This is a genomic window from Sphingobium psychrophilum (assembly GCF_012927105.1).
Classification (GTDB): Bacteria; Pseudomonadota; Alphaproteobacteria; order Sphingomonadales; family Sphingomonadaceae; genus Sphingobium; species Sphingobium psychrophilum.
The window spans coordinates 226,418-282,093 of sequence record NZ_JABBFV010000005.1; the positions used below are offsets into that span (position 1 = coordinate 226,418).

Annotated in this window: 56 protein-coding genes and 2 pseudogenes (2 of these 58 running past the window's edge); 35 read left to right on the forward strand and 23 right to left on the reverse strand. The window is 63.6% G+C overall.

Features of this window, described 5'->3' with window-relative positions; translation table 11 throughout:
• The 3 genes in view from HHL08_RS09380 to HHL08_RS09390 are tightly spaced (at most 26 nt apart) and all read right to left on the reverse strand, a layout consistent with a single transcriptional unit that may run on beyond the window.
• Positions 1-13, reverse strand: partial view of a TolC family outer membrane protein gene (locus tag HHL08_RS09380; protein WP_169572562.1) — the 5' portion only. 1,259 nt of this gene lie to the left of the window's left edge; only the first 13 of its 1,272 coding nucleotides appear in the window; the start codon lies at positions 11-13; the stop codon falls past the left edge of the window.
• Complete coding sequence (locus tag HHL08_RS09385) at positions 10-213, reverse strand: YgaP family membrane protein (RefSeq protein ID WP_169572564.1); 204 nt, start codon at positions 211-213, stop codon at positions 10-12. The genes HHL08_RS09380 and HHL08_RS09385 overlap by 4 nt, the downstream gene beginning before the upstream one ends.
• Before the next feature lie 26 nt (positions 214-239).
• On the reverse strand, positions 240-1,520 hold the full coding sequence (locus HHL08_RS09390; RefSeq protein WP_169572566.1) for an NAD(P)/FAD-dependent oxidoreductase: 1,281 nt from the start codon (positions 1,518-1,520) through the stop codon (positions 240-242).
• An 87-nt stretch (positions 1,521-1,607) separates the two neighbouring features.
• On the opposite strand from HHL08_RS09390, the gene HHL08_RS09395 reads away from it, so the two are divergent.
• The 11 genes and pseudogenes from HHL08_RS09395 to HHL08_RS09450 all read left to right on the forward strand — a co-directional run.
• Positions 1,608-1,949: a rhodanese-like domain-containing protein gene (locus HHL08_RS09395; RefSeq protein WP_048576679.1), complete on the forward strand. Its 342-nt coding sequence runs from the start codon at positions 1,608-1,610 to the stop codon at positions 1,947-1,949.
• 26 nt (positions 1,950-1,975) lie between these two features.
• On the forward strand, positions 1,976-2,998 hold the full coding sequence (locus HHL08_RS09400; RefSeq protein ID WP_169572568.1) for an efflux RND transporter periplasmic adaptor subunit: 1,023 nt from the start codon (positions 1,976-1,978) through the stop codon (positions 2,996-2,998).
• Entirely contained in the window at positions 2,995-6,213 is a 3,219-nt protein-coding gene (locus HHL08_RS09405) for an efflux RND transporter permease subunit (RefSeq protein ID WP_169572570.1), read from the forward strand. Before HHL08_RS09400 ends, HHL08_RS09405 begins: the two co-directional genes overlap by 4 nt.
• Positions 6,210-6,533, forward strand: coding sequence for an ArsR/SmtB family transcription factor (locus HHL08_RS09410; RefSeq protein ID WP_048576653.1), 324 nt, complete (start codon positions 6,210-6,212; stop codon positions 6,531-6,533). Before HHL08_RS09405 ends, HHL08_RS09410 begins: the two co-directional genes overlap by 4 nt.
• 352 nt (positions 6,534-6,885) lie before the next feature.
• Positions 6,886-8,379 carry a catalase gene (locus HHL08_RS09415; RefSeq protein ID WP_169572571.1) on the forward strand — a complete coding sequence of 498 codons (1,494 nt, stop codon included), beginning with the start codon at positions 6,886-6,888 and terminating at the stop codon, positions 8,377-8,379.
• Positions 8,380-8,481: 102 nt separating this feature from the next.
• The gene (locus tag HHL08_RS09420; RefSeq protein WP_169572573.1) at positions 8,482-8,688 is read left to right on the forward strand and encodes a hypothetical protein; all 207 of its coding nucleotides are present in this window, start codon (positions 8,482-8,484) and stop codon (positions 8,686-8,688) included.
• Complete coding sequence (locus HHL08_RS09425) at positions 8,685-9,764, forward strand: ArsO family NAD(P)H-dependent flavin-containing monooxygenase (protein WP_328804622.1); 1,080 nt, start codon at positions 8,685-8,687, stop codon at positions 9,762-9,764. The genes HHL08_RS09420 and HHL08_RS09425 overlap by 4 nt, the downstream gene beginning before the upstream one ends.
• Positions 9,765-9,897: 133 nt before the next feature.
• Entirely contained in the window at positions 9,898-10,101 is a 204-nt protein-coding gene (locus HHL08_RS09430) for a hypothetical protein (RefSeq protein ID WP_206377796.1), read from the forward strand.
• Between the two features lie 2 nt (positions 10,102-10,103).
• The gene (locus HHL08_RS09435; protein WP_169572575.1) at positions 10,104-11,159 is read left to right on the forward strand and encodes a permease; all 1,056 of its coding nucleotides are present in this window, start codon (positions 10,104-10,106) and stop codon (positions 11,157-11,159) included.
• Between the two features lie 10 nt (positions 11,160-11,169).
• Complete coding sequence (locus tag HHL08_RS09440; RefSeq protein ID WP_169572576.1) at positions 11,170-11,406, forward strand: thioredoxin family protein; 237 nt, start codon at positions 11,170-11,172, stop codon at positions 11,404-11,406.
• Positions 11,407-11,769: 363 nt separating this feature from the next.
• Positions 11,770-12,141, forward strand: a pseudogene (locus HHL08_RS09450) (cation transporter); the annotation flags it as partial.
• A gap of 199 nt (positions 12,142-12,340) precedes the next feature.
• Here HHL08_RS09450 and HHL08_RS09455 read toward each other — a convergent pair.
• Genes HHL08_RS09455 through HHL08_RS09470 form a run of 4 tightly spaced genes read right to left on the reverse strand, consistent with a single transcriptional unit; the run spans position 12,341 to position 15,742 of the window.
• A complete protein-coding gene (locus HHL08_RS09455; RefSeq protein ID WP_169572581.1) occupies positions 12,341-12,814 on the reverse strand; it encodes a Dps family protein in 474 nt (157 codons plus the stop codon).
• Positions 12,815-12,864: 50 nt separating this feature from the next.
• On the reverse strand, positions 12,865-12,975 hold the full coding sequence (cydX, locus tag HHL08_RS09460) for a cytochrome bd-I oxidase subunit CydX (protein WP_169572583.1): 111 nt from the start codon (positions 12,973-12,975) through the stop codon (positions 12,865-12,867).
• Positions 12,976-12,992: 17 nt separating this feature from the next.
• Entirely contained in the window at positions 12,993-14,141 is a 1,149-nt protein-coding gene (cydB, locus tag HHL08_RS09465; protein WP_169572585.1) for a cytochrome d ubiquinol oxidase subunit II, read from the reverse strand.
• 11 nt (positions 14,142-14,152) lie between these two features.
• On the reverse strand, positions 14,153-15,742 hold the full coding sequence (locus tag HHL08_RS09470; protein ID WP_169572671.1) for a cytochrome ubiquinol oxidase subunit I: 1,590 nt from the start codon (positions 15,740-15,742) through the stop codon (positions 14,153-14,155).
• A 118-nt stretch (positions 15,743-15,860) separates the two neighbouring features.
• Between HHL08_RS09470 and cydD the strand changes: the two genes are divergently transcribed.
• On the forward strand, positions 15,861-17,432 hold the full coding sequence (cydD, locus tag HHL08_RS09475; RefSeq protein WP_169572587.1) for a thiol reductant ABC exporter subunit CydD: 1,572 nt from the start codon (positions 15,861-15,863) through the stop codon (positions 17,430-17,432).
• On the forward strand, positions 17,429-19,021 hold the full coding sequence (locus HHL08_RS09480) for an ATP-binding cassette domain-containing protein (protein WP_169572589.1): 1,593 nt from the start codon (positions 17,429-17,431) through the stop codon (positions 19,019-19,021). Before cydD ends, HHL08_RS09480 begins: the two co-directional genes overlap by 4 nt.
• On the opposite strand, the gene HHL08_RS09485 is transcribed toward HHL08_RS09480, so the two are convergent.
• Both HHL08_RS09485 and HHL08_RS09490 read right to left on the reverse strand, forming a co-directional pair.
• Positions 19,018-19,389: an ArsR/SmtB family transcription factor gene (locus HHL08_RS09485; protein WP_319024291.1), complete on the reverse strand. Its 372-nt coding sequence runs from the start codon at positions 19,387-19,389 to the stop codon at positions 19,018-19,020. The genes HHL08_RS09480 and HHL08_RS09485 overlap by 4 nt on opposite strands.
• The gene (locus tag HHL08_RS09490; protein ID WP_169572591.1) at positions 19,386-20,048 is read right to left on the reverse strand and encodes a peroxiredoxin; all 663 of its coding nucleotides are present in this window, start codon (positions 20,046-20,048) and stop codon (positions 19,386-19,388) included. Before HHL08_RS09490 ends, HHL08_RS09485 begins: the two co-directional genes overlap by 4 nt.
• Positions 20,049-20,138: 90 nt before the next feature.
• On the opposite strand from HHL08_RS09490, the gene trxC reads away from it, so the two are divergent.
• Positions 20,139-20,594: a thioredoxin TrxC gene (gene trxC / locus HHL08_RS09495; RefSeq protein ID WP_169572593.1), complete on the forward strand. Its 456-nt coding sequence runs from the start codon at positions 20,139-20,141 to the stop codon at positions 20,592-20,594.
• Between the two features lie 232 nt (positions 20,595-20,826).
• Here trxC and HHL08_RS09500 read toward each other — a convergent pair whose 3' ends face one another.
• Positions 20,827-22,578: a chloride channel protein gene (locus tag HHL08_RS09500; RefSeq protein WP_169572595.1), complete on the reverse strand. Its 1,752-nt coding sequence runs from the start codon at positions 22,576-22,578 to the stop codon at positions 20,827-20,829.
• A gap of 127 nt (positions 22,579-22,705) precedes the next feature.
• Here HHL08_RS09500 and lgt point away from each other — a divergent pair.
• Positions 22,706-23,455: pseudogene (gene lgt / locus HHL08_RS09505) on the forward strand (prolipoprotein diacylglyceryl transferase); the annotation flags it as partial.
• A 230-nt stretch (positions 23,456-23,685) separates the two neighbouring features.
• On the opposite strand, the gene HHL08_RS09510 reads toward lgt, so the two are convergent.
• From HHL08_RS09510 to HHL08_RS09525, 4 genes are read right to left on the reverse strand one after another with little or no spacing between them, the layout of a single operon-like run.
• The gene (locus HHL08_RS09510) at positions 23,686-24,609 is read right to left on the reverse strand and encodes an alpha/beta hydrolase family protein (RefSeq protein WP_169572597.1); all 924 of its coding nucleotides are present in this window, start codon (positions 24,607-24,609) and stop codon (positions 23,686-23,688) included.
• 10 nt (positions 24,610-24,619) lie between these two features.
• A complete protein-coding gene (locus tag HHL08_RS09515; RefSeq protein ID WP_235955004.1) occupies positions 24,620-25,396 on the reverse strand; it encodes a sterol desaturase family protein in 777 nt (258 codons plus the stop codon).
• 34 nt (positions 25,397-25,430) lie between these two features.
• Positions 25,431-25,868 (reverse strand): EF-hand domain-containing protein, encoded by a 438-nt coding sequence (locus HHL08_RS09520; RefSeq protein WP_169572601.1) that lies wholly within the window; start codon positions 25,866-25,868, stop codon positions 25,431-25,433.
• 57 nt (positions 25,869-25,925) lie between these two features.
• A complete protein-coding gene (locus HHL08_RS09525; RefSeq protein WP_043151028.1) occupies positions 25,926-26,336 on the reverse strand; it encodes a hypothetical protein in 411 nt (136 codons plus the stop codon).
• Between the two features lie 158 nt (positions 26,337-26,494).
• Between HHL08_RS09525 and HHL08_RS09530 the strand changes: the two genes are divergently transcribed.
• Positions 26,495-27,211, forward strand: a complete 717-nt coding sequence (locus HHL08_RS09530) for a response regulator (protein ID WP_043151026.1) — start codon at positions 26,495-26,497, stop codon at positions 27,209-27,211.
• On the forward strand, positions 27,208-28,599 hold the full coding sequence (locus HHL08_RS09535) for an ATP-binding protein (protein WP_169572603.1): 1,392 nt from the start codon (positions 27,208-27,210) through the stop codon (positions 28,597-28,599). Before HHL08_RS09530 ends, HHL08_RS09535 begins: the two co-directional genes overlap by 4 nt.
• Positions 28,600-28,885: 286 nt before the next feature.
• Here the strand turns inward: HHL08_RS09535 and HHL08_RS09540 are convergent, their stop codons facing one another.
• On the reverse strand, positions 28,886-29,611 hold the full coding sequence (locus HHL08_RS09540) for a DUF6629 family protein (protein WP_048576667.1): 726 nt from the start codon (positions 29,609-29,611) through the stop codon (positions 28,886-28,888).
• Positions 29,612-29,924: 313 nt separating this feature from the next.
• The gene (gene ppsA, locus HHL08_RS09545) at positions 29,925-32,342 is read right to left on the reverse strand and encodes a phosphoenolpyruvate synthase (protein ID WP_169572605.1); all 2,418 of its coding nucleotides are present in this window, start codon (positions 32,340-32,342) and stop codon (positions 29,925-29,927) included.
• A gap of 140 nt (positions 32,343-32,482) precedes the next feature.
• On the opposite strand from ppsA, the gene HHL08_RS09550 reads away from it, so the two are divergent.
• The 4 genes from HHL08_RS09550 to HHL08_RS09565 all read left to right on the forward strand — a co-directional run bounded on the left by HHL08_RS09550 (position 32,483) and on the right by HHL08_RS09565 (position 35,238).
• Positions 32,483-33,490, forward strand: coding sequence for a 2-hydroxyacid dehydrogenase (locus HHL08_RS09550; RefSeq protein WP_169572674.1), 1,008 nt, complete (start codon positions 32,483-32,485; stop codon positions 33,488-33,490).
• Between the two features lie 118 nt (positions 33,491-33,608).
• On the forward strand, positions 33,609-33,941 hold the full coding sequence (locus HHL08_RS09555) for a hypothetical protein (protein WP_148564772.1): 333 nt from the start codon (positions 33,609-33,611) through the stop codon (positions 33,939-33,941).
• A 149-nt stretch (positions 33,942-34,090) separates the two neighbouring features.
• On the forward strand, positions 34,091-35,005 hold the full coding sequence (locus HHL08_RS09560; RefSeq protein ID WP_048577531.1) for a class I fructose-bisphosphate aldolase: 915 nt from the start codon (positions 34,091-34,093) through the stop codon (positions 35,003-35,005).
• A gap of 65 nt (positions 35,006-35,070) precedes the next feature.
• Positions 35,071-35,238, forward strand: a complete 168-nt coding sequence (locus HHL08_RS09565) for a hypothetical protein (protein ID WP_169572607.1) — start codon at positions 35,071-35,073, stop codon at positions 35,236-35,238.
• 152 nt (positions 35,239-35,390) lie between these two features.
• Here the strand turns inward: HHL08_RS09565 and HHL08_RS09570 are convergent, their stop codons facing one another.
• Complete coding sequence (locus HHL08_RS09570) at positions 35,391-35,807, reverse strand: CBS domain-containing protein (RefSeq protein WP_043152282.1); 417 nt, start codon at positions 35,805-35,807, stop codon at positions 35,391-35,393.
• Positions 35,808-35,868: 61 nt separating this feature from the next.
• Positions 35,869-36,867 (reverse strand): 1-phosphofructokinase family hexose kinase, encoded by a 999-nt coding sequence (locus HHL08_RS09575; protein WP_048577529.1) that lies wholly within the window; start codon positions 36,865-36,867, stop codon positions 35,869-35,871.
• A gap of 207 nt (positions 36,868-37,074) precedes the next feature.
• Between HHL08_RS09575 and HHL08_RS09580 the strand changes: the two genes are divergently transcribed.
• The 3 genes from HHL08_RS09580 (at position 37,075) to HHL08_RS09590 (ending at position 40,380) form a co-directional block, all read left to right on the forward strand.
• Positions 37,075-38,217, forward strand: coding sequence for a L,D-transpeptidase family protein (locus tag HHL08_RS09580; RefSeq protein WP_169572609.1), 1,143 nt, complete (start codon positions 37,075-37,077; stop codon positions 38,215-38,217).
• Between the two features lie 122 nt (positions 38,218-38,339).
• Entirely contained in the window at positions 38,340-39,797 is a 1,458-nt protein-coding gene (locus tag HHL08_RS09585) for a CYTH and CHAD domain-containing protein (protein ID WP_048577528.1), read from the forward strand.
• A 130-nt stretch (positions 39,798-39,927) separates the two neighbouring features.
• The gene (locus HHL08_RS09590; RefSeq protein WP_048577527.1) at positions 39,928-40,380 is read left to right on the forward strand and encodes a potassium channel family protein; all 453 of its coding nucleotides are present in this window, start codon (positions 39,928-39,930) and stop codon (positions 40,378-40,380) included.
• A gap of 250 nt (positions 40,381-40,630) precedes the next feature.
• On the opposite strand, the gene HHL08_RS09595 is transcribed toward HHL08_RS09590, so the two are convergent.
• From HHL08_RS09595 to HHL08_RS09605, 3 genes are all read right to left on the reverse strand, one after another.
• Positions 40,631-40,813 carry a hypothetical protein gene (locus HHL08_RS09595; RefSeq protein WP_048577525.1) on the reverse strand — a complete coding sequence of 61 codons (183 nt, stop codon included), beginning with the start codon at positions 40,811-40,813 and terminating at the stop codon, positions 40,631-40,633.
• Between the two features lie 162 nt (positions 40,814-40,975).
• Positions 40,976-41,734 carry a Crp/Fnr family transcriptional regulator gene (locus tag HHL08_RS09600; protein WP_048577524.1) on the reverse strand — a complete coding sequence of 253 codons (759 nt, stop codon included), beginning with the start codon at positions 41,732-41,734 and terminating at the stop codon, positions 40,976-40,978.
• On the reverse strand, positions 41,691-42,149 hold the full coding sequence (locus tag HHL08_RS09605) for a response regulator (protein ID WP_328804629.1): 459 nt from the start codon (positions 42,147-42,149) through the stop codon (positions 41,691-41,693). The genes HHL08_RS09600 and HHL08_RS09605 overlap by 44 nt, the downstream gene beginning before the upstream one ends.
• Positions 42,150-42,661: 512 nt before the next feature.
• On the opposite strand from HHL08_RS09605, the gene HHL08_RS09610 reads away from it, so the two are divergent.
• Entirely contained in the window at positions 42,662-45,454 is a 2,793-nt protein-coding gene (locus HHL08_RS09610; RefSeq protein WP_169572611.1) for a cation-translocating P-type ATPase, read from the forward strand.
• Here the strand turns inward: HHL08_RS09610 and HHL08_RS09615 are convergent.
• Complete coding sequence (locus HHL08_RS09615; protein ID WP_148564770.1) at positions 45,403-45,903, reverse strand: hypothetical protein; 501 nt, start codon at positions 45,901-45,903, stop codon at positions 45,403-45,405. The two genes, HHL08_RS09610 and HHL08_RS09615, sit on opposite strands and share 52 nt — an antisense overlap.
• On the reverse strand, positions 45,881-46,180 hold the full coding sequence (locus HHL08_RS09620; protein ID WP_043152238.1) for a DUF5132 domain-containing protein: 300 nt from the start codon (positions 46,178-46,180) through the stop codon (positions 45,881-45,883). The genes HHL08_RS09615 and HHL08_RS09620 overlap by 23 nt, the downstream gene beginning before the upstream one ends.
• A 561-nt stretch (positions 46,181-46,741) precedes the next feature.
• Here HHL08_RS09620 and HHL08_RS09625 point away from each other — a divergent pair.
• The 10 genes from HHL08_RS09625 to HHL08_RS09670 form a co-directional block, all read left to right on the forward strand.
• Positions 46,742-47,320: a hypothetical protein gene (locus tag HHL08_RS09625; protein WP_235955005.1), complete on the forward strand. Its 579-nt coding sequence runs from the start codon at positions 46,742-46,744 to the stop codon at positions 47,318-47,320.
• Between the two features lie 246 nt (positions 47,321-47,566).
• Positions 47,567-47,899, forward strand: coding sequence for an ArsR/SmtB family transcription factor (locus HHL08_RS09630; protein ID WP_169572613.1), 333 nt, complete (start codon positions 47,567-47,569; stop codon positions 47,897-47,899).
• 11 nt (positions 47,900-47,910) lie between these two features.
• Positions 47,911-48,438: an arsenate reductase ArsC gene (locus tag HHL08_RS09635; protein WP_043152291.1), complete on the forward strand. Its 528-nt coding sequence runs from the start codon at positions 47,911-47,913 to the stop codon at positions 48,436-48,438.
• Positions 48,438-48,869, forward strand: coding sequence for an arsenate reductase (glutaredoxin) (arsC, locus tag HHL08_RS09640; protein WP_048577519.1), 432 nt, complete (start codon positions 48,438-48,440; stop codon positions 48,867-48,869). Before HHL08_RS09635 ends, arsC begins: the two co-directional genes overlap by 1 nt.
• Complete coding sequence (arsB, locus tag HHL08_RS09645; protein ID WP_048577518.1) at positions 48,866-49,939, forward strand: ACR3 family arsenite efflux transporter; 1,074 nt, start codon at positions 48,866-48,868, stop codon at positions 49,937-49,939. The genes arsC and arsB overlap by 4 nt, the downstream gene beginning before the upstream one ends.
• Positions 49,939-50,679, forward strand: coding sequence for an arsenical resistance protein ArsH (arsH, locus tag HHL08_RS09650; protein ID WP_048577517.1), 741 nt, complete (start codon positions 49,939-49,941; stop codon positions 50,677-50,679). Before arsB ends, arsH begins: the two co-directional genes overlap by 1 nt.
• Positions 50,680-51,256: 577 nt before the next feature.
• Complete coding sequence (gene clpB / locus HHL08_RS09655; RefSeq protein ID WP_169572615.1) at positions 51,257-53,836, forward strand: ATP-dependent chaperone ClpB; 2,580 nt, start codon at positions 51,257-51,259, stop codon at positions 53,834-53,836.
• A 54-nt stretch (positions 53,837-53,890) separates the two neighbouring features.
• On the forward strand, positions 53,891-54,496 hold the full coding sequence (locus HHL08_RS09660) for an HdeD family acid-resistance protein (protein ID WP_235209774.1): 606 nt from the start codon (positions 53,891-53,893) through the stop codon (positions 54,494-54,496).
• A gap of 97 nt (positions 54,497-54,593) precedes the next feature.
• On the forward strand, positions 54,594-55,493 hold the full coding sequence (locus HHL08_RS26120; protein ID WP_169572617.1) for a DnaJ C-terminal domain-containing protein: 900 nt from the start codon (positions 54,594-54,596) through the stop codon (positions 55,491-55,493).
• A protein-coding gene (locus HHL08_RS09670; RefSeq protein ID WP_169572619.1) for a chaperone modulator CbpM crosses the window boundary here: on the forward strand, positions 55,490-55,676 show its 5' portion. Its footprint extends 155 nt past the window's final position; 187 of the gene's 342 nt are visible here — the first part of the coding sequence; the start codon lies at positions 55,490-55,492; its stop codon lies off the right edge, out of view. Before HHL08_RS26120 ends, HHL08_RS09670 begins: the two co-directional genes overlap by 4 nt.

Sequence of the window (55,676 nt, forward strand, 5' to 3'; positions counted from 1 at the left end):
GGGATCGGTTCATTTGAAGGCGGTCCCCGGTCGGACGCCCATCGCCTTGAAGACGGTCGCGGCGGGGCAGAAACCAGTGAAGCCAGCCTGGATCATGTTGAGGCCGGCAAAAGCGGTCAGCGCGATCCACCAGGGATGAACCAGATAGGCCAGAACGATGCCCAGAAGGACGACACAGCCTGCAAATATCATGACGGCGCGATCGAGAGTCATTGTCGGATTCCCTTCCTGAAGTGAGATCACATCCGCAGCTTGCGGATGCCCATGACCTGGAGCGCCAACTTCTCGTAGAAGGGCTCGCTCTCGCCCTTGCGCACCTTGCGCAGGAAATATTTCTCGAAGCCGATCTTGGCGAGATGGACCCATTTGCCGCTCGCCGCCCAGTTGACGTTGCGTGGCGGGATCTGCGGCTGCGCGACGAAGGCGACGCCGCCATCGCCGAAATCGGCCAGGCAGACGGCGTTCCAGGTCGCCTCGGCGGTCGGCTCCTTGCCGTCCAGGATCATGTCGAGGTTAGCGGCGATCGCAGTGACCATGCTTTCGATCATGAAGCCGGTCTTGGGCACGCCGACCGGCACCGGCGTCGGGCCGGTCGGCGGGATGGCGACGCAGACGCCCAGCGCGAAGATTTCGGGAAAGGCCGGGTTGCGCTGGTGCTTGTCGACCAGGATGAAGCCGCGCGGATTGGTGAGCCCGGCAATGTCGCGAACGGCCGGAACGCCCCGGAACGCGGGGAGCATCATCGAGAAACTGAACGGCAGATCGTGGGTCTTGGCGACCGCACCGCCCTCGGCGATCTCCTCGACATGCATCATGCCGGCATCGACCTTGGCGACGCGCGCATTGGTGATCCATTTGATATGCCGCTCGCGCATCTCGCTTTCGAGCAAGGACTTGGTGTCGCCGACGCCATCGAGGCCGAGATGGCCGATATAGGGCTCGGCGGTGACGAACGTCATCGGCACCTTGTCGCGAATTTTGCGGCGGCGCAGTTCCGTGTCGAGGATCAGGGCAAACTCATAGGCCGGGCCATAGCAGGAGGCGCCCTGGACGGCGCCTACCACGATGGGCCCGGGGTTTTCGACGAAGCGATCGAAGGCTTCTGCCGCAGCGGACGCATGAGCCGTCTGGCAGATCGAAACAGTATGACCGCCGTGCGGCCCCAGCCCCTCGATTTCATCGAATGCTAAATCAGGCCCGGTTGAAATTACAAGATAATCGTAATTGACTGACGTGCCGTCATTAAGCTCCAGCCGCTTTTCCGAAGCATGGAGACGCTTCGCGCCGACCGCCGTGAAGCCGATCCTTTTCTTCGCGAAGATGGGCGGAAGGTGTACCTGAATCGCCTCGGGCTCGCGCCAGCGGACCGCGACCCATGGGTTGGAGGGCACGAAAGAGTACGTTTCCGAGTCGGATACCATCATCACCTCGGCGCGCGCCTTTACTGCCGCGTTGATTTCATAGGCGGCGATGGTGCCGCCCAGCCCGGCGCCCAGCACCACGATCTTCGGCTTGTCCATGACTTCCTCTCGCACCTCTCAAGAGCTGGCTTGACGGAATATAATGATTACACGATATATGCAATAATCAAATTGATGGAGAGTCCCATGTTTGGTTTCGGAAAGTCAAAATCGCATCGTGAGTTGCAGCCCCTGGAACTCAAGAGCATGCTCGCGGACGGTTCCGCGCTGCTCATCGATGTGCGCGAGCCGGACGAATTCGCAGCGGGCCACATCGCTGGCGCAGTGAACATCCCTTTGTCGACCTTTTCACCGCGTAATGTTCCGGATGCAGCCGGGCGAACGGTCGTGCTTCAATGTGCGGGTGGCAAACGCTCCGGCATGGCGCTGGACCGTTGCGCGCAGGCGCAGACGGCGATCGATACGCATCTGGGCGGCGGCATCGGCGCATGGAAAAACGCCGGTCTGCCGATCGTCAGCGGCAAATAAGAGCGAAAGGGTCGGGGATGCGCAGGATGACAAACTGGGTCTGGCTTGCGAGCGCATCGCTCGCCTTGGCTTCCTGCGGCGGCAAGGAAGAAGCCGAGCCAGCCTCCGCGACGCTCCCCGCCGGTGAGTCGCTGAAGCTTGCGGCAAGCGACATCGCCGACATGAAGGCGGTCGGCGCCGAGATCACAACGCGCGATTCCGCCGAGGCGCTCGCCCGGATATCCGGGACACTTGTCAGTCTTTCGGTCCGCGAAGGCGATATGGTCGAAAAGGGCCAGCGCATCGGCATGATCGTCGATGCCCGCCTGGGCTACGAGACCAGCGCTTATGGCGCGCAGATCGCCGCCGCGCAGGCCGAGGCGGCGCGCGCGCGCGGCGACCTCGCCCGCGTCCAGGATCTCTACAACAACAAGGTCTATGCCAAGGCGCGCCTTGACCAGGCGGTGGCCATGTCGCGCGCCGCGGATGCACAGGTCGCGGCTGCGCGTGCGCAGCAAGGCGCGAGCGCCAGCGTCGCCGGCCAGGGCGCGATCCTCGCGCCAGCCAGCGGCCGGGTGCTGCGCGCCGACATCCCGGCCGGATCGGTCGTCGCGCCGGGCATGTCGGTGGCGACGATCACCGCCGGTCCGCCGCTGCTGCGGCTCGAGCTGCCGGAATCGCTTGCCGGGCAGGTGCGCAGCGGCGCGCAAATCCTGGTGGCTGACGGCGATCCGCCCGACGGGTCGCGTCAGGGCCGAGTGACGCAGGTTTATCCCGCTGTCACCGGGGGCCGGGTGCGGGTCGATGCGACCGTGCCCGGCCTTTCGACACAGCTTGTCGGGCGGCGCGCGGGCGTCTCGATCGAAGTCGGCCGCCGCCGTGCCCTGATCGTGCCGCGCCGCTTCGTCTCGACCCGCTACGGCATCGACCAGGTCGATGTCGTGACGGCCGACCGCCGGGTGAGCGCCGTGCCCGTGCAGGTTGCGCCCACCGCCAACCCCGACAGCATCGAGATCCTGAGCGGCGTCGCGGCCGGGGACACGCTCTTCCTGGCGGGCGCACGCAAATGAACCTCGGCATCTCCGGTCGCCTGACCCGCGCCACCATCATGTCGCCGCTGACGCCGCTCTTCCTGATGGCGGCGATCGCGGTCGGGCTGCTCGCCATCTTCTCGATTCCCCGCGAGGAGGAGCCGCAGATCAGCGTGCCGATGGTCGACATCCAGGTGATGGCGCCTGGCCTCGCCGCTGCCGACGCCGTCGAACTGGTCGGCATTCCGCTCGAGACCATCGTCAAGAGCGTCGATGGCGTTGAGCATGTCTATACCCAGGCCGAAGATGATGGCGTGATGGTGACGGCGCGCTTCCTGGTAGGATCGGACCCCGAGGACGCCGCGACCCGTATCGACGAGAAGCTGCGCGCCAATTGGGATCGAATCCCGGTGGGCATTCCCGACCCCAAAGTCACGGTGCGCGGGATCAACGACGTCCCCGCAATCGTGCTCACACTCACGCCCAAGCCGGGGGGCGCTGGGCAATGGAGCGACCAGGCGCTCCACGATCTTGCCACCAAGTTGCGCACCGAGATCGCCAAGGTCGACAATGTCGGCCTGACCTTCCTGACCGGCGGCCGTCCCGACGAGATCCGGATCGCACCGGACCCGGCCAGGCTCAACCAGTATGGCGTGCCGCTCGGCAGCGTCATCGAAGCGGCCGGCCAGGCCAATCGCAGTTTTCCGGCCGGCAGCATTCGCGAGGGCGGCAAGGCGGTTTCCGTCACCGCCGGCCGCACTTTGTCCTCCGCGCAGGAAGTGGGTATGCTCACCGTCCGCTCGGCGCGCGGCGCGCCGGTCTATCTGCGCGACGTTGCCGCCGTCAGCCAGGGACCACGCGAGGACCAGGCCCGAGCCTGGCGTTGGGCGCGGAGCGGCGACCAATGGTCGAGCGCGCCTGCTGTCAGCATCGCCATCGCCAAGCGGTCGGGTGCCAACGCGGTTGTCGTCTCTGACGCCGTGCTGTCCAGGATCGAAAGCCTCAAGGGCAAGCTCATCCCCGCCGGGGTCGATGTCGCGGTCACGCGCAACTATGGCGCGACCGCGAACGAGAAGGCCAATGAGCTGCTGTTCCATCTGGCGCTCGCGACCGTCTCCATCGTCGTCCTGATCGGCTTTGCCATCGGCTGGCGCGAGGCCGGCGTGACCGCCGTCGTCATCCCCACGACGATCCTGCTCACCATGTTCGCCTCGAACCTCATGGGCTACACGATCAACCGCGTCAGCCTGTTCGCGCTGATCTTCTCGATCGGCATCCTGGTCGACGATGCCATCGTCATGATCGAGAATATCGCCCGCCATTGGGCGATGCCGGACGATCGAACCCGGACGCAGGCCGCGATCGAGGCCGTGGCCGAGGTTGGCAATCCGACCGTGGTGGCAACCCTCACCGTGGTCGCCGCCTTGCTGCCGATGCTGTTCGTCTCCGGGCTCATGGGCCCCTACATGGCGCCGATCCCGGTCAACGCCTCGGCGGCGATGGTCTTTTCCTTTTTTGTTGCGGTCGTGATCGCGCCCTGGCTGATGGTTCGCTTCGCGCGCAAGGCGCTGACGGACGGAACGGCGCATGCCGGCCACGCACATGACCAGAGCGGCGGCAAGCTGGGCCGGCTCTATGCCCGCGTCGCCCACCGCGTGATCGACAGCCGTGCCTCGGCGCGCAATTTCCTGATCGCGGTCGGCATCGCCACGCTGCTCGCCTGCTCGATGTTCTATTTCAAGGCCGTGACCGTGAAGTTGCTGCCCTTCGACAACAAGTCGGAGCTCCAGGTGGTGGTCGATATGCCCGAAGGCACGAGCCTGGAGGCGACCGGCCGGACACTTGAGGATGTGGCGACCGTGGCGCGCAGGCTGCCCGAGGCAACCGCCATGGAAGCCTATGTCGGGACGTCCGCGCCGTTCAATTTCAACGGCCTCGTCCGCCACTATTTCCTGCGCAACAAGCCGGAGATGGGCGACGTGATGGTCGCCTTGTTGCCCAAAGGCGAGCGCGACCGGTCCAGCCACCAGATCGCCCTTGTCCTGCGCGAACAGCTCAAGGCGCTGAAACTGCCCGATGGGGCGTCGGTCAAGGTGGTCGAGACACCGCCAGGGCCGCCCGTGCTCGCGACCCTGCTGGCTGAGATCTATGGTCCCGATGCACAGACCCGGCAGCGCACCGCGACCGAACTGGAAAAGATCTTCCGTTCGGTCCCCTATATCGTCGATGTTGACAACAGCTTCGGCCAGCCTCGACCCAAACTGCGCCTGGTCCCGCAGCGGGACCGCATCGATTATTATGGGCTCTCCGAGCGTCAAGTCGCCGACAGCATCGGCGCGCTGATGGGCAGCCAGACGGTCGGCTATGCGCCGCGCGGCCAAGGCCGCACGCCATTGCCGATCACCATCGCCTTGCCGCAATCGGCACGGGGATGGTCGCAGACGCTGGCCAGCACGCCGGTCGCGGCAACGCCGGGCGGCGCGCTGATCGAGCTGGGCGCAATCGTGGATGCGCGCAACGAACAGGGCAGCCTGGCGATTTTCCGGCGCGACGGCCGCTTCGCCGACATGGTCACGGCCGAACTCGCCGGCGACTATGAGGCGCCGATCTATGGCATGCTCGCTGTCGACAAGGCGGTCGATGCCTATGACTGGGCGTCCAAAGGCCTCGCCAAGCCGACCATACGCCTCAACGGCCAGCCCGAAGATGAAGCCGTCACCTCGCTGCTATGGGACGGCGAGTGGGAAATCACCTGGGTTACCTTCCGCGACATGGGCGCGGCGTTCATGGTCGCACTGCTCGCCATCTACATCCTTGTCGTCGCCCAGTTCCGCAGTTTTAGGCTGCCGCTGGTGATCCTGACGCCGGTGCCGCTGACGCTGGTCGGCATCGTCATCGGGCACATGCTGTTTTCGGCGCCCTTCACCGCTACGTCGATGATCGGCTTCATCGCGCTCGCCGGCATCATCGTGCGCAATTCGATACTGCTGGTCGATTTCATCCGACACACCGCGACACCCGGCAAGCCGCTGCGCGACGTGCTGATCGAGGCGGGCGCGATCCGGTTCAAGCCGATCGTGCTGACGGCCGGGGCGGCGATGATCGGCGCGGCCGTGATCCTCACCGACCCAATCTTCCAGGGTCTTGCAATCTCGTTGCTTTTCGGCCTTGCTTCTTCGACCCTGCTCACCGTTCTCGTCATCCCGGCGATCTATGTCGTGCTGCGGGATGACGGGAAAAGCGCGACACGATGATGGCCTGGAGTGCTGCCGCCGAAATGCTCTGCGAGCGTGCGACGGAAGTCGCCGACCTGCTCAAGCTGGTGGCCAACGAGCAAAGACTGCTGCTGCTGTGCCGCCTGCGCGAGGGCGAGGCTTCGGTGGGCGAACTGGTGGGATTGTGCGGCCTGTCCCAATCCAGCGTTTCCCAGCATCTGGGGAAGATGCGCGAGGGCGGCCTGGTGCAAACCCGCCGTGAAGCGACCACGATCTACTATAGCATGGCAAACCCCCATGTGGATGCGCTGATGGAATTCCTGTGCAGCCGTTTCGGGCGAACGGAAGAGCATATATGAGAAATGGATAGGCGGCCGCCTTGGTGTTCCTGAAAGTGCTACCCACGGAATCCGGCACCTACAGACCTGTTCCGCACCGTCGCGACGCAATTCGAACGGAGCTATTGCATGCTATCGATATTGTCATGCGCGAAGCAGCTCGCCCGACATTATGGCTATACAGAATTCACGAGACCATCGGCACGTGTCCGTGCGGCACTTTCCCGCTCCACTCGACGTAGCGAAACGCGCCTACCGTCACGAGTTCTGGCGTCCGGCGACGGTCGTTGCTTCAGCATAAGGGCCTCTACGGATATCGGCAAAGGAAGATAGCGCCGAGACAGGAAACATTGATTTCTGCTGGAGAAGTGCAATGACCGACCGGGAAGATGAGCGCGGGTCCACGATGAGCACAGGTGCTCCGGCGCTGAGCGATCGCAACTCGCTGACGGTTGGTCCGGATGGCCCGATTCTACTTCAGGATGTCCATTTTCTCGAGCAAATGGCGCACTTCAACCGCGAAAAGGTCCCCGAACGGCAACCGCATGCCAAAGGTTCGGGCGCTTTCGGTATATTCCAAACGACCAAGGACGTTTCCGCCTATACCAAGGCTGCCCTGTTCCAGCCGGGCACAACTACTGACATGCTCGCGCGCTTTTCTACCGTTGCCGGCGAGGCCGGCAGTCCCGACACTTGGCGCGATGTGCGTGGCTTCTCGCTTAAATTCTACACCGACGAAGGCAATTATGATCTGGTCGGCAACAACACGCCGATATTCTTCATTCGCGATGCAATGAAATTTCCGCACTTCATCCGCAGTCAGAAGCGTTTGCCGGATTCGGGTCTGCGCGACAATCATATGCAGTGGGACTTCTGGACCAGTAATCCGGAATCCGCCCATCAGGTGACCTATCTCATGGGCGAACGCGGTCTGCCCCGCACTTGGCGCAACATGAACGGCTACGGCTCCCACACTTATATGTGGATCAACGCCGAAGGCGAGAGATTCTGGGTGAAATATCACTTTCACACCAATCAGGGCATGGCCTTCTTTACCAATGCCGAAGCCGCGGCAATGGCGGGGGCCGATGCGGATTTCCATCGCCGCGACCTGTTTGAAGCCATTGCGCGCGGCGAGCATCCCAGTTGGGCGCTGTCTGTCCAGATCATGCCCTATGCAGATGCCAGCGCCTACCGGATCAACCCGTTCGATCTGACCAAGACCTGGTCGCATGCGGATTATCCGCTGATCCCGGTGGGCGCGATGACGCTCAATCGCAATCCGGAGAATTTCTTCGCCCAGATCGAACAGGCAGCGTTCTCACCAGGAAACACGGTGCCGGGCATCGGCCTGTCGCCCGACAAGATGCTGCTCGGCCGGGCGTTCGCCTACAACGACGCGCAGCGTAACCGCATCGGCACCAACTTTCACCAACTGCCGGTCAACCAGCCGAAGGTAGCGGTTAACACCTACATGTTCGACGGCCAGATGGCCTATCATCACAGCGGTAGCGCTCCGGTGTACGCGCCCAACAGCGGCGGCAGAAGCTGGGCGGACGAAACAGGGCCTGTTGCGGACGGCTGGGAGGCCGACGGTCCAATGGTTCGCAGCGCCTATACGCTGCGCGCCGAGGACGATGACTTCATGCAACCCGGGATCATGGTCCGCGACGTGTTTAATGACGGGCAGCGGACGAAGCTGGTCGATCAGGTCGCGGGCAGTCTGCTCGGCGGCGTCCGCTCGCCGGTTCTTGAGCGGGCGTTCGAATATTGGAAGAGCATAGATGCCGATGTCGGCCGCCGGATCGAGCAAAGCGTCCGCAGCGGCGGCGCACCGAAGCCGTCGGAGGGCATGGGCGAGGGCTGATCATCGGCTATACGGGCGATAAATCGTCTGAGGCGTTTCGAACAGGGGTCGGTCGTTACGGCTCCTCTAGAGACTCTCATGCACGATAGCTTTTCGCGGGAGGTGAAGATCAAGCTGGCACTTGAAAATTGCTCCGCCTTAAAGGGCTTCATCAATGTCATGGAGGAACTGGTCTCGGTTCTCTATCTTCCTGCGACGCATGCCATACATACGATCGATCGCGATTTGGAGCGCAAGGAGGCCCGCGCCCCGCTTGATCCGCCCAGCGTGTATTCGATCGCCATTGCGTCGCAGACAGTCCGAACGTGACACTCTTCGAAAAGGATATCGTCGTCATCGGCGGCGGGCAGGCCGGTCTTTCGATGGGCTGGCATCTGCTGCGGTCCCAACGCGACTTCGTTGTCCTTGACGACGGGACGCTGCCCGGCGGGGCCTGGCGCCATGGCTGGGATTCGCTGCGGCTGTTCTCGCCGGCGGCCTATAGCTCGCTGCCGGGATGGCAGATGCCTCCGCCAGGCCATTATGGCTTCCCCACCCGTGATGATGTGATCGCATATCTCGCGGCCTATGAGACGCGATACGACTTTCCGGTCGAACGCCCCGTCCAGGTGTCACAGCTGCACAAGGCGGACGATGGCCGGCTGCGAGTCGAGACGGATCGCGGAAGCTGGCTGGCGAAGACGGTGATCGGGGCGACGGGAACCTGGAGCCACCCCTTTATCCCGGACATTCCCGGCCGTTCCAGCTTTGCCGGCATCCAGCTCCACTCCGCGCACTATGTCCGGCCCGACGTTTTTGCGGGCAAGACGGTGCTGGTGGTCGGCGGCGGCAATTCGGGCGCGCAGATCCATGCCGAGATCTCGCAAGTGGCGCATTCGAACTGGGTTACGCAAAGCCCGCCGGTCTTCCTGCCCGATGATGTCGATGGGCGTGCGCTGTTCGAGCGCGCCACGGCCATGCATCGTGGCGAAGCCATTGCCGGACCCGCGCTCGGCTTCGCGAACATCGTCATGGTGCCTCCGGTTCGCGAGGCGCGGGATCGTGGCGCGCTCGCCAACGTGCGGCCATTTATTCAGATGACCCCAAATGGCGTTGTCTGGCCCGAAGCGGCGGAAACGAAGGTCGATGCTATCATCTGGTGCACCGGCTTTCGCGCCGCGCTGGGTTTTCTGGGCGATCTTGGATTCGTCGGCGATGACGGGCGCGTGGCGGTAAATGCTCTTGGCCAGGCCGAAGCGGAACCGCGGCTCTGGCTGCACGGCTATGGTGACTGGACCGGCTTTGCTTCCGCCACGTTGATCGGAAGCGGACGCAGGGCTCGCGCGATCGTGCGGGCCATCGTCGCGAGCGACGCGGCGCAAGCAGCAAGCACGGCCTTTAGGTAAATATGCGGATATTGGCATGGGCAGGCGCGGCATATCGAGGTTGCATGCTTGTCACCAACCCCATGGCCGCCTGTCCGAGCCAATTTGCCCGGGGCCCTCGCCGTTCTTTGGGACGGCGAAGACCACTGTGTCTGTGAGCTCATGGAAGTCCTCGACGTCTCCCAGTCGCGCAGGTCGCGACAAATGGGGCGGACTCAAGGCCACCGGTCTCCTCGTCGACCGGCGCGATACCCAATGGGCGCGCTATCACCGTAATCCCCGAATCGCGCCAGAGATCGCGGCGATCGTCACGGCGATGCTGGATGCGCTCCCGTCCGATGCTGGAAAGGCGCTCTGAGAATGGCGACGCGATCGACCGCCCCCTCGCCGTGGCGGCGGTCGGCGTCGGCCTGGAGCATGGGCTTGATCGTCACGCTGATCGCTTGGTTTGCGATCTATCGCCAACTCCAGCCCTTTTCCAACTGGGCCGCTGCCCATCTGCCGATCCAGCCGGGCACATCGCTGGCCGAGGCCGTCTCCTTCTTCCTGTATGACACCGCCAAAGTGTTGATGCTGCTGACCCTTGTGGTCTTCGCCATGGGCGTGGTTCGCACTTGGTTTTCTCCCGAGCGAACCCGCGCCATCCTCACGGGGCGGCGGGAAGGCTTTGGAAATGTGGTGGCGGCCGGGCTGGGTATCTTCACGCCCTTCTGCTCCTGCTCCGCCGTCCCGCTGTTCGTGGGGTTCGTCTCGGCAGGGATCCCGCTGGGGGTGACTTTCTCCTTCCTGATCGCGGCTCCGATGATCAACGAGGTCGCGCTTGGCCTGCTCTTCGCCCTGCTCGGCTGGAAGGTGGCACTGACCTATTTGGCGTTCGGACTCAGCATCGCGATCGTCGCCGGCTGGGTGATCGGCCGCCTCCACCTCGAAGGCTGGCTCGAAAGCTGGGTGCGCGACCTGCGAACCGCGCCCGTCGATCTCGAGGCGCAGCGGTTGAGCCTAGTCGACAGGTTCGAAGCGGGATGGGATGCCGTTCGCGACATTGTGGGCCGCGTGTGGATCTGGATCATCGCGGGTATCGCGGCAGGCGCCTTCATCCATGGTTATGTGCCGGCCGAGCTTCTGTCCCGTATCATGGGGCAAGGCGCATGGTGGTCGGTGCCGGCCGCGGTCCTCCTGGGCATTCCGATGTATTCCAATGCCGCCGGGATCATTCCCGTCGTGGAGGCGCTGCTGGGCAAGGGCGCCGCGCTGGGAACGGTGCTGGCCTTCATGATGTCGGTTATCGCGCTGTCGCTCCCCGAAATGATCATCCTGCGCAAGGTGCTCAGCATCAGGCTGATTTTGGTTTTCATCGGGGTGGTCGCGACCGGCATCCTGGCGGTCGGCTTTCTCTTCAACGCCCTCTTCGCCTGAAAGGACAGTCATGAAGAACATCAAGATACTCGGCCCCGGATGCAAGCGATGCCAGGCAACGGAGGACATGATTCGGGCAGAAGCCGGCAAGCTTGGTGTGGACATGACGATCGAGAAAGTCACCGACTATGCCGCAATGGCGCAATTTGGCGTGATGTCGACGCCCGCCGTCGTGATCGACGGGAAGGTTGTGCATGCTGGCGGGCTGCCCAAGCAAGAAGACATCGGTAAGTGGCTGGGGGCGTGAGGCCGGTCCAGCGCCTTTTTTCCTTTGCGGGACGAACTCAACGCGCAACCTGCTCGCCATCAAGCTTAGAATAGGTGATCCGGAGGAAAAGTATGAACTGGCCACTCCATCTTCGGTAAGCCACTTGATCACGCCGGTCGGCACCAACCATAGTGCATATTCATGCCCACGAACGCATTGTGCTTCACGATATCGGCGCCGGCGTTCAAATGAGCGGTCATATTCAATGTCGCCCATATTTTGATCGAGGCGACCGCAGGACTCAAGATCGGTTCACTCGTGCTTCTTGCCGATGCCGGGCATAACCTGATCGACGTTGCTGGGCTGCTGATCGCATGAGGGGCAGCGACTGCCGTCCGAAAGCGGCAATCGGAGCGCTTACCTAATGGGTTGGGCCGCTCCGCCATCCTTGCTGCGCTCGGCAACGCAATCGCGATTCTGATAGGCGTGGGTGCGGTGGCCCTGGAAGCCTTCGAGCGCTTTTCGACGCCGGTTGAACCGCTGGCCCTGCCTACCCTAATCATTTTCGCCATTGGCATCGCTATCAATACCGGAACGGTGCTGCTCTTCCAAAAAGACGGAAGAACGATTTCAATGCAAAGGTGCCTTCCTGCACATGGCAGCCGACACCGGGGCATCGGCGGGCGTCGCGATCGCTCCGGAGGTCTTCTCGCAACGGGCTGGCTGTGGCTCGATCCGCTTGTCGCGACTCTGGTGAGCCTCTTCTTCGCATAGACATCGTTCGGATCGCTCAAATCGTCCTTGGGATTTTCGTTAGACGCCGAGCCGGCTTCGGTGAAGAAACGTGCGGTCGACAAATGTTTTTGATCCCGACCGGGTGTCACGGCCGTCCACGATCCCCACTGGATTGCGGCGACTCTGCCTGCTACCGCGTGCCGGATCGGCATATGCAGAATCAGTTACGAGATGTGCCTCAATCTTCGAGCAGGGCGCGCAACATCCACGCCGACTGCTCATGCACGCCGATCCGCTGGGTCAGGAGGTCGGCTGTAGGTTCGTCGCTGGCGGCCTCGACCACTGCATAGAGGCCTCGCGCGGTTCGCGCCGTCGCTTCATGGCCTTGCGCCAGGATGGCGACCATCTCGAGCGCCTTGGGGGGCGTCGCCGGAGCGTCGGGAAGCGAACTCAGCTTGGCATATTGGCCGTAGGAGCCCGGGGCGGGATGGCCCAGTGACCGGATGCGCTCGGCGATCGGGTCCACCGCATTCCACAGTTCGGTATATTGCGCCATGAACATCGTGTGCAGGCTGTTGAACATCGGCCCGGTGACGTTCCAGTGGAAATTATGCGTGGTCAGGTACAGCGTATAGGTGTCCGCGAGCAGGTGGCTGAGGCCGTCGCTGATCGCTGCACGATCCGTATCACTGATGCCGATGTTGAGGCTCATGGCTGTCTTCCAATCTTCACTGGGAATGTTGTTCGTGGGTCTTGCCCACGCTAAAGCGTCATGTCTTCGTCTGGGTCGGTATGGAATTCATGCCAGAGCCCGTTGAGGATGCCGAAGGCGACGGCCAGGCCAAGGCCCAATACCCAAGTAAAATACCACATGGTCGATGTCCTCGAGATCAGTAGAAGTCCGGGTTGGTGCCGACGTCCTTGAGCGTGATGCGCCCGAACAGCACCTTGTAGACCCAAGCGGAGTAGAGCAGCACGACCGGCAGGAAGACCAGCGTGACCAGCAGCATGACGAACAGCGTCAAATGGCTGGAGGATGCGTTCCAGACGGTCAGGCTGGAGGCCGGGTCGATCGAGCTGGGCAGGATGAAGGGGAACATCGATAGGCCCACCGTGGCGATGATGCCGAGCGTGCCGAGCGACGAGCCGCCGAACGCCAGCGCTTCGCGGCCGGTCCGGATCCCAGCCAGCGCAATCAGCGGGCCTGCAAAACCAAGCACCGGCGCGACCAGCATCCAGGGATGGAGGGTGTAATTGCTCATCCATGCGCCGGGCGCGGCAATCATGGTCATCAGATGCGGGTTGGAGGGGCCCATCGGGTCCACCACGCCTGTCATGCGGAATCCCATGCCGCCGCGCGCCACCATTAAGCCCCCGATGGCAAAGAGCAGGATCGAAAGGATTGCCGCGATCTGCCCGAAACGCCGGGCACGGTCATGAACTGTGCCGCGTTCGATTTTGATCGCCAGCCAGCTTGCGCCATGCAGGACCAGCATCGCGACCGAGAGCAGGCCGGCCAGCAGCGAGAACGGGTGGAACAGGCCCAGCAGCGAGCCCTCATAGAAGGAGCGCAGGTCGCCATCCAGACGGAAAGGGATGCCGGTCAGCACATTGCCCACGGCCACGCCGAAGACCAAAGCCGGCACGAACCCGCCAACGAACAGCGCCCAATCCCACCGGCTGCGCCATGCCGCGTCGGGCCTCTTCGAGCGATATTTGAAGCCGACGGGGCGCAGGATCAGCGCGGCGAGCACCAGGAACATGGCAAGGTAGAAGCCGGAAAAGCTCACCGCATAGACGAACGGCCAGGCCGCGAAGATCGCGCCGCCACCCAGAATGAACCACACCTGGTTGCCCTCCCAGGTCGCGCCGATGGAGTTGATGACCATGCGCCGCTCCGCGTCGGTTTTGGCGACGAAGGGCAGCAGGGCGGCGACGCCGAGATCGAACCCGTCCGTCAAGGCGAAGCCGATCAGCAATAGGCCCATCAGAGCCCACCAGATCAGGCGGAGGGTTTCATAGTCGATGGGAGGCACCATGATCGCTCTCCTTATTCAGCGGGCAGCGGCGTGTAGCCGTGCCCCGCTACAGCAGCATCGGATTGCTCATTTTCATGGTCGAGCGGTCCCTTGCGGATCGCCGCCAGCATGAGCCGCACCTCGATCATCGCCAGCGTGCCATAGAGCAGCGTGAACCCGATGATCGTCGTCCAGAGTTGGCCGACCGTCAGGCTGGAAGCGCCCAGGAAAGTCGGCAGCACACCCTCGATCGCCCAAGGCTGGCGTCCGATCTCTGCAAGCACCCAGCCGAACTCGGCGGCGAGCCAGGGAAGCGGAATGATCCAGACCGCAGCCCGCATGAACAGGCGGCAGAAGCCGTTGACGCATCCAAAGCGCCGGATCGAGGCCATGTAGAAGGCGGCGCCGAAGAAGGCGATGAAGAAGAAACCAAGGCCGGCCATCACCCGGAACACCCAGAACATGACGGGCACGTTTGGCACCGTGGACCATGCGGCCTGGACGACCTGGTCCGGCGTGGCATTGCGCGGATCGGCGACAAAGCGCTTGAGCAGCATGGCATAGCCGAGATCGAGCTTGTGCCGCTCGAACTGCTCGCGCGCGACCATGTCGGTGCGATTGACCTTCAGCTTCTCGACCGCGTCATAGGCCTGGATGCCATTTTCGATCCGGCCCTGCGCCTTGGCGACAAGTTCCGTGATACCCTCAACCTGGCCGGTCAGGCTGCGCGTCGAGATCAGGCCCAGCACATAGGGGATCTTGATCTCATAGCGTGTGTCGCGCCCTTCGAGGCTGGGTATGCCGAAGATGGCGATGCCGGCAGGCGCGGGTTCGGTGTGCCACATGGCCTCGAGCGAGGCCAATTTCATCTTCTGGTTGTCCGTAAGTGCGTAGCCAGACTCATCGCCCAGCACGACGACCGAGAGCGACGATGCAAGACCGAAAGCGGCGGCGACGGTGAAGGAGCGCTTGGCGACGGCGACCCATTTGCCTTTCAGCAGATACCAGGCCGAAACCCCGAGCACGAAGACCGACGCCGTTACATAGCCGGCGCTTACCGTGTGAACGAACTTCGCCTGCGCCACCGGATTGAACAGCACCGCCATGAAGTCGGTTACTTCCATGCGCATCGTGTCCGGGTTGAAGCGCGAGCCGACCGGATGCTGCATCCAGCCATTGGCGATCAGGATCCACAGCGCGGAAAGATTCGATCCGAGCGCCACCATGAAGGTGGTGAAGAGGTGCTGGCGCTTCGACAGCTTGTCCCAGCCGAAGAACATCAGGCCCACAAAGGTGGCTTCGAGGAAGAAGGCCATTAGGCCTTCGATCGCCAGCGGCGTACCAAAGATATCGCCGACATAATGGGAGAAATAGGACCAATTGGTGCCGAACTCGAATTCCATGGTGAGGCCCGTGGCGACGCCGAGTACGAAGTTGATCCCGAACAGCTTGGCCCAGAAACGAGTGACCGTCCGCCAGATTGGCCGGCCGGTCATCACATAGATGCTCTCCATGATCACCAGCATGAAGGACAAGCCGAGCGTCAGCGGCACGAACAGGAAGTGATAGAGCGCGGTCAGCGCAAACTGCAGGCGCGAAAGCTCGATTACTGCCATATCCACCATTGGCGGAACTCCTGTGCGGTCGGTTGCGGCATCCTGCCCACCGAGTCAGTCGCGATATTGATTAGTCATTAGGCGTAAGTATGTATATGAACAAGCACCCTTTGGTGCGAAACTGATGCGAACGAGGCGCGCTTCCCTGTTATGGCTGGTGGACGGAGTGTTGGCCGTCTGTGTGGCCGCAGCAGTCGCTATCGCCATTTCGACGCGGGCCGGAAATCGTGAACATTACGTAGTCGCGCTCCTCCTGCTCGCCGCCGCTGCCGCAACGCGCGCAGCTCTCCAGATAACGGCCTTCTCTCAGGGGCACCGGGACGCGGCTCGTGCAAAGCGCGCATGGCGATCGCCTGCATTCGGCGCGGTGCTGCGCGCTGCTGCCGGCTCGCGACGGATGCTCGGGGAGCAGGTCGCCGATGCTATCGACCGGATAGAGGACATTGACGGCTATCATGCGCGCTTCTTACCGTTGCGTTTTGCGGCGGTGGCGACGCCCTTGCTGATCGCGGCATCCGCAGCGCTGGCGAGTTGGATTGCAGCGGCCATTCTCCTGGCGACGCTGATCCCCTTTGCCCTGGGCATGGCGCTGGCGGGATCCGTGGCGAGCCGGGCAGCCGCTCGGCAGCTCGACGTACTGGGGCGGCTCTCGGGACTGTTTATCGATCGCATCAGGGCGCTCCCCTTGATCCTTGGCTTTGGCGCGCAGGATCGGATTACGCGCCAGCTTGCCGAGGCGACACAGGAGGTCGCCCGGCGCACCGTCGCGGTTCTGCGCATCGCCTTTCTCTCCGGGGCGATCATCGAGTTCTTTGCCGCGCTGTCGGTTGCAATGGTCGCGGTCTATTGCGGTTTCAATCTGCTCGGGCTGCTGCCCTTTCCCGTGCCCGAGACGCTCGACCTGAGCCGCGCCCTCTATGTCCTCATCCTTGCGCCTGAATTCTATCTGCCGATGCGCCGCCTAGCCGCAGCCTATCACGACAAGCAGGTCGGCGAGGCGGCGATCGAGCGTCTGGCCGCCCTGACTCCGGGGACGGTGGTCGCCACGTCGCCGGCCCATATGCTGGCGGCTCCGCCCGCCATCAGGTTCAAGTCAGTCGTTATCGATTATGGCGAACGAAGAGTGGGACCGATTTCGATGCACATTGCCGGTTGCTGCGTGACGGCGCTCTCGGGTCCGACCGGAACGGGCAAGTCGAGCCTGCTCCACGCGCTGTTGGGGCTGGCGCCGGTGGTCGCTGGCGATATTCTTCTCGACGGACGCCCACTCTCGCCGGAGGCGCTTCGCGGGGAGGTCAGCTGGGCCGGTCAGGCGACGGCGCTCGTGCCGGGAAGCCTAGCCGACAATATCCGCCTCGCACGTCCCCATGCGAGCGACGCGGAGGTCGAGGATGTCGCACGGCGCGCGGGACTGATCGAGGTCGCGCAGACCCGAAGGGCGGGCCTTGCAACCCTCATCGGCCCACGCGGATCGGGCCTCTCGGGCGGCGAGCGCCGGCGCGTCGGCATTGCCCGGGCGATGCTCCGCGACGCCCCGCTGTGGCTCCTCGACGAACCCACCGCCGATCTCGACGAAGGCTCCGCGATGGAACTGGCCCGGCACATAGTCGAGGCGGGCAGGGGGCGCACGGTTCTCCTCGTCACCCATAGCGCCGCGATCGCCGCATTGGCCGATCATCGCGTGGTGATCTCATGAATCGCGAACTGGCGGCGCTCCTGGCGGATGTGTCAAAGCCACAGCAGCGTGCAAGCCGCGTCGCGCTGTGTTGCGCGGCGACTGCCGCGACCGCGGCGATCTTGCTGCTGGGGCTTGCAGGCTGGTTCATCACCGCCGCGGCCCTTGCCGGGGCGGCGGGAATAGCCGCGATCCAGGCGTTCAACTATCTGATCCCCAGCGCCGCGATCCGCCTGCTCGCGATCGTACGGACCGTCACGCGCTACGGCGAAAGACTCTATGGGCACAAGGCTGCGCTGTTCGCTCTTGCTGCCCTCCGGGCCCGACTGTTCGGGCGCCTGATCAACGCGTCGTCGCCAGAATACACCCGGTCTGCTGGCGAGGCTGGCGCGTTGCTGCTGCAGGACGTTGACGCGCTCGAGGATCGCTTCGTCCGCGCGCCAGCCTATTTCGCCGGGATGTTCGGTGCAGCCACGGCGTTGGCGCTGGCGCTGCCCGCCGGACCGCACGCTTTTCTTGCGTTGTTCGTCATCATGGCTGCGGGAGTCCTGGCCGCGCGATCGTTCGCCCGGCGTGTGCTGCCGCGCCGGGCGCTCGACATCCAGGAGCAGATCGCGCGGCTGAAGCAGGATTTCGTCGAGTATGCAGCGGCGTCGCCCGAGATCGCCGCTTATGGATTTGGTCCCTCGATCGAGGCGCTGCTGGCGCGGCAGGCCGCCCGGCTCGATGACGCCCGTGTCAGCTTCGCTCGGAATGAGGCGCTGCTCGGCGCGGGGGTATCCGCGCTGGGCGGCCTCGCCATTGCGACGATGATTGCCCTGTCGCAGGCAAGCCTTCCCCTCACCCTGCTTGCCGCCCTCGCAGCCGCAGGGGCGCTCGAAGCGCTCGGCGCCACGATCAGGTCCCTCGGCCGCGACGCCGTCGTCGCGGCAGGCCTGGAGCGGCTGGCGCAACTCGCCGGTATTCCTGGGCCCACGGCGGCGCCTGTCCCTTTGGTCGGTGAGAGCATTGCGCTGGGCGACGATCCGCGCTCGGTCATTCTTGCAAAGGGTGATCGGCTCGCGATCACGGGCCGGTCCGGGGCGGGCAAGACTAGTCTGCTGGAGTGTCTCGCCGGCTGGCGCACCACAGGTGGCCATAGCTTGCGGATCGATCAGCGGCCACTTGCCGAATGTCCGCCCGAGGCGCGACGGCGCCTATTCGCGCTCTCGCCGCAGGATGGAGGAATGATCGCCGGCACCATTGCCGACAATTTGAGGCTGGCGCGGCCTGGCCTTGCAGACGAGGCCCTCTGGCACGCGCTCGGCATAGCCTGTCTGGCAGATGACGTTCGCGTCATGCCCGAGAGACTGTTGACCTGGATTGGCGACGGCGGTGCCCGCCTGTCGGGAGGACAGCGCAAACGGCTGTCCCTGGCGCGCGCACTGCTGGCTGGGCGACCCTGGCTGCTCCTCGACGAGCCGAGTGAGGGGCTTGATCCTGCCACGGAGGCGGCGCTCTGCGGCAACCTGGATTCCTGGCTGCGGGATACTGGAAACGGACTGGTTCTGGTCACCCACCGTTCCGCGATGCTGCCACTTGCACATCGCTTCCTGGAGCTGCCCGATTAAAGGATCTTCGCGAACGTGGCCGCCGAACCGCGCGCGGGGATGGCCTTGATGGGTTCGGCTCCCGAGGTCTTCATCCCGGCCAGATCTGCCATGAAGGCGGCCGTGCCGGCCAGTGCCGTCGGCGCGAGGTCGTAATAGACCTGTTTTGCGGCGCGGCGCGTCCTGACGAGTTCCGCCTTGCGCAGGATCGCCAGCTGCTGCGAGAGACCGGGCTGGCCGATCCCAGTCAATGCTTCGAGTTCGCCCACCGATTGCTCACCCCGTATGCGCAACGCGTCGATCAGCCTTAGCCGTGTTTCGTGGCCCAGGATGCGCATCACCTCGGCAACTGTCTCCAGCTCGATTTCCGACAAGGGCTTAGCCGTCACGTCGATGCGTCCTTCCGATCGGGACGAGATCTGTGAAACCAGAGCGGATCGGCTGCGCCGGCAAGAAGCGCGGCCTGATCGGCATGGGGCGGCAAAAGCACATCGTCGCCCGGACGCCAGCCTTCGGGCGTCACTACATTATCGGCATCGACCCGCTGCAACGCGGCAAGCACGCGCAGCATCTCATCAACCGACCGACCGACCGTCGCGGGATAGCAGATCATCGCTCGGATGATGCCATCGGGATCGATGAAATAGGTCGAGCGCATCGTCGCTGCGTCGGGGGAACGGTCCGAGATCATGCCATAGGCCCGGCCGATGATCAGCGAGGGATCCTCGACGATCGGAAAGGCGACCCTCACGTCGAAAGCATCGCGAATCGCCCTGATCCAGCCCAGATGCGCGTAAAGGCTATCGACAGACACCGCGAGCAGCTTGCAACCGAGCGCCTCGAACCGCTCTGACGCCCGTGAGAGCGCGACGAACTCGCTCGTACACACCGGCGTGAAATCCGCCGGATGCGAGAACAGTATCAGCCAGCGACCCCGGAAATCCGACAGGCTGACCGTGCCCATCGTGCTACGCGCCTGGAAATTGGGTGCCGCGTCTCCGATCTGCAAGATATCTGGCGTCTGGGCGGTGGCCGTCGCATCGTTCATTCACGTCTTCCGTTCCATAGCCATCTTGGCAATCGTGATCTCTTGATTACATAAGTCATGTAATCAACTAAATGGCCGGAGTAAAGCCGCATGACAGCAATCCAGTCCGATCCGGCCCTTGTGGTGTGTCCGCGATGCGTTTCGGTTAATCGGGTTCCGGTGCGAAGACTTGACCAACATCCTCAGTGCGGCCGCTGCAAGCAGCCGCTCTTTCGGGGTGAGCCGATCGTCGCGGACTCGCACGCGTTTGCGCGCCACGTCGAAGCCGGCTCATTGCCGGTGCTGGTTGATTTCTGGGCGCCCTGGTGCGGGCCTTGCCGCGCGATGGCACCCGCCTTTGCCGCCGCTGCCCAGGAACTCGAGCCCGGCATGCGGTTGCTCAAGATTGATACCCAGGCAGAGGAGGCCGTTGCCGCGCGATTCGCCATCCGCTCCATTCCGACGATGATTCTCTTTGCCAATGGTCACGAAATCAAGCGCACGGCGGGTGCAATGGATCGTCAGTCCATCATTGCCTGGGCAGATCGTAATCGCCCATCTTCCTGAGCGGTGAATTGGGGACCGAAGGGTAGCGTGCGGGAAGTTCAGCAAAAATCTCCTGAAAGGGTTGGCCTTTGGCAGGGTCACTCAAGATACGCCCGTCGAAGGCTTGGCGTGAAGATCGGACCGAAGCGGCACTCGTGTTCCGACAGCGGCAACCGATTCATAACAGCGGACTGGCATTGCGCTGTCTGGATAGGCATGGCCGAGGGCGGACTCTGTCGGCTTCGCGGCTTGCCTAGTCCTCCCCATAGAGGTCGCGCTGCACGCGGTCGATCTCGTCGGCATAGCGCTTGCGCACATATTTTTCGGTCAACATGCCGAGGATACGACCTTCCGGATCGATAACGGCGAGATCGTCGGCACCGCTGTCGTCGAAGCGCTCCATAATCGCGCCGATCGTCAGTTCGGGCGACAAGGTCACGTCCTTCAGGATCGCGAGTTCCGACACCGGACGCTCGCCTGCGTCGGTGTCGGCAAAGACCGCAGCTGTGGGAACCAGCCCCGCATAATGGCTGGCTTCGTCCTCGAGCAGGACGCGACTCGTCGAACCCAGGGGGAACTGCGCCTTGAACTCTGCCATGGGCAGCGTCGACAAGGCTGTGGCCGGCGCAGCGCGCATCATCCGCCGTGCGGTCAGAGAACGCATCCAGCCGATGTCGCGCGCGCTTCTGATCACTTCGCCCCTAAGGTGGAGGCGCCAGGTTGAGAAAGAATAGCCGAACCGCTCGCGGACGAGTGCGCTCGAGCACAGGGTCGCTGTGAGGACGATCGCCGTGATCTCGAAATCATGGGTTGCCTCCAGGACGAGGAGCGACATCGTCATCGGGCCACCGACAACCGCGACCGCGAGGCCCGCCATGCCGACAAGCGCCGCATCCACCGGTGATAAAGGGATCACGCCGGGGATGAGCGCCCACAGTTCTGCGAAAATCTGGCCGAGCAATGCACCGAGAAACAGGGAAGCAAAGAACAGGCCACCGCGAAATCCGAAGCCGAGCGACACGATCGACGCCAGGCACTTCAGCGCGAAGACAAGCGCCAGCGCACCCAGGGCCAGTTCGCCACCGATGGTCAGGTGCAGGGCCCCATGTCCGGCCAAGAGTGCGTGCGGCGAGATCATCGCGATCGGAATCAGGATCAAACCGCCAATGGCTGGACGCGACCATTCGGGAAGTACACTGCGCCTAACGACCGCCTCGACGAGCGAGACCAGGCGCATGAGCGCGATACCGACAACCGCCGAGATCAGGCCGAGCCCGGCATAGAGCAGATAATCGACGGTGGCGAGATTCTGGCTGCTCGTTGCGGCGATGAGATAAGCAGCGGTGCCTAGTGTGCGAGCCGTGATCACAGCGGCGAGCGTGGCGGCGACGACAGGTGCGATGCTGGCGGGTGTGTAGGCTCCGATGACGATCTCGAAGGCGTAGAAGGCCCCGGTGAGAGGCGCACCGAATGCCGCGCCAATCGCGGCGCCGGCTCCCGCGCCGACCAGCACGCGCAGGTCGTTGCGGCGCAGGTTGATCCATTGGCCGATGAGCGAGGCAACGCCGCCGCCGGCCTGCGCATAGGCAGCTTCGAGCCCGACGGACGCGCCGCAGCCGTTCGAGATCAACGTCTGGCCGGATACGAGCATGGTGTCGCGGAACGGAATGCGGCCGCCATGGAGGGCGTTGGCTTCGACTACGTCTATCGCCGTGCGCTTGTGGTAGCGGACGGTGAGAATGATCGCCCCGAGCAGCAGTCCTCCCAGGGGCAGAGCCAGCAATCGCCCTGGCGAAATCGTTGCAAGGCCGCTCAGTCGATCCTCGACGTCGAAATGATAGAATGTCGACTGCAGGAAATGCGCGACAGTGCCGAGGATTGCCGCGAGCAGCCCGGCAGCGATGCCGACACCGATCGAAAGCAAAATGAAGCCTGCTTCGCTCAAGCGGAAAAGGCGGCGCGCGAGCGAAAGAAGTGCGGTGGGGCGCAGCAGGCGTTCACTCATGGGAAACTGGCTGCGCTTTCGGCACCAAATGTGACGGAAATGATTGGAAACATGGAAAGGATTACCGTTGAGCGCGAGTCCGAATATTGGAAAGAGGCTAGATCCCCCCTTAGATCGGACCAGCGTCATGAGTCTCGCGGGCTATGTCCCAAACGCGATCTATTTTTCGTCGCTTCATCTCAATCCCGTGCTCGTCCAGGTCGGTCCGTTCGCGCTGCGCTGGTACAGTCTCGCCTATATCGCCGGCATCCTGCTCGGCTGGTTATATCTCGTCCGCCTTTTGGACGAGAATGCGGCGCCGATGACTCGAGAGCATGCCAACGCGCTCGTCACATGGGCGACGGCGGGCATAGTGATCGGCGGGCGCCTTGCCTATGTGCTCTTCTACGATTTTGCCACCTATCTGGCTCATCCACTGAATGTCCTGCGTCTCTGGGCGGGCGGAATGTCCTTTCATGGTGGCGCGCTGGGTGTCGCCATCGCCATCTTCCTCTTCGCCCGTCGCCATCGCCTCGATTGGCTGCGGATCATCGACTATGTAGCGATGTCCGCACCGATCGGACTGTTTCTCGGCCGGCTTGCAAACTTCGTAAACGGAGAACTGTGGGGGCGACCGACCACCCTGCCCTGGGGGATCGTATTTCCCGGTGCCGGCCCTCTGCCGCGCCACCCAAGCCAGCTTTATGAAGCGATGCTCGAGGGACCGCTCCTGTTCGCGATGCTATGGTGTTTGTTCCGGTTTACCGGAGCACGGCGGCGCCCCGGCCTTCTGTGTGGCGCGTTTGTGCTCGGCTATGGCGTTTTCCGCTTCCTCGTTGAGTTTGTCCGCGAGCCTGATCAGCAACTCGTCGCCTTTGCCGTCCATTCAGGGCTTCACATGGGTCAGTGGCTCTGCGTACCCATGATTCTGGGTGGGTCCTGGCTGGTTCTGCGGGCGGTTTTAACTCCGGCGCCGACGTGCACCCGGCACCCGGCACCCGGCACCCGACAGGTAAATCCTAACTGCGGGTGTGCAGTGGCTTTTTCGCACCTGCGCGACATTAGGTCTGGGGGAAGCCGACCGCTTGAGCTTGATGGGTGCTCCAATCCCCGGAACTGGGTCGAGGTTCAGCGATGTTCGAGCCGATCGCCAGCGACCAAGCCCACGTCATCCGCGTCGAGCTGGCGCTTCGCCGCTTCATCGCCCAGCAAGGTCCAGCGCCAGAAGGCGATCGTCGCGTCGATGACCACCGCCTGGATATGGGCGTTCGGTGCGGGACGGCCATCACCCCGGCCGTTGAAGTCCATGTGGGTGGCGCCGTCGAGCACCAGCAGATATTTGCCGCCGGGCGGCATGGCGCGATACGGGCGCTCGCGGTCAGCGGGCCTGATCTGCGGGGTCAGTGGAACGCTGTCGTCCGTTCCGGTGATCGAGAAGAAGGGAATCTGCACGTCGGCGAACGCCGCTTCCGTCGAGCCCCGGAACGGCGGCGAAGGACTGAAAGCGATCGCTGCCTTCACGCGATGGTCCGTGTAGGCATTGCTGCCAGCCATCGGGAAATGCTGGCCTGCGATCGCCTGGGTGGTATGCGCGCCGAAGCTGTGACCCGACATGCCGATCCGCGAGAGATCGAGGCGGCTGAGATCGCATCTACCCTCGCGCCCCTTGCGGCCGAGTTCGTCGATGACGAAGTGGACATCCGTAATGCGGGAAACGAGCTGCTGCGGCGACATCGCGCCGCGCACCGCGCCGCCGCGCAGGATGCTCCGGTCGCTGCCGGGGTGCTGGAGGTTGACGACCGCAAATCCGGCGCTGGCCCAAGCCAGCGCCCAGAGCATGCCCGAATCCACCGAGCCGCCGAGGCCATGGCTGAACAGGATGACGGGCACCTTGCCCGACCCTTCCGGCATGCGGATGCGGACGGGCACCGTGCGGGTGCGGGCGCTATCCACCCAGCTGGCCTCGCACACTGGGCCGGGCGACGTTGTCGCCCAGGCGGTTGACGATGGGGTGAGGCTCAGTGCGGCTATCAGGATCAGAATGATTTTCATGAACTTTTCCTCAGGGCGCGCCGAACAGGGCGCGCGCTAGCTGGCGCGGTCCCCTGGCCACGGCGGCGTCCCGGGCAATGTAGCTCCACTCGCGCAGCGCCAGCCGGATCGGATTGGCCGTCGCCTCGCGATGGGCCAGGCCGTAGCGGATCGGTTCATCGGGCCGTTCGGTCGCAAGTGTCCCGAACAGACGGTCGAAGACGATCAGCACGCCGCCATAGTTGCGGTCGATATAGGCAGGGTTCGACGCATGATGCAGCCGGTGGTGCGCGGGCGTATTGAAGATCCATTCCACCGGGCCGAGCCTGCCCACCGCTTCGGTGTGCAGAAAAAACTGGTAGCGCAGGTTGAGCGCAAGCAGCCCGAACACCAGCCGCGGATCGAACCCTGCGAACACCAAGGGAACATAGAAGATCCAGCCGGCCGAGAAGAGATTGGTCCAGCCGAGCCGCAAGGACGACAGCAAGGTCATCTGTGTGGCCGAATGATGCACCGAATGCGACGCCCATAGCCAGCGCACGCGGTGGCTGGCGCGGTGAAACCAGTAATAGGCGAATTCGACCGCGGGGAAGCCCGCCGCCCAGGTTCGCCAGTCGTCGAGCGGCAAGCGGATTGGCGCGATCGTCCACGCCGCCGTGAATAGGCCGCCCAGCAGCAGCGCGTTGAGCGCGGCAAACGGGATGTTGCCGGCAACGATACCGAGCGTCGTGAGCGCCGTACGGGCATCATAGCCATGCCCCTTGCGCATACGCCAGGCCACCTCGGCCAGCACCAGCGCCAGCATCATTGCCAACCAGACGGGCGAGCGCTCGGGGCTCATGTCAGTTCGCTCCGTCCCGCATCTGGGCCATGGCGGTGCGGGCTGCGGCGAGCTCTGCGCTGTCGATAGCGCCATCATTGTTGCTATCGGCACGCTCGAAGATGGGTGCCGGAGCCGATGCCATCTCGGCTCTGGTCAGCCGGCCGTCCCGATTGGCGTCGGCCTGCGCGATCATGGCCTCCAGGCGGTCCACCGCCTGCGGGCGGAATTTGGCGAGGCGTGCGAAATCGGCCTTGCTGATCGCGCCGTCATGGTTGCGGTCCATCGTGTCGAAGCGAGCCGTGCGCGCAGCGGAGAATTCGGCGCGGGTGATGATGCCGTCATGATTGGCATCGGCCTTGTCTAACGCCGCAGCGCCGTCGCCGCCCCCGAAGCGCTGGGCGCAGGCGGGCGTGGCGACAGCCGCGGTTGCAGCGATCAGGATGAAAAATCGGGTCATCGGGAATTCCTTCGACTGGGTGGCCGCGCCCCGGGAGAAGAGCGCGGCCGGGGGCAATCAATAGGGATCGCGATTGACCGTGCCCGACACCGAGGTGCTGGTGCCGTCGCGGCGGGTGCGGGTCGAAGCATAGCTCGCGGTGCCGTCGCCATTGTTGGTCGCGGTCGTGCTGCGGCCGAAGCTCGTGCCGTCGTTGAGCGTGGTCGTGCGGCCGCCATTATAGCTGCCGTCGCCCCAGTTGGCGCTGCGGTTGCTGTTGTAGCCGCGCCCATTGTTGGTCTGAAGGCTGCGGTTGATCGAGGTGCTGCCGGGCTGGCGTGAGACCGAGCGCTGCTTGACATAGCCGCGGCCGCCCGAGCCCTGGACGCTCACCACGCGACCACGCTGGCGGGCTTCCGCAGACGTGGCGACGGTGGCGCTGGCGACCGCTGCCGTCGCGGCTGCGATCAGGAAGAGTTGCTTGTACATGGATACGCTCCTTGATTGTCCGACGGTCTGACCGCCTTCAATCGGTATGGGTGTGTTGCGTAAGCCTGGTGCTGCACCACGGTAACGGACGGTGACGAATTGTAACGCACTGCCGCACGCTTATTCCATCCTCCGTCGCAACGCGGCACAAACACTTCATGGAGACAAGTTTCATTGCCGTCGTCGAGGACGACAACGAGATCCGGTCCTTGGTGACCGGGCTGCTCGTGCGCGAAGGTTTCGAAGCGATCGGTTGCCGCACCGCGGTGGAGTTCGACCGGTTGATCGAGCGTCAGCGGATCGATCTCGCGATCCTCGATATCATGCTGCCGGGCGAGGACGGCCTGTCGCTGTGTCGGCGATTGCGCGCTCGCGGGGATGTGCCGGTACTAATGGTCACCGCCAAGGGCGACGACGTCGATCGCATCGTCGGGCTCGAGATCGGCGCCGACGACTATCTGCCCAAGCCATTCAATCCGCGCGAGCTTGTGGCCCGCGTGCGGGCCATCCTGCGGCGCACGCGGGACGCCCAGCGGGTCGTGCCGGCATTGCGGTCCGAGCGGTACGTCTTCGCCGGTTGGATGCTCGACGCGGGTTCGCGCGCGCTCACCGATCCCGACGGCAGCCTGATCGATCTGACTGGCGGCGAATATGACCTGCTGCTGAGCCTCGTCACCCACGCGCAGCGCGTGCTCAACCGCGATCAGTTGCTCGACTGGACGCGCGGGCGCAGCGCCGGCCCTTATGACCGGGCGGTCGATGTCCAGCTCAGCCGCCTGCGCCGCAAGCTCGCCGAGCATCCGACCGGCGAGGCGCTGATCAAGACCGTGCGTGGCGGCGGCTATATCTTCACGCCCACGGTCCTGAGCCGATGACGATCGGGTCCAATCTCTCGCTGCGCATCACCGCCATCCTGCTCGGGGGCTTCGTGCTGCTCCAGATGCTGATCTGGGTGGTGATGGCGCTCCCCTCGCGCGGGGACGATCAGCGCCCCTATAATCTGCCGCTGCCGACCGAGGCGCGGACGATGGTCGACACGCTGGAGGCCGCACCGCCGGCCCGCCGCGCATCGCTCGTCACGATGTTCAATGGCTCGCTCTATACCGTGCGGATTCTACGCGAGCCGCCGCCGGCGCCAGCCACGCAGCGCGAGGGGCTGGATCGTCTGCGCATCGACTATGCAGCGGCGCTGCCCGGTCGTGATATCGGCCTTACCGGACGACGGCCGCTGCTTGGCCGCATGGCGGGGACACGCCCCTGGACCAGCCGCTTCTTCGCGCCGATCACGCTTACCGTGCCGATGCGCGGTGGCGATCTGCTTGTGGTCGACAGTCGGCCCTCGATGGTGGTGCGGGCCTATCTGCGCCAGCGCGCGTTCCTCGGCGCCGTCGGCGGACTGCTGGTGCTTGGTGTACTGGCGCTCGCGGTTCGCCAGACGACACGGCCGCTGGTCCGGCTATCGGCGGGCGTCCGCCGCTTTACGTCCGATCTCGACACGCCCGACCTCCCCGTCGCCGGATCGCGCGAGATGCGCGATCTCTCGGCCGCCTTCAACGAGATGAAGGCCAGGATCGGTGGGCTGATGGCGGAGCGCACGCGCATGCTGGCGGGAATCGCTCACGACATGCGTACCTATCTGACCCGGCTGCGGCTGCGCGCCGAGTTTATCGACGACAGCGAGCAGCGTGCGAAGGCCTCCGCCGATCTCGACGAAATGGCGGAACTGCTCGACGACACGCTGCTGCTCGCGAAGCGGGATGGCCGAGCGACACCGCAGCCCCAACGCATCGATCTGGCGACAGAACTCGCCGCGATCGCTGCGCTGCGCGTCGACATGGGCGATGCCGTCACGCTCGGCGCCATACCTTCCGATCTCGCGATCGAAGCGACGCCGATCTCGCTTCGCCGCATGCTCGCCAATCTGATCGACAACGGCGTGCGCCATGGCGGCCACGTGTCGATCGAGGCAAGCGCAGATGATCAGACCGTCACGATTTCGGTCGCCGATGACGGACCCGGCGTTCCGCCCGAGACGCTGGAGCGGCTGGGCGAGCCGTTCGGGCGGCTCGACCCTTCGCGCAACCGTGAGACCGGGGGCGCCGGGCTTGGCCTGGCAATCGTCCGCGCATTGGCCGATCGCGAAGGTGCTGCCATCCGCTTTGCGAACCAGCCCAAAGGCGGCTTTGTCGCTACAGCAACTTTCCCACGAGACAACCCGAACGTTTCGCGCTCTACCCGATCATCAAAAGTCCGGGCGGGGTGACGGGGCGGATGCCCCGCCGCCGCGCGGCACGCGCGCACAACGCAACTTCAGCTAGAAAATTCCGATGCATCGTGGGTCATTCATGCGAACAATCTCGATCAGGTATTTCGCGTCTTGGCTGACGGGACGCACCGGCAATTTTCGATGGCTTGCTCCAGGCGCGGACGTCAGAGGTAGACGCTTCCCCTGAGCCGGCGGTCTCAACATTGCCCGGTTCCTCAGGGCGGCGATAAGGGCGAGGCCAGCGGGTCGATTGCAGAGATCCCAATCAACCAGCCTCTGGTGTTCAATCGGTCCCCACAAGAGCTGACCTGCCCGGACGTAACCAGGCGAGAAGGAACGGCCTGAGGTTTGGTGAAGCGCCGTTGGGCGTCTCGATATCAATGTTCAGACGCTTGAATTGCCAATAGATCATCACGCTCATGATCGCGGCGTAAAAACACCAGACAGAAGCAAATGCGTATTCTTTGACGATCTGTGCGACCGTCAGCGCAATGACGTTCACCACGCCGTAGGCTTTGACGACGCGATGGGTGGACAGCAGCAGAGCGCCGCACGTCGCTATAATATACAGGCAGGATATCCAGAAATCGCCGGTCAGCGGATTGCGGTAGGCGATCGAGTTCTGCTCGACAAAGACCTGGCTCGGAAAGAATATCAACCCGTAAACGTCCCACACACATACGAGCGCGCCGACGGCGGTCAGGCCGAGAATGGCCTTTCTGCGCCAGCCGGGTGGCTCCATCAACACGACAGCGGCTGGCATCAGCAGGGGCAGTATCCCCTGCGCATAGAGCATGAACAGGAAGGCGACATGATCAAGCGCAAGCTTGTCGATATGCCTGTCAAGGCCGAGCCAGACGAACCCTTCGGAGAATTGGTGAACCGCGAACAGCATCGGCACGGAAGCGAACAGGAGGGCGCGCGGCTCCCGGACATGCCGCAATGTCGCCACGCCGATCGATCCAATCACGGCGCTGGCGATAAAGCTGGAACTGGCTGAAAAGCACATGTCGTCATTCCCCGAAAAGGGGCGCGGACCCCTGACAAGCGCTTCCTGTGTCATACACAAGCGTGATGCGGCGATCTTTGGCGTCTTCGCTGCCGCGGTCCAGCTTCAATTTAAGTGAAAGGCCGCGAGTAGGATTTATCTATTCGGCTCCGCGATCGGGTCCCGGGCCCCTTTCTGGGCGGAGCGTCGCACCTGACAGACAACAGCGGCGCTGACCTTGGCGAATAACTGCGACCGGCGCCATCGCATCTGGTTTATCAAGGATACGGACATAAACGGAGATAGCCACGCGGGCGCAGGCGATTCATTCCGTTCACGCGGCCAGTACGGGAGCCGGCGTCGGCTCTGCACGAGGGGACTGTTCCGCCTGGCTGATATGGGCCATCGTCCGAACGAAGCTGTCGGGATTGAGCGAGATCGAATCGATGCACTCGTTCACCAGGAATGCCGCGAAATCGGGATAGTTGCTGGGCGCCTGGCCACAGATGCCGATCTTGATGCCGGCGGCATGCGCCTTTCGGATCGCTTCCGACACCATCCGCATTACGGCTTCGTCCCGCTCGTCGAACAGCGTCGCGAGCAGATCGGAATCGCGATCGACACCGAGCACAAGCTGGGTGAGATCATTCGACCCGATCGAGAAGCCGTCGAAGCGCTTGGCGAACTCTTCGGCGAGGATCACGTTCGAAGGGATCTCGCACATCATATAAACTTGGAGCCCGTTGTCCCCGCGGCGCAGGCCGTTCTCCGCCATCACCGCGAGCACCCGATCGGCTTCGGCCGGCGTGCGGCAGAAGGGGACCATGATGATCACATTGGTAAAGCCGAGCGTTTCGCGGACGTGCTTGAGTGCGCGACATTCAAGCGCGAAACCCTCGCGATAGCGCTCGTCATAATAGCGCGAGGCGCCGCGAAATCCGAGCATCGGATTTTCCTCCTCCGGCTCGAAGGCTCGACCACCCAGAAGGTGGGAATATTCGTTCGTCTTGAAATCGCTCAGCCGCACAATTGCCGGATACGGATGATAGGGGGCCGCCAGTTTGGCGATCCCGCGCGACAGGATTTCCACGAAATAGTCTGCCGGACTGGCATGCCCTCGAGTCAGCTCTCGGATCAGGCGGTTGTCCTCCGCGCTAACCCGCTCGGGATGGAGCAGGGCCATCGGATGCGCCTTGATCAGCGCGTTGATGATGAACTCCATGCGGGCAAGACCGACACCCTTGGCCGGGAGGCGCCACCACTGAAAGGCGGCGGCCGGATTGGCAATGTTGACCATCACGTCCGTCCTGGTCGTGGGAATGGCGCCCAGATCAATCTCTTCCCGGTCGAAAGCGAGAAGACCGTCATAGACGCTGCCGACATCGCCCTCCGCGCAGCAGAGCGTGATGGCCTTCTCCTGGCCGAGTACCGTCGTGGCGTTGCCGGTCCCCACGACTGCGGGAACGCCCAACTCGCGGCTGACGATCGCGGCATGGCTGGTGGCGCCGCCATGATCGGTGATGATGCCGGCCGCGCGCTTCATGATCGGCACCCAGTCGGGATCGGTCGTGCCGGTGACGAGGATCGCGCCGTCGCGAAACTGGCCGATGTCGGCGGCGTTGTGGATTACGCAGGCCTGCCCTGATGCGATCGCGCTGCCGATGGCGGCGCCGGTCACCAGCGGAGTGCCGCCCTTGGTCTTGAGCTGATAGCGCTGGAAGGACGAGCGGCTTAGCCCGGCCTGGACGGTTTCTGGACGTGCCTGGACGAGGTAGAGCAGGCCGGTCTCGCCATCCTTGGCCCATTCCATGTCCATCGGCCGGCCGTAATGGGCCTCGACGATGACGGCCCATCGACCGAGTTCGAGGATGTCGTCGTCATCGAGCACGAAGGCTTCGCGTTCGGCGGGGCTGGTCTCCACGATGCGGGTGCGCTTGCTGCCTCCTTCGGCATAGCGCATCTTCAAGGCCTTCTTGCCAAGACTTTTCTCGATGATGGGACGCGCGTTCGCCTGTTCGAGCAGCGGCTTGAAGACAAGATATTTGTCCGGGTCGACGCTGCCCTGCACAACCGTTTCGCCCAGACCCCAGGCGGCGCTGATCACCGCCACGTTAGGGAAGCCGCTTTCGGTGTCGATCGAGAACATCACGCCCGATCCGGCAAGATCGGATCGCACCATCTGTTGGACGCCGATCGATAGTGCGACATCGAAATGGTCAAACCCCTTGGTCTGGCGGTAGCTGATCGCCCGATCTGTGAAGAGTGATGCAAAACAGCGACGGCAAGCATCGAGCAGGGCGCGGTGGCCCCGCACGTTGAGGAAGGTCTCCTGCTGACCAGCGAAGCTGGCGTCCGGCAGATCCTCTGCCGTTGCGCTGCTGCGGACCGCCACGGCGAGATTGGGGGCGCCAGCCCTGGTCTTGAGTTCGTCATAGGCCGTCTGGATGGCGTCGGCGAGGGCAGGGGGAACCTCGCTGTCAAGGAACAGAGACCGGATCGCATGGCCGGCTTCCTGGAGCGTCGCCTTGCCTTCCTCGTAGGTGGCGAGCTGCGCCCGGATCGCGGCTTCTATTCTGTTGGCCGCAATGAAGCTCCGATAGGCGTCGGCGCTCGTGGCGAAGCCATTGGGAACACGCACGCCCTTGCCCGAAAGCGTGCGCACCATTTCACCGAGTGAAGCATTCTTGCCGCCTACCGACGCGATATCGCCGATCCCGATCTTGTCGAACCAAAGTATCGGGCTCTCGGTCATTGTCTGGTCCACCTCTGTAGAGATGGAGGACGATATGTTCGCCCATGGTGGCTTGTCTGTCGGGGATGATACGTAGTGGCCGACGCACTGAAATCCGGCATGTCGAGAGGACGGGCGCATGCTTTTCAGGGAGTCACATGATGCGGGTGGCCGTTTTCAGTACCAAGCCCTATGACCGGCAGTTCCTCGAGGTTGGCAACGCTGCGGCCGGCTTTCCGCACGATCTCGCTTTCCTGGAAGCGCGGCTCAGCGTCGAGACTGCGCCGCTTGCCGCCGGATCCGGCGCCGTCTGCGCCTTCGTGAATGATTGCCTTGATCGCCTGGTGCTGGAACGTCTTGCCGTGCTCGGGATTAAGCTCGTCGTGCTACGCAGCGCGGGATTCAACAATGTCGATCTTCTCGCCGCAGATGCGCTGAAACTCCCGGTAGCAAGGGTTCCGGCCTATTCGCCCCAAGCGATCGCGGAACATACGCTCGCCCTCATCCTGTCCCTCGACCGCAAGATCCACAAGGCCTATGCCCGAGTGCGCGAAGGCAATTTCTCGCTCGAAGGACTGCTGGGGTTCGATCTGAACGGGCGGAAGGTCGGCATCGTCGGAACCGGAAAAATCGGGGCAGTCGTAGCGCGCATTCTCAACGGTTTCGGTTGCCATATTCTCGCCTGTGACCCCACCGCGAACGCCGAAATTGTCGCCATGGGTGGCATTTATGTGGAGCTGGATGCGTTGCTGGCTGCATCCGACATCATCACGCTGCACTGTCCGCTCCTGCCGGAAACCCGGCATATCATCGATAGCCGCGCCGTCGCCCGGATGAAGCGCGGCGTCATGCTGATCAACACAAGCCGGGGCGGGGTCATCGATACGCAGGCGATGATCGATGGGTTGAAGACGGGTGTGATCGGCTATCTAGGGCTCGACGTCTACGAGGAGGAGGACGGGCTCTTCTTCGAGAACCTGTCGCAAGACGTGATCCAGGACGATATTTTCGCGCGCCTGCTGACATTCCCCAACGTTCTCGTCACCGGGCACCAGGGCTTCTTCACGGGCGAGGCTCTGACCGCGATTGCGGCGGCGACGATTGAGAACCTTTCCAGCTTCGAGGGGACAGGCGTCGCTGCGCACCAGATTGCGCCGGTTCGCAGCTGATATCGATCTGTCCCGCGACGCTCGCCGGACCCGTAACCTGCGCGATGTTCCGATCCGGTCAATTACGCATAGGCGCACAGCTGGCGAACGATCATCCTGCGTCCAACAACGGAGAAGCATGATGCGCACGATCCTGACAAGTATAGCGCTCCTCGCGCTCTGCGCCTGCGATGCGGCCGAAAAAATTGTAACAGAGCCGAGGGAAGTAGCCGGAAATGTGACCAATTATGTCGCAGAGGTCGTGGCTCTACCCGAACGTCAGCGGAATGCGGTCTTCTTCCGCGCGATCCGGGACGCGGGTCTGCCGTGCCAGAATGTGACCGGCGCCGAGCAGATCGCGACTGGCGAAAAGGCGCCGATGTGGCGCGCTCAATGCGAGGACGGCGTCGCGCACCTCATCCAGGTTCTGCCGGACGGGACCGCCAACGTCGTCAGCCGGGCGACCCCGTAGGTGACCGCGCCGTACGCAGATCACGAGAGCGCCAGGACGGACGCCGGCGGCCGGCGCTGGAGGGTGCGGTGATCACAGCCAGTGTCACGGATACGCAAGACGGCGACGACCTCCCCGAGCCGGATATTCAGTGTGAACACCCTGTGCGGATGCATATTTCCGACACGGTCCACAAGATCCTCGCGCGCTACGAAGGAGAACCGGCCGAGATCAAGCTGAACCTGGCGCGCATTCTCATGCATGGCCGGGTAGGAGGCAGCGGCCGTCTGATCATCCTTCCCGTCGACCAGGGGATCGAGCACGGCCCGGCGCGAAGCTTTGCCGCCAATCCAGCCGCCTACGATCCCCACTACCATTTTCGGCTCGCGATCGATGCGGGCCTGTCTGCCTTTGCAGCACCGGCCGGCATGCTCGCGGCCGGGGCTGACTCGTTCGCCGGACAGATCCCCACGATCCTCAAGCTGAACGCCGCCAACAGCCTCACGGTGATCAAGGATCAAGCGGTCGTCGCGACCGTGGACGACGCGGTGCGCCTCAACTGCGCCGCTGTAGGATTCACGCTCTACCCTGGTTCGGATGCCTTTATCGACCAGGCCGAGGAGTTGCGCATCGTGGGCCAGGAGGCCCGCGCCGCCGGCCTTCCATTGCTTGTCTGGTCCTATCCGCGTGGCGGGCTGATTTCCGAACAGGGCGAGACCGCGCTCGATATCATCGCCTATGCCGCACACATCGCTGTCGCGCTGGGCGCCCATATCGTGAAGGTGAAGCTGCCCAGCGAGCATATCGAACAGGACGCCTCCAGGCCTGCCTATGCCGACCGGCAATGGTCCGACCCGGTCGAGAGGATAAGGCACGTCGTCCAGGCCGCTTTTTCCGGGCGTCGCCTCGTGCTCTTCTCGGGAGGCGCGGCTAGGGACGCAGAGTCGCTGTATCGGGACGCCCGCGCGATACGTGATGGCGGCGGCAGCGGCTCGATCATCGGCCGCAACAGCTTCCAGCGGCCTCGCTCCGAGGCTCTGGCGATGCTGGACGAGGTCGTGCGAATCTATTCCGGCACAGGCTGATGGCGCCCGGCACTTCTGACCCCAATCCCGAGTTGCGGGCAAAGATCGAAATGAGGAGAAACAGCATGGCGACCCAGCCGGAATTCCCGCCGCCAGACACCATCGAACCCCAGTCGCCACCGGAGGCTCCGCCTGGGCCCGGTCCGGCGGAAGATCCTTTTTCCGAGCCGCCGGAGATCATTCCAGACGTTCCCGACCAGGATTATCCGGGCCGAGAGAACGACCCGGCGTAAAGGCATTTTTCGCGCCGGGCGGTAGCCGGCCGCGAGAGGTAACGGCATGATCTGCCGTTCAGCGTGTCAGCCCGAGGCCTGAGCACCGCGCCAAGAGGATCAAGGTTGGCACGGATGTACGCGGCAGGAATTTGCGAGCTGGAGGGCTTTGCTTATGCGACCAAGGCATGCAGCACGTCGGCACGGCTGATCAGGCCTACAACCCGACCGTCCGTCACTACAGGAAGCCGTTTGACAGCATGGCATTCCATGAGCTCGATCGCTTCCTCCATGGATGCATCGGATCCGATCGTGATCGGGTCGCGCGACATAATCTCGCCGACGGTCCGGGATTCTAGCGCGTTGATGCGCGCGTTGGCATCTGCGCCGAAGAGCGCGGTCAGCCGAGCCGGCCGCTCTTCACGCCGGAAGAAATCCCCCTCGGAGATAATGCCCTGGAGTTGCCCGCCCCGATCGACCACGGGCAGGGCGCTGATGTGGTGGTTGGCCATGGTTCGTATCGCCTGCGCAAGCGAAGCATCATGCGTGATCGTCGCCGCCCCGAGGCTCATAACATCGCTTGCTTTCATCTTCTCTCTCCGTCCGCTCGATCATTTGCCTGCCGTTGCAGCAAGGCAGGGCGCTTGTCTCTCACGCGCGCTGTGCCTCCGCTGCCCGGCTGCTATGCGCTGCCATATTGGTCGAAGCTTCCGCCAGCGTTTCGCCCGGATCGACAAGGACGTACAGCCGTTCCACCTCATCCCGATGGCAAAGATCAGTACCCGGCGTCAGGACGGCGGCGGCGCCTGCCGCGATTCCATATCGAAAGGCGTCCATCGGATCCCGGCCGCAAGCCAGCGCGAATGTCATTGCCGCCAGAAAGCTATCGCCGGCGCCGACTGCGCTCTTCGCTTCAACGGGCACTGCGGGCAGCCAGAGGACACCGGAGCGCTGCGCGAGGAGGCCGCCTTCATGGCCCATGGTCACAGCCACATATTGGGCCTGGTCCTTGTGGACGATGTCCGACGCTGCCGTCGCGATGTCGCTGCGATCTGCCAGTGAACGGCCTACAAGCTGCTGAAGCTCGCCAAGACTGGGCTTGACCAGCAATATGCCGCCGGCGGCGAGGCCCTGCTGGAGTGCGGCCCCCGAACTGTCTAGAATGAACTCGATCCCGCGAGCCCGCGTCTTCGTCTGCAGGCGGCTGTAGAAATCGTCGGGCACGCCCGGCGGCAGCGATCCGCTCGCGACGAGATAATCACATTCGATACCGTCGAGATGGTCAAGGCATGCTTGCCATTCCTGCTCGGTGACGACGGGGCCGCGCGGCACGAACCGGAATTCCTTGCCTGTTTCCCGCTCATAGACCGCCGTGCTTATGCGGGTGTTGCCTTGGATCGGGATGCGGGAGCGAACCATCTGGTGAAGATCGAGAAGACTATCGAGCGTAGCGCCGGTGGCGCCGCCCGCGAGATAGTGCGCGCGCGCGGTGCCACCCAGCCGGGCGATGACACGCGCCACATTGATGCCGCCGCCGCCCGGGTCATAATGTTCCTGGCGGGCCCGGATCTTGTGAGTGTGAAAGACGCGGTCCGCCTCATAGGCCACATCTATGGCCGGGTTCATCGTAAGGGTCGCAATTCTCTTCATGTCCGGGAGGTTATCATCGCGAGCCTTGACGTCGGAATAAGTATATGTCCCGAGATGCTCCGCAGTTCGGCTCGCTTGACTGCCATGGCCACCGCGACGGCTCTGTCACCGCCATACCCCTGTGCAGCTATCGAGTGGGCTTCGGTGCGGACACGGCTCCGTATTGTTCCCTATGTTGTCACGCCCCGGCTTTCGACAGGAAAAGCCATGAAGAAATTCCTGCTTCTCGCCTTTGCCTGCTTCCTGCCCGCGGCATCCGTCCCCAACCCGCCGCATTGGCACAAGGCGCAGGCCGAACGCCTCGTCGAATGGCTCGACGCAGCTGCCGACGACGGCCTCGCGCCCGTCAGCAAGGAAGCGCACGTGGTCCGCGCGGCGATTGCGGCCGGTGAAGAGGTGCGCCTTGATACGGTGGCGACGGCGGCAGCGATCCGGCTGTTGCAGGCTCACCGGACGGGTTGCTGCAATGCGTCCCTGCGCACCGGTTGGCGCATCGCGGGGGAGCCGCTTGGGGCCGAACCGGCTGCTGCGGTGGCGGCGTCGTTGGCGCGAGACGACCTCGACCGGCTGTTCGGCACGGCGCGCCCCTCGCATCCCTTTTATTATTCGCTTCGCAAAGCCTATTCGCACGAGCAGGATCCTGCGCGGCGCGCGACAATCGCCGCCAATCTCGATCGTTGGCGCTGGATGCCGCGCGTGCTCGGAGCCCGCTACCTGCTGGTTAACACCGCGGCCTTCGAAGCGACGCTGTGGGACGGCCGGAAGCAAATCGGCCGCTGGGCGGTAATCGTCGGCAAGACCGGCTCGCCGACACCGGTATTCGCCGCAACAGTGACAGGTGTGACGTTCAACCCCTGGTGGGAGATTCCGTCGAGCATCGTCGCGGAAAGCGTCGGCGCTTTGGTGCGCAACCGTCCTGCCGAGGCGGCGCGCAAGGGCTATGTCGTGCAGGGTGGCCGGTATCGACAGCGCCCGGGCGCAACCAATGCACTCGGGCGGATGAAACTCGTCATGCCCAATCCTTACAGCGTTTATCTTCACGACACACCGAGCAAGGGCCTGTTCGAGCAGGATGTACGCGCCTTCAGCCATGGCTGCGTCCGGGTCGGGGACGCGCTCGGCCTCGCCACGGCGCTTCTTGCGACCGAGCCGGGCTGGGACCGGGCGCGCACGGATGCCATGGTCGCGGCAGGGCGGACGGCTACCGTACCGATGGCTGCTCCGGTTCCCGTCTATGTCGCCTATTTCACGGCCGAACCGGACGGCGAAGGCGGTATCCGCTATTTTCCCGACGTTTACCATCGGGACCGCGGCATGCCGGTGCCGGGCGAGGAGAATTGTCCCCGATGACCTTTGCAAATTGCGGTGCCCAGCGGGAACATCGACCACGCCCATCGGCCGAATCTGCGCGAGGCGGCCTAGCGTTCAGACGGCTCCTAGATGACATCACGAAACGGTGAGAGAAGGCATGCATGGCGGACGAAATCGAACTGAAGCTCGAACTGACGCCGGACGCCGCCGATGCGTTCGAAGCTTCCGCTTTGCTGCCGGCCAATCCTGAAAAGATCGAGCAAGGGTCGGTCTATTTCGACACTCCGGATCATGCTCTGGCGAAGAAGGGGTTTTCGCTTCGCATCCGCCGTTCGGGCAGGAAGCGCACGCAGACCGTGAAGGCGGATGGCGCCAGTGCCGCGGGCCTGTTCGTGCGCTCCGAATGGGAACGCGCCGTCAAGGACGACAAGCCAATCCTCGATGATACGACGCCGGTCCGGGCCATGATCGGCGGCGCGGTCGATAGCGTCGGTTCGGTCTTCGAGGTGCGGATCGCGCGGCGCACGTGGATACTGAGGCAGGAGGGCGCGACGATTGAAGTGGTTCTGGACCGCGGCGAGGCGGCGGCGGGGGACCGAACATCGCCGATCTGCGAGATCGAGCTGGAGTTGAAGGCCGGCGATCCGGCCGCATTGTTCACGCTTGCCCGGCGCATCGATGCGGTCGCGCCCGTCCGGCTCAGTGTACAGACCAAGGCCGAGCGGGGCTACCGGCTCACCGGACCGGTCACGACGATGGTCAAGGCCGAGCCGATAGCGCTAACCAGCGACATGACGGCGGCCCAGGCGTTCCAGCATATTGTCCAGAGCTGCGTGCGGCAGTTCCGGCTGAACGAGACGCTGCTGCTGACGGGCGGGGACACCGAGGCGCTGCATCAGGCGCGCGTGGCGTTGCGCCGCCTGCGATCAAGCTTCTCAATCTTCAAGCCGCTGATCGGCGGAGACATGAAAGTGAAGCTGGGCGAGGAGCTGCGGTGGGTCGCTTCGAAGCTTGGCGACGCCCGCAACCTTGATGTGTTGCTCGAAAGCGCCCGATCGGGTCCACTATACGATCGCATCGAGGCGGCGCGCCAAGCGGCCTATGGCGAGGTCGCGGATGCATTGGCGTCATCGCGCGCGCGGAAGCTGATGCTCGATCTTGCGGAGTGGACTGTGAACGGCGACTGGCTACATGTGTCCGCCACCGAGGCGGATCGCCATCAGCCGGCGCGAGAATTCGCGGTCGCCGCGCTCGGCCGCTTTCGCCGCAAAGTGAAGAAGGGGGGAGGTGATCTCGCTCATGCGGCCGATGCCGCCCGGCACCGGGTCCGCAAGAACGTCAAGAAATTGCGCTATGGGGCCGAGTTCTTCGCCACCTTGTTCGAGCGCAAGCACGAGAGGCGGCGGTACGAGCGATTCCTCGTGGCGCTGGAAGAGCTTCAGGACCAGCTCGGTCTGCTCAACGACCTGGCGACGGCGCCGCGCCTGCTGGAAACGCTAGGAATCGCTGACGATCACGATGCGTCAATGTTGTTGGTCAACGCCCGGAAGAAGGCGCTGTTGAAGGCTGCGGCGGTCGCGCATGACGCGCTGATCGACACGAAGCGGTTCTGGCGATGACCGATAGTTCCGGCTCTCATCGCTGGCGTAGAAACGGATGCCGGTGCAAGCCCGGCTTACGCCGACCAACGTGCCTCCATCGAATGGATTGTCGTGGGCGGGACGGGCCGTCCATGCCAATCCGACTGCCATGACATTGTCCACGCAACTGGGTATCGCAACAGCGGTCGTCGCCCTGACGGTGCTGGTGCACCTCGTGGGGCTTGGGGCCTTGCTTGCAATTCTGCGCCGACACCGTCACGCATCGAGCCGAATGCTGGCGGCGATGTTCAACACAGCGGCGATCCTTTTAGCGGCGTTCGGCCTCTTTGCGCTGCATTCGGTCGAGATCTGGATCTGGGCGGGCGTATACCGGTGGCTCAACGCTTTTCCTGATTTCGAGCAGGCGCTTTACTTCTCCACCTCGACCTATGTGACAATAGGCTACGGAGATCTGGTTCTTCCCCCGGGCAGTCGCATCTTGGGCGCGATCGAGGGCGCCAGCGGAATAATTCTGATCGGCTGGTCCACCGCCTTCTTCTTTTCCATCGTTGATCGTTTGAAGCTGCTTGAACGAGGGTTCGAGCATGATCGGGCAGAATAGCCTTGGACAGTCATTCGTGGCCGCGCCTGATCGAAAGGACGCAAAGTCGGCGCTCATCATCATCATGGCGCCAGCGGGCCGTCATGCTTCCCGCCCGATCCGCATCCAGAACGTCACCCAGACTGGATCGCGACCGGTTCCGGAAAATCTTCATTGACGCCGAAATGGACCGCGTCGAAGCGATGAACATCGTCAGGCTCGGCGCTGCTATCTCCCAGACGTTGGGCATTGCGCGTTGCCCTTTTTGCAGTCACCCATCTTTCTCAAGCGACCGCAGCTTCTCTTCCTCATCGCGAAGAAGTTTGCGGATCTCATCATGCCTGTCGAGATGGGTGGCATTATGGAGAAGGGACTGGAAGCGCAGGATATTTTGGTTGTGCGCCCAGGATTGCTTCTCGAAGTCGCTCCGACCGTTCCCGCCCTCACGCGCCATTTGTAACGCTCCCGCTAGCGACCTGCCTACGGGTGAGCGGAGCGCCGCTGGCGGCTATCCTATCGACTCAGCGTGTCGGAGTGCACAGAGTGATGACCGTTCGCGCACGCGTCTGTTCGATGTCGAACATAGCATGAGCGTGTCCGAACCTTTCCCGAAAAATCAGCCGCTCGGCTGCGTTTCCGGACCGAACAATCGATTCATCTCTGCGGTGGTCTCGGCGTAGCATTCGCATGAGGTCTCCTCGAGACCCGCCCGGTCGACGATCGTAATGATCCCACGCACATAGTCGATGTATCCCGCCCTATGGAGCACCTTGGCGGTCAGCGAGACGCTGGAGCGGGTTGTTCCAAGCATCGTCGCGAGGAACTCGTGCGTGAGCGGAAAGCTGTCGGCAAGCGCGCTGTCATGGCTCGTCAGCAGCCAACGACAGCAGCGCTCCTCGAGCGTATGCAGTCGGTTACAAGCCGCAGTCTGTGCGAGCTGGCCAAAGGCGAAGCGCCAGTACCGCTCCATCATCCGCCTCAGATCGCGATCCCGCTCGAGCTCGCGCGAAAGGAAAGTTCGGCTGATCTTGAGCGCGCTGCCCGGCACCTGCACCATCGTCTCGGTGATCGCCACATCGACGCCGAACAGCGCATTGGAATCGGTGATGCCCTCGAGACCGATCGCGCCCACTTCGACGGAGCGGCCGTCGCGCATCACCTTAACCATCGAGATGATGCCCCGGTTTACGAAATAGAGATGCTGGATCAACCCATTAACATGATCGATGACGGCCCCCGACTCCGTCCGAATAAGCTCCATCTCGGGTGTCAGCCGTGCGAGCGTTGCCGGAGGCAGCGAGAGCAAAAGGCGGTTGGTGATTGGCTCCCTTTCACTGACCATCGTGACGCGCTCCGCCTGACTGACGGTGCGCATGCAAGAGACGGTCGATAGTGTCACCGACGGCTCCTTCGCGGAACGGCTTCTCGATCACCGCCCCAAAGCCGAGGCTGGCAGCTCGCTCCTGAAGGCCTAGGGCGGCGTAGGCGGTAATCAGTATGGCGGGTCCATTCCAATCCCGCGAACGCAGGCGCGACAAAATCTCGAAGCCGTCGAGTTCGTCGAGCCGATAGTCTGCCACCAGGCAGGCAGCGCTTGTGCAAAACGGATCGTCGAGCAGCGTCTTTCCGGTCGCGTGCGCCCTGACGTCATAGCCCCGCGCCTGCAAGGCCAGCTGAAGCGATCGCCTGACCGCGGGATCGTCCTCTGCAAGCAGGATCTTCGGCTGTCCTGAATCCGAAACAGTGTTTCGGTATGTCATGTCGTTCCGTTCGGAGAGGAGATATTGCATCGCTCCCGATACCGGGCACTACTGCGCGGTGCGTTACGTAAAGCCCCGGATGGGGCGTCATCAGTCCCGCGCACCACTTCGGAGAGGCGCAAGACGCTCAGTTCGTGATGGCCCGCGACCGCCTCGCTTGTGTCGGAATTTGTGCCGCGGTCACGTCCCCGGGGATGTGACCGCGGCGATCTGCTCACGCCACTCTGCCGCGCGGTGCCGGGGGCTGCGGACCAGTGAACTCTGGCTCGCAAAGCGACGACGTTGAGGGAACATACCAATCTGCTGCGGTCTCTCGATGATGTAACGCCTGCGGACATATGATTGGTCATGCTTCCCGGGCAGCGTCCGGAAGAATGAAAGGATCGCGAATACCAGTGGCGATTTCGATACATCATCACATTCCGGGTCGAACGCGATTGCGGTTTTCTCCATGGCCTGCCGATGACGCGTTACGGCGTTTCCGAAGCAGATTGGTGGCTCGCGGTTGCCGTGTAGGGGAGGGCAATGCCTTCTTGGGCAGCATGCTTGTCGAACATGATCCCGCAGTGACCATTGCCGCCATCGTCTCCTGGTTGGAGGAATCGGCGCCGATCGAGGCGGCCGCCGAGCCAGATGACCGGCTTTCCCGCTCCGGTCCGCGGCGACCGAGGCTTTTGGACGAACCGCCACTGGAGAGTGACGCCATTTTCCGTTCGCGGGGTGAGGATATCCTCGAGCTGTTGCGTAGCGGGGCGGACGGTCTTTCTGCGAACGAGGCGCGCCGCCGGCTCGCCGTCTACGGGCCGAACCAGACTCCGCCGCCGCTCGGCCGCTCGCAGCGGGATATGGTCGCGGCGCAGTTCACGGGCTTGCCGGTGGCGCTGCTGTTCGGATCGGCGGTTCTTTCCTTCGCCACCGGTGGCCTGCTGGACGCCGCTTTGACGATCGGCGTCGTACTCGCCAACGCCGCCATCGGCTTCTCTTCGGAAAATGCCACGGAGCGCCTTATCCGCCGCCTGTCGCGGCCGACGGAGCATATGGCGGAGGTCCAGCGTGACGGCAATCGCCTTACGGTGCTCGCCGCGACGATCGTGCCCGGCGATATCCTCGTCCTCGCGCCGGGCCAGTTCGTGCCCGCCGATGCCCGAATTCTCGAATGCGGGGATCTGACGGTGGATGAATCGACGCTGACGGGCGAGAGCCTGCCAGTTCGAAAGCACGCCAAGGTGCTGGACCAGGCGCCGGCCGGAGTCGCCGACCGGCACAATATCGTCCACGATGGAACGATCGTCAGCGGTGGAGACGGGCGCGCAGTCGTCTTTCGTACAGGCAGCGGCACGGAGGCCGCACGAACCCGCGCCTTGATCGATCTGGCGCGTCCGCCCCGACCCGTCATCGAGGAGGAGCTTTCGTCCCTCAGCGGCCGTCTCGCATTGCTCTGCGTCGGCGCATCGAGCGTTGTGTTCCTGGTCGGGCTGCTGCGCGGCGAGCCACTGCTGGCCATGGCGCGAAGCGCGGTCGCGCTCGCCGTCGCTGCCATTCCCGAGGGTCTTCCGGCCATCGCGACCACGACACTTGCGCTGGGCGCAAGGGCGATGGAGCGCGAGCAGGCTTTTGTTCGGGCGCTGCCCGCGGTCGAGGCCCTGGGCACCATCGACACCATCTGCCTCGACAAGACGGGAACCTTGACCGAGAACAGGATGGCGGTCGTGGCGGTCGCCATCGGAGAAGAGGTTCGGCGGACTTCGGCGGACGGACATGGCCATGGCTCGGACACAGATTTGCTGCGCGCCATCGCCGAGGCCGTGGCGCTGTGCAATGAGGCAAATCTGGCTATGCAGACGGGATCCTCCACCGAGCTGGCGCTTCTTCGCTTTTCCAGCGACGTCGGCATCGACCCCGATGCCGTCCAACAACAGTCGCCGATAGTGGGCCTCCAGAGCCGGGATCAGGCGCATCGATGGATGGCGACAGCGCATCGCCGCAACGGCGCGGATTATGTCGCGGTCAAGGGCGCGCCGGACGAATTGCTCGCGCTTGCCGCCCACGAACTGACGGAGGATGGGCTTCGGCCGCTCGACGAGGAACGGCGTCACCGGATCCTTGCCACCAATGAGACGCTCGCCCGGGAAGGCTTGCGGGTGCTCGGCGTTGCGAGGAAGGAAGGTGATCTTCGCGACGGATTGCCGGACGACCTCGTCTGGCTGGGCCTCGTGGCGCTCGCTGACCCTGTCCGCGCGGAGGCGCAGGAAGCGGTCGAGATCTTTCACCGCGCCGGCATTCGAACGATCATTATCACCGGAGACCAGCCGGCCACCGCGCTTTCGGTCGCCGAAGCGGTCGCCGTGTCACGGACCGGCATCATCCCCGTCGTGGACGGCGCGAACCTTGCGGATCTCGACGATCAGGCGCTTGGCGCTTTGGCGCTCCGGACGTCGGTCTTCGCCCGTATCAGCCCTGGTGACAAGCTGCGCATCGTCCGCGCGCTTCAGGGCGCGGGCCGGCGCGTGGCGATGATCGGGGATGGCGTCAACGACGGTCCCGCGCTCAGGGCTGCTGCGGTAGGCGTCGCCATGGGAAGGCAGGGAACCGATGTCGCGCGCGAGGTGGCGGACATCGTGATCGCCGACGATGATTTACGGGCGTTGGCACGGGCGATCGCCCGCGGGCGCGCGACCGATGACAGCATCGGCGCGGCCACCCGCTATTTCCTGTCGACGAACCTGTCGGAGGTGCTCCTCATGCTCGGCGAAACCCTGCATGGCCGGGGCGGGCTCGAAACGCCGATGGAGTTGTTCTGGCTCAATCTGGTGACGGACATCATGCCAGGTCTGGGGCTGGCGATGGCCGAGCCGCGAGGCGACGTGATGACACGCCCCCCGCGCACTGCGGATGCGCCGCTGTTCGGCCACGACGAGCTTCGGGATCTTGGATTCGACGGCGCGCACCTCGCTGCGTCGGCGTTGACCGCCCATCTCATCCTGTTGGCGCGCAAGGGCGCCGGACCACAGGCACGCGCGGCGACCTTCATAACATTGTCGCTGGCGCAGTTTGCCCACGCCTGGGGGCTGCGTGACCGGACGCCCGGATCGGTCGCAGGTCGAGTGGTATCGGAGACACGGCTTGGCGGCGCATTGGCAGCGGCTTGCGGACTGCTTGCCGCGCCTTTCCTGATCCGGCCACTGCGAACGCTGCTCGGGCTGGGTGTGCCGAGTCCGGGCGACTTGGCGCTCTCCGCCGGGCTGGCGGCGACCTCTTTCGGCATCGGCGAACTGCGACGGACTCAGCGAATGAACGTTCGCAGTGGCCGGGCCATCGTCAGGGTGGCGGCCTGACCGAGGAGGGTCAGCGCCGGTCCGGCAACCCTGCCTCTTGCGAGCTGGATCACACCCCCGGCCACAAGCCCCGCGAAAGCCAGGCTCCACAGATCCGCACGGCCGTCCGTCAGGCGCGCTATCGCTCCGTCGACCGTACCAAGCTGCCGTGCGGCGGCGCCCATCGGATCAATCGGCTGAAGATGCGTGATGGACGAAGCAAACTGGATGCCTTCCCTGGCGATCGACTCCCGCAACTCATCAAAATCGCCTCGGTGTCTGATAACGATGCTGCCGCTTGTCGGCCTGATCTCGGCGGAGTCTATGCCCGGAATCGCGGCCAATGCCGTAGCAAGCGACTCAAGCCGCTCGCGGTGGGGCAGGGGACGATCGAGCACGATCCGGACGCGTCCGGGCATACGGTGCTTGAGATGACCTCGCGTCGTTTCAGCTTTTGGACTGCGATCCATCGACGGCGTCCTTCTCCTGGCTGGCTGCTCCTTGCGTGGCCGCGGTTGCGGAAGCGGCCTCTGGCGCGGGTGTTTGCTTCATCTCATGGGCGACCTCGGCGACCAGATCCTCGACATCTTCAGCGAAACGCGCGGCCGCGCCGCGAACTGCTGCATAGCCGGCAAGACCGGCCCGCAGCGCCCGTTTGGCCGCAGGCCTCGTCGTTTCCCACGGGATCGACGCCACCAGGGCGCCACCCGCTCCGACCACCATTCCCCAGAAGAAGCTGCCGCGCATGATCGTTCCCGTATTTTCCTGCCGCCATGGCAAATCGAGCCGTGCCTTTCGCTCGGCTTGAGCCGACTCTGCACGAGCCATATGAAAATCTGTGGCTGATCCGAGCCTGCCTCATGCTCTTAACCGGACGAATTCGTATACATACGTAGGTCCCGGCGATCACCGTCCCTCATAGTCCTTCCACTGGAAGCGAAGCGACAATCTTGTCGCAGCGGTCGTCCTTCGGCCAGAAGCCCAGGTGCCGACGCGGAAGGTTCCTTGCCGCGGTGGAAGCGCTTGGGGACCGGCAGCATGCCCAACGATTTGGTCAACCGTACCGCACATATAGGAGGAACTCGGAATAGCCGATGATCCCGATGCAGCAAAGCCGGTGGCCAGCCGCGGCAGGAAGGCGCTGCCGAGGGCTTCATCCAACGCCACATGACGTCCTGTACGAAGCAGTTCTGGCAAGGACCGATGGCCCGGTCCTCATCGTGGGCAGAAATCTCCCATCGCTTGGGACTTAGGGGAATTCCTTACAGAGGGACCTGCCTGACGCATCTAAAACCCTATATTTCGGATATGACGGTCTTGCCCACTTACAGCCCACGCAAGTCGACGGCAGCCGCCGGGGTTCCGCTCTGCGCCCTGCTGATCGCTTCGCTTCTGCTGGCCGGCTGCATTCCCCATAGCCCGCCGCCCAAGACCGGCGCAGCCGCGCCACCCGTCGCGCAGCCGGAAAGCAAGGTAGACCAGACGGGCAGGAGGGCGGGCGAGATCGTGACCCAGCCGGTTCGCGACGTCGGTGTGGCCGCGACCAATATTCCGCCGGTGTTGGAAAGAGCGAGCGAGAACCCCTACAACCTCGACGGCCTTAGAGCCTGCACCGAACTGGCCCGTGCGGTAACCGAACTGAGCGCGGTGCTTGGACCGGACTTCATTGTCGGTGCGAAACAGCAAGAGAACAGCGCCGGAAAATTTGCAGAGGCCGGCGGCCAGATGGTGGTGAACTCGCTCATTCCCTTCCGGGGACTGGTGCGGGAGGCGACCGGCGCGGCGCCGGCGCAGCGTCGCCTCAACACCGCGATCGATGCGGGTTTTGCGCGACGGGGCTTCCTGCGCGGCATCCACCAGGCAAGAGGCTGCCGTCCGCCGCTCTGAGGCGCCGGGAACGCGTCCTCAAGAGGCTGGACGTCGCGGCGACCGATCCTAAAGAAGGTCTCCTTCGAGACGGTTGCGGACGACCGTACCGTCGGGAAGGCCGCTGCCGAAGAGATTCGCGCCGCTTGAGCGACCCGAGCGGCTCTCCCGGCGGGGCCGCGATCCGGCTGGGGATGTTGGAAAAGCATGTAAATCGCTGTGAATGTCGTCGTTGATCATTATCCATATGTCCGTTAGTGTAGATATATGGATAATGATTCAGCCATCGCCGCCTTGGGCGCTCTCGCGCAGGGTACCCGCCTTGACGCCTTCCGGCTTCTGGTCCGGCACGAGCCCGATGGGCTCGCTGTCGGCGAGATCGCCAAGGCGCTGGGCGTTCCCCAGAACACCATGTCGGTTCACCTGGCCACGCTCTCACGAGCCGGATTGATCCGATCCGAGCGGCGCAGCCGGGTCGTCAACTTTCGCGTCGAGCTGGACCAGCTGAAGACGCTGACCCTGTTTCTCGTGAAGGATTGCTGTGGCGGCAACGCGGCGCTGTGCGCGCCGCTGATCGCCGAACTCGCCCCCTGCTGCTGATGGAGTTTGCCATGTCTGACCGCATCTTCAACGTCCTCTTCCTGTGCACCGGCAACTCGGCCCGTTCGATCCTTGCGGAGAGTGCGCTCACCAAGCTGGGCGGCGGCCGCTTCCGTGCCTTTTCGGCGGGGAGCTACCCCAAGGGCGCGATCAACCCTGACGCGCTCGCTCTGCTCGAGCGGATTGAATATCCTACAGAAGGTCTCCGTTCGAAGAGCTGGGACGAGTTCGCCGTGCCTGGCGCGCCCGTGATGGATTTCGTGTTCACCGTGTGCGACGACGCGGCGGGCGAGGTCTGCCCGATCTGGCCAGGTCATCCTGTCACCGCCCATTGGGGGATCGAGGATCCAAGCCACGTCCAGGGTTCGCAGATCGAGCGGGAGCGCGCGTTCGTGACAGCGCTGCGCTATCTTGAGAACCGCATAAAGCTCTTCGCGGCGTTGCCCTTCGATAGGCTCGACGCCATGGCTTTGCGGGCCCGTGTCCGTGAGATCGGGCATGGCGAAGGCGCGAGCAGCCGTCGCGGGGACGCAGCCTGATGCCGGTCGATATCATAATCTACCACAATCCCGATTGCGGCACCTCCCGCAACACGCTGGCGATGATCCGCAATGCTGGAATCGAACCGCGTGTGATCGACTATCTGAAGACTCCTCCGTCGCGGTCGATGCTTATGTGGCTGATCGAGCGCATGGGTATTACCACGCGCTCTTTGCTGCGCGAGAAGGGCACGCCTTTCGCTGAGTTGGGGCTCGATAACCCGTCGCTGAGTGATGGGCAGCTTGTCGATTCGATGATGGCGCATCCAATCTTGATCAACCGCCCGATCGTAGTGTCACCGCTCGGCGTCAAGCTCTGCCGCCCTTCCGAGGAGGTGCTCGATCTGCTGCCGAGCGATCAGCGTGGCGCCTTCGCGAAGGAAGATGGCGAACGCATTGTCGATGACCGCGGCCAGCGGGTCGCATCATGAACGCCACCACTGCTGGAACGTTGGCGCCGGCCAGGCCGGCGATCAGCACATTCGAACGCTATCTCAGCGTCTGGGTAGCGCTTTGCATCATCGTCGGCATCGCACTCGGCTATGCACTGCCCGGCCTGTTCGGCGTGATTGCGTCAACCGAGGTTGCGCGGGTCAACCTCATCGTTGCGGTTCTGATCTGGCTGATGATCGTCCCGATGCTGCTCAAGATCGATCTTGGCGCGCTTGGTTCGGTCAGGCAGCATTGGAAGGGTGTCGGCATAACGCTGTTCATCAACTGGGCGGTAAAGCCCTTCTCGATGGCGCTGCTCGGCACCCTGTTCCTGGGCTGGCTGTTTCGGCCGCTGTTGCCGGAGGCTGAGATCAGCTCCTATATCGCCGGACTGATCCTGCTTGCCGCAGCGCCCTGCACGGCGATGGTGTTCGTCTGGTCCAATCTCTGCGATGGTGACCCGACCTACACGCTGAGCCAGGTCGCGCTCAACGACACCATCATGGTGTTCGCGTTCGCCCCGCTGGTCGGCCTTCTCCTCGGCGTCGCATCGATCACCGTACCCTGGGACACGCTGCTGATCTCGGTCCTACTCTACATCGTCGTGCCGGTGATCGTCGCGCAGGTCATTCGGGGTGCCGTGCTCTCGTCGGGCGGACAGCCCGCGCTTGACCGGCTGCTCAGCCGTCTTGGCCCAGTATCTTTGGTCGCGTTGCTGACGACTCTGGTGCTGCTGTTCGGATTCCAGGGGCAGGCGATCATAGCTCATCCGCTGGTGATCGCGCTGATCGCCGTGCCGATTCTCATCCAGGTCTATTTCAACGCAGGGCTCGCCTATTGGCTGAGCCGTCGGTTCGGCGTGGCATGGTGCGTTGCCGCCCCCGCCGCATTGATCGGCGCGTCCAACTTCTTCGAGCTGGCGGTCGCTGCCGCGATCAGTCTGTTCGGTCTCAACTCCGGCGCAGCGCTTGCTACCGTCGTCGGCGTGCTGGTCGAAGTTCCGGTCATGCTGTCCGTGGTCAGAATCGTGAAGGCGACACGCCCTTGGTATGAGCGTCGGGTAGCCTGATGTCGCGCCTTCGTTCCCTTGCCGACCCTGATGACCTGCCGGCGCTCGATCGGTCGCTCGTTAGACCTAGTCCCGCCGTCGGCCTCGGTTCGCTCGAACATCCGCCCCGCATCTTGCTGCTTTACGGATCCCTGCGGGAGCGATCATTCAGTCGACTCGTGGTCGAGGAGGCGGCGCGCCTGTTGATCCTGTTCGGCGCCGAGGTGCGGATCTTCGATCCGAGCGACCTGCCGCTGCCGGATCAGATCAGGGGGGACGACCATCCGGCGGTCCATGAACTTCGTCAGCACGCGCTCTGGTCCGAGGGCATGGTGTGGTGCAGTCCCGAGCGTCATGGCCAGATCACTGGCATCATGAAGGCGCAGGTCGACCATCTGCCGCTGGAGTTTGGCGGTATGCGCCCGACCCAGGGAAGGACGCTCGCGGTGATGCAGGTCTCAGGCGGCTCGCAGTCTTTCAACGCGGTCAACACGCTGCGTCTGCTCGGCCGCTGGATGAGGATGTTCACGATCCCGAACCAATCGAGCATCGCAATGGCATTCAAGGAGTTCGATGAGGCAGGCCGCTTGAGACCTTCCAGCTACTACGACCGCATTGTCGACGTGATGGAAGAGTTGATCCGGTTCACCATTCTGATCCGAGGCCATGCCGAGCAGCTTGTCGATCGATATTCTGAGCGCAAGTCCGAGACCGCCAAGCGCGATGCCGCGAACGACCTGACGTCACGATCGATAGCGTGAGGCCCGCAATTGGGCCAGAACGCCGGGTCTGGCGCCTTATGGCTGTTCTATTCCCGCCAGCCGGACGCTGGATTTGCCCCCCGTCCCCCGGGCGATGCTGCGAGTCGCCATAATCGGAACGACGATCAGATCGGGCCGGGCCGGGCCGGTTTCACCTGCGGCGCGTCCGCATCAATGGGAAAGGAGCGACATAGAAAGGAGGCACGGCCATGTCGCAGCCATTTCGCCAGAGGTGGGCAGCACAAGCGCTCTTCTCTCCAGCCATGTCCGGCGGCAGCCGATCGGCAGATAGCCATGAACATCGCCGGTCCGGACTTGGCTGAATTCCGCGCCCATCGGAACATCCCGTATATTTCTGGGCTTCGGCTTGAAAGATAAGCGCCAAGAATTCTGAGCGAACGAGAGAGGGGGAACACGCTATGCCAAGAAATCTCCGACTTTGCCGAACCAATCGATAGGGCCTTCATCGGCCGTGTTGGAATCGGTTCGATAACCCTTGGCCATCACGTGCGACGTCGAACCGACAATGGGGTGAGACGCGATCGGTACTCACGCCAAACGGAAAAACGAGGAATCAATGAATCTCGAAAAATTCACCGATCGCGCCAAGGGCTTCCTCCAGAGCGCGCAAACCGTCGCGATCCGCATGAGCCATCAGCGGATAAGCCCGGAACATCTTCTGAAAGCTTTGCTCGAGGATGAGCAGGGCATGGCAAGCGGCCTCATCCGCGCGGCAGGCGGCGATCCCGCCGTGGCGACGCGGCAGACCGACGCCGCGCTCGCCAAGGTGCCATCGGTTTCAGGCAGCGGCGCGCAATCGGCCCCGAGCCTCGATAATGATGCTGTGCGGGTGCTCGATCAGGCCGAGCAGGTCGCGCAGAAGGCGGGCGACAGCTATGTCACCGTCGAGCGGCTGCTTCTTGCGCTAGCGCTGGCCTCAAACACCGCGGCCGGCAAGTCCCTGGCCTCAGCGGGCTTGAAGGCAGAAGCGCTGAATGCGGCGATCAGCGCGCTGCGCAAGGGAAAGACCGCGGACACGGCCTCGGCCGAGGATCGCTACGACGCGCTCAAGAAGTTCGCACGCGACCTCACCGAAGCGGCCCGCGAAGGCAAGCTCGATCCGGTCATCGGCCGCGATGAGGAGATCCGTCGGACCATCCAGATCCTTGCCAGGCGCACGAAGAACAATCCCGTCCTCATCGGCGAACCCGGCGTCGGCAAGACCGCGATCGCCGAAGGGCTCGCCCTGCGCATCGCCAATGGCGACGTGCCCGATACGCTCAAGGACCGCGCGCTGATGGCGCTCGACATGGGCAGCCTGATCGCCGGGGCCAAATATCGCGGCGAGTTCGAGGAGCGGCTGAAGGGTGTGCTCGATGAGGTGAAGGCCGCCGAGGGCCATATCGTCCTGTTCATCGACGAGATGCATACGCTAATCGGCGCCGGCAAGGGCGAAGGCGCGATGGACGCATCCAACCTGCTCAAGCCCGCGCTCGCGCGCGGCGAACTCCATTGCATCGGCGCGACCACGCTCGATGAATATCGCAAGCATGTCGAGAAGGATCCAGCCCTCCAGCGGCGCTTCCAGCCCGTCTTCGTCGGTGAGCCCACGGTCGAAGATACCATCTCGATCCTGCGCGGCCTGAAGGAAAAATATGAGCTGCACCATGGCGTGCGCATCACCGATGGCGCGCTGGTCTCGGCGGCGACCTTGTCCCACCGCTACATCACCGACCGCTTCCTGCCGGACAAGGCGATCGACCTCATGGATGAGGCGGCCTCGCGCCTGCGTATGGAAGTCGAATCCAAGCCCGAGGAGATCGAGAATCTCGATCGGCGCATCATCCAGCTCAAGATCGAGCGGGAGGCGCTGAAAAAGGAGACCGACAAGGCGTCGAAGGACCGACTGGAGACGCTGGAGCAGGATCTCGCCAATCTCGAGCAGCAATCGGATGAACTCACCTCGCGCTGGCAGGCCGAGAAGGAAAAGATCGCGGGTGAGAGCCGTATCAAGGAACAGCTCGACGCTGCACGCATCGAGCTCGACCAGGCGCAGCGCTCGGGCGACCTCGCCAAGGCAGGCGAACTGCAATACGGCACCATTCCCACGCTCGAAAAGCAGCTGGCCGATGCGGCGGGCGCAGCCGAAGGCGCAATGCTGCGCGAGGAGGTGACAGCGGAGGACATCGCCGGCGTCGTCGCGCGCTGGACCGGCATTCCGGTCGAGCGAATGATGACCGGCGAACGCGAGAAGCTGCTCGCCATGGAAGAGACGATCGGCAAGCGCGTCATCGGCCAGGCCGATGCGGTCCGCGCCGTGTCGACCGCCGTGCGCCGCGCGCGTGCCGGTCTGCAGGACCCCAATCGGCCCCTGGGCTCATTCCTGTTCCTAGGGCCCACAGGCGTCGGCAAGACCGAGCTCACCAAGGCGCTCGCCGGCTTCCTGTTCGACGACGACAACGCGATGGTTCGCATCGATATGAGCGAGTTCATGGAGAAACACTCGGTCGCCAGGCTGATCGGCGCCCCTCCGGGCTACGTGGGCTATGAAGAGGGCGGCGTGCTGACTGAAGCGGTTCGCCGCCGCCCCTATCAGGTCGTCCTCTTCGACGAGGTCGAGAAGGCGCATGGCGACGTGTTCAACATTCTCCTGCAGGTGCTCGACGACGGGCGGCTGACCGACGGCCAGGGCCGCACGGTCGACTTCACCAACACCATCATCGTGCTGACCAGCAATCTGGGCAGCCAGTATATTGCGGGCCTCGCCGACGACGAATCGGTCGAGAAGGTCGAGGACCAGGTGATGGAAATCGTCCGCGGCCATTTCCGACCGGAATTCCTCAACCGCCTCGACGAGATTATTCTGTTCCACAGGCTGGGCGCCGACCATATGGCGCCCATCGTCGATATTCAGGTCGCCCGCGTCGGCAAGCTGCTCCAGGACCGCAAGATCACGCTCGACCTCACCGATGCGGCCCGCGCCTGGCTCGGCCGCGCCGGCTATGATCCGGTCTACGGCGCGCGGCCATTGAAACGCGCGGTGCAACGCTTTCTCCAGGATCCGCTCGCCGACTTGATCCTCCAGGGCGAGATCCGCGACGGATCGACCGTCCATATCGATGAGGGTGACGGAGCACTCGTGCTGAATCTAGGCTAAGAGTTACGATGGCCGCCTGGAATAGCGTGGGACTGAATTGGGCGACAGCAGCAGTTGACGAAGGATTGCCCGAACGAATTAGGGAGAAAGCTTATGAGCGCGCACGAAGCAAATAAGGGGGTCTGGGGTTCGCCGTTTCCGGCATCCACCGGTTGGGGATGGGTTCTGACCTATGGCGTGCTCCTGATCCTGGGCGGGATCCTGGCTTTCCTGAACCCGCTCGCGACGGGCTTTGCCGCCGGCGTGATCTTCGGAGCGATATTGCTTGCCTATGGCGTCATCGCGATAGTCGCTGGACTGTCAGCCTTTTCCACCCGATCGAAGGTGCTGGAGTTGCTCCTCGGCGTCGTGGCGGTACTCGCAGGCCTCTTCGTGCTGTTCGATCCATTCCAGGGTGCCGCATCGCTCGCTTGGGCGATCGGGCTGTGGCTGTTCGTCTCAGGATTTTCCCAGCTTTTCTATGGACTGAAAGGTACGCATGACAAGGGATGGAGGCTGTTGCTCGGCGTCGTCGATATCGGGCTGGGTACCTATCTGGTGATCAGCGGCCCGCTGGCAGGGCTTGCCTTCGTGGCGGCGATCATCGGCTTCAGCTTTCTCTTCCGCGGTGTTTTCCTTATCTCACTTGCCTTTGGCCTGAGGCGGCTGAAGTCCGCGTGACGAGGGGATGCGGCCAGGAGATGGATATACCGAGGCTGACGGCGAATGCTGCGGAAGGGTTCGCGCCGATCCTCAGCGCGGCCAGGAGGCGTAACAGGTGAGCAATCCATATGAAGTTCTCGGCGTCGCCGCGTCCGCGAGCGGGGACGATATCCAGAAAGCGTATCGCAAGCTCGCGAAGAAGCTCCATCCGGACCTCAACCCTGGCGACAAGTCGGCCGAGGACAAGTTCAAGCAAGTCGCAGGCGCCTACGATCTGCTGAGCAACCCGGAGAAACGCAGGCGTTACGACACGGGCGAGATCGACGAGACCGGCGCAGAGCGGCCCCAACAGCAATATTATCGTGACTATGCCGGGTCGGACCCCGGCCATTATTCGAGTAGCGCTGGCTTTGCGGATTTTGCCGCAGGCGACGATCCGTTCGCCGAACTCTTCCGTCGCAGCGCACAGGCGCGCGCCAATCGCCGCGGGCAGGACCTGCACTATCGCCTTTCGGTCAGCTTCGTGGAGTCGATCACCGGCGGTTCACAGCGGATAACCCTGCCAGCGGGCGGCACGCTCGACGTGACGATCCCGGCGGGCGTCGTTGATGGTCAATCGCTGCGCCTCAAGGGCAAGGGCGCACCTGGCGCCGGCAAGGGCGGCCCAGGAGACGCATATATCGAGATCGAGGTTCGATCCGACCCACGCTTCCTCCGCAATGGCGACGACATCACGATCGACGTTCCGATCTCGCTGAGGGAAGCCGTCCTCGGCGGCAAGATCCGCGTTCCCACGCCAACCGGTGATGTGACGATGACCGTGCCGGCCAATTCGAACAGTGGCAGCACGCTGCGCCTCAAAGGCAAGGGTGCCCCTCGGCTGGGCGGCGGTCGTGGCGATCAATTCGTGAAGCTCAGGATCGTGCTGCCCAAGCCGGCCGATCCGGAACTCATACAATTCGTTTCGACTTGGGAAGCCGGCAAGAATTTCAATCCTCGTGAGGCCTCGCGATGATAGACTTGGACGAATTTCTATCCCGCTCGGGGATCGAACTCCACTCGCTCGAGCAGTGGATCGATCGCGAATGGCTCCTTGGCGAGCGCCGATCCACGACCATCGTCCTGACCGACATGGACGCGGCCCGCGCGCGCCTCATACATGATCTGAAGCGAGACTTCGGCGTGAACGACGAAGGCG

Bases quoted from the DNA above. Each gene is read 5' to 3' on its own strand.
- HHL08_RS09520 (WP_169572601.1), bottom strand. From the start codon at position 25,868: ATGACCCGATTTTTCATCCTGATCGCTGCAACCGCGGCTGTCGCCACG.
- HHL08_RS09455 (WP_169572581.1), bottom strand. From the start codon at position 12,814: ATGAGCCTCAACATCGGCATCAGTGATACGGATCGTGCAGCGATCAGC.
- HHL08_RS09535 (WP_169572603.1), top strand. From the start codon at position 27,208: ATGACGATCGGGTCCAATCTCTCGCTGCGCATCACCGCCATCCTGCTC.
- cydX (WP_169572583.1), bottom strand. From the start codon at position 12,975: ATGTGGTATTTTACTTGGGTATTGGGCCTTGGCCTGGCCGTCGCCTTC.
- HHL08_RS09560 (WP_048577531.1), top strand. From the start codon at position 34,091: ATGCATATTTCCGACACGGTCCACAAGATCCTCGCGCGCTACGAAGGA.
- clpB (WP_169572615.1), top strand. From the start codon at position 51,257: ATGAATCTCGAAAAATTCACCGATCGCGCCAAGGGCTTCCTCCAGAGC.
- arsC (WP_048577519.1), top strand. From the start codon at position 48,438: ATGCCGGTCGATATCATAATCTACCACAATCCCGATTGCGGCACCTCC.
- arsB (WP_048577518.1), top strand. From the start codon at position 48,866: ATGAACGCCACCACTGCTGGAACGTTGGCGCCGGCCAGGCCGGCGATC.
- HHL08_RS09490 (WP_169572591.1), bottom strand. From the start codon at position 20,048: ATGAACGATGCGACGGCCACCGCCCAGACGCCAGATATCTTGCAGATC.
- HHL08_RS09395 (WP_048576679.1), top strand. From the start codon at position 1,608: ATGTTTGGTTTCGGAAAGTCAAAATCGCATCGTGAGTTGCAGCCCCTG.
- HHL08_RS09480 (WP_169572589.1), top strand. From the start codon at position 17,429: ATGAATCGCGAACTGGCGGCGCTCCTGGCGGATGTGTCAAAGCCACAG.
- trxC (WP_169572593.1), top strand. From the start codon at position 20,139: ATGACAGCAATCCAGTCCGATCCGGCCCTTGTGGTGTGTCCGCGATGC.
- HHL08_RS09555 (WP_148564772.1), top strand. From the start codon at position 33,609: ATGATGCGCACGATCCTGACAAGTATAGCGCTCCTCGCGCTCTGCGCC.
- HHL08_RS09570 (WP_043152282.1), bottom strand. From the start codon at position 35,807: ATGAAAGCAAGCGATGTTATGAGCCTCGGGGCGGCGACGATCACGCAT.
- arsH (WP_048577517.1), top strand. From the start codon at position 49,939: ATGTCGCGCCTTCGTTCCCTTGCCGACCCTGATGACCTGCCGGCGCTC.
- HHL08_RS09390 (WP_169572566.1), bottom strand. From the start codon at position 1,520: ATGGACAAGCCGAAGATCGTGGTGCTGGGCGCCGGGCTGGGCGGCACC.
- HHL08_RS09510 (WP_169572597.1), bottom strand. From the start codon at position 24,609: ATGAAAATCATTCTGATCCTGATAGCCGCACTGAGCCTCACCCCATCG.
- HHL08_RS09415 (WP_169572571.1), top strand. From the start codon at position 6,886: ATGACCGACCGGGAAGATGAGCGCGGGTCCACGATGAGCACAGGTGCT.
- HHL08_RS09540 (WP_048576667.1), bottom strand. From the start codon at position 29,611: ATGTGCTTTTCAGCCAGTTCCAGCTTTATCGCCAGCGCCGTGATTGGA.
- HHL08_RS09550 (WP_169572674.1), top strand. From the start codon at position 32,483: ATGCGGGTGGCCGTTTTCAGTACCAAGCCCTATGACCGGCAGTTCCTC.
- HHL08_RS09580 (WP_169572609.1), top strand. From the start codon at position 37,075: ATGAAGAAATTCCTGCTTCTCGCCTTTGCCTGCTTCCTGCCCGCGGCA.
- HHL08_RS09615 (WP_148564770.1), bottom strand. From the start codon at position 45,903: ATGGATCGCAGTCCAAAAGCTGAAACGACGCGAGGTCATCTCAAGCAC.
- HHL08_RS09600 (WP_048577524.1), bottom strand. From the start codon at position 41,734: ATGCGCACCGTCAGTCAGGCGGAGCGCGTCACGATGGTCAGTGAAAGG.
- HHL08_RS09610 (WP_169572611.1), top strand. From the start codon at position 42,662: ATGCTTGTCGAACATGATCCCGCAGTGACCATTGCCGCCATCGTCTCC.
- HHL08_RS09585 (WP_048577528.1), top strand. From the start codon at position 38,340: ATGGCGGACGAAATCGAACTGAAGCTCGAACTGACGCCGGACGCCGCC.
- ppsA (WP_169572605.1), bottom strand. From the start codon at position 32,342: ATGACCGAGAGCCCGATACTTTGGTTCGACAAGATCGGGATCGGCGAT.
- cydD (WP_169572587.1), top strand. From the start codon at position 15,861: ATGCGAACGAGGCGCGCTTCCCTGTTATGGCTGGTGGACGGAGTGTTG.
- HHL08_RS09440 (WP_169572576.1), top strand. From the start codon at position 11,170: ATGAAGAACATCAAGATACTCGGCCCCGGATGCAAGCGATGCCAGGCA.
- HHL08_RS09435 (WP_169572575.1), top strand. From the start codon at position 10,104: ATGGCGACGCGATCGACCGCCCCCTCGCCGTGGCGGCGGTCGGCGTCG.
- HHL08_RS09620 (WP_043152238.1), bottom strand. From the start codon at position 46,180: ATGCGCGGCAGCTTCTTCTGGGGAATGGTGGTCGGAGCGGGTGGCGCC.
- HHL08_RS09515 (WP_235955004.1), bottom strand. From the start codon at position 25,396: ATGATGCTGGCGCTGGTGCTGGCCGAGGTGGCCTGGCGTATGCGCAAG.
- HHL08_RS09405 (WP_169572570.1), top strand. From the start codon at position 2,995: ATGAACCTCGGCATCTCCGGTCGCCTGACCCGCGCCACCATCATGTCG.
- HHL08_RS09575 (WP_048577529.1), bottom strand. From the start codon at position 36,867: ATGAAGAGAATTGCGACCCTTACGATGAACCCGGCCATAGATGTGGCC.
- HHL08_RS09595 (WP_048577525.1), bottom strand. From the start codon at position 40,813: ATGGCGCGTGAGGGCGGGAACGGTCGGAGCGACTTCGAGAAGCAATCC.
- HHL08_RS09605 (WP_328804629.1), bottom strand. From the start codon at position 42,149: ATGCAATATCTCCTCTCCGAACGGAACGACATGACATACCGAAACACT.
- cydB (WP_169572585.1), bottom strand. From the start codon at position 14,141: ATGGTGCCTCCCATCGACTATGAAACCCTCCGCCTGATCTGGTGGGCT.
- HHL08_RS09410 (WP_048576653.1), top strand. From the start codon at position 6,210: ATGATGGCCTGGAGTGCTGCCGCCGAAATGCTCTGCGAGCGTGCGACG.
- HHL08_RS09525 (WP_043151028.1), bottom strand. From the start codon at position 26,336: ATGTACAAGCAACTCTTCCTGATCGCAGCCGCGACGGCAGCGGTCGCC.
- HHL08_RS09625 (WP_235955005.1), top strand. From the start codon at position 46,742: ATGACGGTCTTGCCCACTTACAGCCCACGCAAGTCGACGGCAGCCGCC.
- HHL08_RS09590 (WP_048577527.1), top strand. From the start codon at position 39,928: ATGACATTGTCCACGCAACTGGGTATCGCAACAGCGGTCGTCGCCCTG.
- HHL08_RS09385 (WP_169572564.1), bottom strand. From the start codon at position 213: ATGACTCTCGATCGCGCCGTCATGATATTTGCAGGCTGTGTCGTCCTT.
- HHL08_RS09400 (WP_169572568.1), top strand. From the start codon at position 1,976: ATGACAAACTGGGTCTGGCTTGCGAGCGCATCGCTCGCCTTGGCTTCC.
- HHL08_RS09630 (WP_169572613.1), top strand. From the start codon at position 47,567: ATGGATAATGATTCAGCCATCGCCGCCTTGGGCGCTCTCGCGCAGGGT.
- HHL08_RS09565 (WP_169572607.1), top strand. From the start codon at position 35,071: ATGGCGACCCAGCCGGAATTCCCGCCGCCAGACACCATCGAACCCCAG.
- HHL08_RS09635 (WP_043152291.1), top strand. From the start codon at position 47,911: ATGTCTGACCGCATCTTCAACGTCCTCTTCCTGTGCACCGGCAACTCG.
- HHL08_RS09530 (WP_043151026.1), top strand. From the start codon at position 26,495: ATGGAGACAAGTTTCATTGCCGTCGTCGAGGACGACAACGAGATCCGG.
- HHL08_RS09500 (WP_169572595.1), bottom strand. From the start codon at position 22,578: ATGAGTGAACGCCTGCTGCGCCCCACCGCACTTCTTTCGCTCGCGCGC.